63 protein-coding genes (2 of these 63 cut by a window edge) are annotated in these 54,162 nt (G+C 61.6%); 30 read left to right on the forward strand and 33 right to left on the reverse strand.

All coding sequences use genetic code 11. The annotated features are described in order from the left end of the window. Window positions 1-111, reverse strand: the 5' end (the start) of a protein-coding gene (locus tag VUN82_23690) for a 5-oxoprolinase subunit PxpA (GenBank protein ID XAS72037.1). 678 nt of this gene lie to the left of the window's left edge; only the first 111 of its 789 coding nucleotides appear in the window; the start codon lies at window positions 109-111; its stop codon lies beyond the left edge, outside the window. A 297-nt stretch (window positions 112-408) separates the two neighbouring features. Here VUN82_23690 and VUN82_23695 point away from each other — a divergent pair, with 297 nt between their 5' ends. After that, a complete protein-coding gene (locus VUN82_23695; GenBank protein ID XAS72038.1) occupies window positions 409-1,353 on the forward strand; it encodes a LysR substrate-binding domain-containing protein in 945 nt (314 codons plus the stop codon). A 123-nt stretch (window positions 1,354-1,476) separates the two neighbouring features. After that, window positions 1,477-1,698 (forward strand): hypothetical protein, encoded by a 222-nt coding sequence (locus VUN82_23700; GenBank protein ID XAS72039.1) that lies wholly within the window; start codon window positions 1,477-1,479, stop codon window positions 1,696-1,698. A gap of 228 nt (window positions 1,699-1,926) precedes the next feature. Here the strand turns inward: VUN82_23700 and VUN82_23705 are convergent, their stop codons facing one another. Beyond that, window positions 1,927-2,601, reverse strand: coding sequence for a 4-carboxy-4-hydroxy-2-oxoadipate aldolase/oxaloacetate decarboxylase (locus VUN82_23705; GenBank protein ID XAS72040.1), 675 nt, complete (start codon window positions 2,599-2,601; stop codon window positions 1,927-1,929). Window positions 2,602-2,622: 21 nt separating this feature from the next. Beyond that, window positions 2,623-3,831: an aspartate transaminase gene (locus VUN82_23710; GenBank protein XAS72041.1), complete on the reverse strand. Its 1,209-nt coding sequence runs from the start codon at window positions 3,829-3,831 to the stop codon at window positions 2,623-2,625. A 197-nt stretch (window positions 3,832-4,028) separates the two neighbouring features. On the opposite strand from VUN82_23710, the gene VUN82_23715 reads away from it, so the two are divergent. Continuing rightward, window positions 4,029-4,403: a nuclear transport factor 2 family protein gene (locus VUN82_23715; GenBank protein XAS72042.1), complete on the forward strand. Its 375-nt coding sequence runs from the start codon at window positions 4,029-4,031 to the stop codon at window positions 4,401-4,403. A 51-nt stretch (window positions 4,404-4,454) separates the two neighbouring features. Here VUN82_23715 and VUN82_23720 read toward each other — a convergent pair whose 3' ends face one another. The 7 genes from VUN82_23720 to VUN82_23750 all read right to left on the reverse strand — a co-directional run bounded on the left by VUN82_23720 (window position 4,455) and on the right by VUN82_23750 (window position 11,406). Continuing rightward, window positions 4,455-4,901 (reverse strand): hypothetical protein, encoded by a 447-nt coding sequence (locus VUN82_23720; GenBank protein ID XAS72043.1) that lies wholly within the window; start codon window positions 4,899-4,901, stop codon window positions 4,455-4,457. Between the two features lie 51 nt (window positions 4,902-4,952). Continuing rightward, entirely contained in the window at window positions 4,953-5,756 is an 804-nt protein-coding gene (locus VUN82_23725) for an HpcH/HpaI aldolase/citrate lyase family protein (GenBank protein ID XAS72044.1), read from the reverse strand. Further along, window positions 5,741-6,526: a 2-oxo-hepta-3-ene-1,7-dioic acid hydratase gene (hpaH, locus tag VUN82_23730; GenBank protein XAS72045.1), complete on the reverse strand. Its 786-nt coding sequence runs from the start codon at window positions 6,524-6,526 to the stop codon at window positions 5,741-5,743. Before hpaH ends, VUN82_23725 begins: the two co-directional genes overlap by 16 nt. A 3-nt stretch (window positions 6,527-6,529) precedes the next feature. Then, a complete protein-coding gene (gene hpaD / locus VUN82_23735; protein ID XAS72046.1) occupies window positions 6,530-7,627 on the reverse strand; it encodes a 3,4-dihydroxyphenylacetate 2,3-dioxygenase in 1,098 nt (365 codons plus the stop codon). A gap of 30 nt (window positions 7,628-7,657) precedes the next feature. Then, window positions 7,658-9,202: a 5-carboxymethyl-2-hydroxymuconate semialdehyde dehydrogenase gene (gene hpaE, locus VUN82_23740; GenBank protein XAS72047.1), complete on the reverse strand. Its 1,545-nt coding sequence runs from the start codon at window positions 9,200-9,202 to the stop codon at window positions 7,658-7,660. Window positions 9,203-9,287: 85 nt separating this feature from the next. Then, window positions 9,288-9,956: a GntR family transcriptional regulator gene (locus VUN82_23745; protein XAS72048.1), complete on the reverse strand. Its 669-nt coding sequence runs from the start codon at window positions 9,954-9,956 to the stop codon at window positions 9,288-9,290. Beyond that, complete coding sequence (locus tag VUN82_23750) at window positions 9,949-11,406, reverse strand: fumarylacetoacetate hydrolase family protein (GenBank protein XAS74781.1); 1,458 nt, start codon at window positions 11,404-11,406, stop codon at window positions 9,949-9,951. Before VUN82_23750 ends, VUN82_23745 begins: the two co-directional genes overlap by 8 nt. Before the next feature lie 188 nt (window positions 11,407-11,594). Between VUN82_23750 and VUN82_23755 the strand changes: the two genes are divergently transcribed. Together VUN82_23755 and VUN82_23760 are read left to right on the forward strand one after the other, a co-directional pair. Continuing rightward, a complete protein-coding gene (locus VUN82_23755; protein XAS72049.1) occupies window positions 11,595-12,164 on the forward strand; it encodes a YdeI/OmpD-associated family protein in 570 nt (189 codons plus the stop codon). Between the two features lie 72 nt (window positions 12,165-12,236). Then, a complete protein-coding gene (locus tag VUN82_23760) occupies window positions 12,237-12,941 on the forward strand; it encodes an alpha/beta hydrolase (protein XAS72050.1) in 705 nt (234 codons plus the stop codon). A gap of 97 nt (window positions 12,942-13,038) precedes the next feature. Here VUN82_23760 and VUN82_23765 read toward each other — a convergent pair whose 3' ends face one another. Then, complete coding sequence (locus tag VUN82_23765) at window positions 13,039-13,476, reverse strand: hypothetical protein (protein XAS72051.1); 438 nt, start codon at window positions 13,474-13,476, stop codon at window positions 13,039-13,041. A gap of 185 nt (window positions 13,477-13,661) precedes the next feature. On the opposite strand from VUN82_23765, the gene VUN82_23770 reads away from it, so the two are divergent. The 4 genes from VUN82_23770 (at window position 13,662) to VUN82_23785 (ending at window position 15,824) form a co-directional block, all read left to right on the forward strand. Further along, window positions 13,662-13,850 (forward strand): CsbD family protein, encoded by a 189-nt coding sequence (locus tag VUN82_23770; GenBank protein XAS72052.1) that lies wholly within the window; start codon window positions 13,662-13,664, stop codon window positions 13,848-13,850. 327 nt (window positions 13,851-14,177) lie between these two features. After that, window positions 14,178-14,450: a GlsB/YeaQ/YmgE family stress response membrane protein gene (locus VUN82_23775; protein ID XAS72053.1), complete on the forward strand. Its 273-nt coding sequence runs from the start codon at window positions 14,178-14,180 to the stop codon at window positions 14,448-14,450. Next, window positions 14,443-14,703: a hypothetical protein gene (locus tag VUN82_23780; protein ID XAS72054.1), complete on the forward strand. Its 261-nt coding sequence runs from the start codon at window positions 14,443-14,445 to the stop codon at window positions 14,701-14,703. The genes VUN82_23775 and VUN82_23780 overlap by 8 nt, the downstream gene beginning before the upstream one ends. A 218-nt stretch (window positions 14,704-14,921) precedes the next feature. Beyond that, complete coding sequence (locus VUN82_23785) at window positions 14,922-15,824, forward strand: AraC family transcriptional regulator (GenBank protein ID XAS72055.1); 903 nt, start codon at window positions 14,922-14,924, stop codon at window positions 15,822-15,824. Here the strand turns inward: VUN82_23785 and VUN82_23790 are convergent. The 4 genes from VUN82_23790 to VUN82_23805 form a co-directional block, all read right to left on the reverse strand. Next, window positions 15,773-16,327, reverse strand: a complete 555-nt coding sequence (locus VUN82_23790) for an isochorismatase family cysteine hydrolase (protein XAS72056.1) — start codon at window positions 16,325-16,327, stop codon at window positions 15,773-15,775. The genes VUN82_23785 and VUN82_23790 overlap by 52 nt on opposite strands. A 26-nt stretch (window positions 16,328-16,353) precedes the next feature. After that, window positions 16,354-17,283 (reverse strand): SDR family oxidoreductase, encoded by a 930-nt coding sequence (locus VUN82_23795; protein XAS72057.1) that lies wholly within the window; start codon window positions 17,281-17,283, stop codon window positions 16,354-16,356. A 92-nt stretch (window positions 17,284-17,375) separates the two neighbouring features. After that, the gene (locus VUN82_23800; GenBank protein ID XAS72058.1) at window positions 17,376-18,179 is read right to left on the reverse strand and encodes a DUF1206 domain-containing protein; all 804 of its coding nucleotides are present in this window, start codon (window positions 18,177-18,179) and stop codon (window positions 17,376-17,378) included. Between the two features lie 119 nt (window positions 18,180-18,298). Next, window positions 18,299-18,502 carry a hypothetical protein gene (locus VUN82_23805; protein XAS72059.1) on the reverse strand — a complete coding sequence of 68 codons (204 nt, stop codon included), beginning with the start codon at window positions 18,500-18,502 and terminating at the stop codon, window positions 18,299-18,301. A gap of 263 nt (window positions 18,503-18,765) precedes the next feature. Here VUN82_23805 and VUN82_23810 point away from each other — a divergent pair, with 263 nt between their 5' ends. Both VUN82_23810 and VUN82_23815 read left to right on the forward strand, forming a co-directional pair. Beyond that, the gene (locus VUN82_23810) at window positions 18,766-19,101 is read left to right on the forward strand and encodes a hypothetical protein (protein XAS72060.1); all 336 of its coding nucleotides are present in this window, start codon (window positions 18,766-18,768) and stop codon (window positions 19,099-19,101) included. 39 nt (window positions 19,102-19,140) lie between these two features. Further along, entirely contained in the window at window positions 19,141-19,641 is a 501-nt protein-coding gene (locus VUN82_23815; protein ID XAS72061.1) for an isoprenylcysteine carboxylmethyltransferase family protein, read from the forward strand. Window positions 19,642-19,717: 76 nt separating this feature from the next. On the opposite strand, the gene VUN82_23820 is transcribed toward VUN82_23815, so the two are convergent. Continuing rightward, window positions 19,718-20,233 carry a cyclophilin-like fold protein gene (locus tag VUN82_23820; protein ID XAS72062.1) on the reverse strand — a complete coding sequence of 172 codons (516 nt, stop codon included), beginning with the start codon at window positions 20,231-20,233 and terminating at the stop codon, window positions 19,718-19,720. A gap of 149 nt (window positions 20,234-20,382) precedes the next feature. Then, window positions 20,383-20,847 carry a MarR family transcriptional regulator gene (locus VUN82_23825; GenBank protein XAS72063.1) on the reverse strand — a complete coding sequence of 155 codons (465 nt, stop codon included), beginning with the start codon at window positions 20,845-20,847 and terminating at the stop codon, window positions 20,383-20,385. Between the two features lie 106 nt (window positions 20,848-20,953). On the opposite strand from VUN82_23825, the gene VUN82_23830 reads away from it, so the two are divergent. After that, window positions 20,954-22,213, forward strand: coding sequence for an NAD(P)/FAD-dependent oxidoreductase (locus VUN82_23830; protein XAS72064.1), 1,260 nt, complete (start codon window positions 20,954-20,956; stop codon window positions 22,211-22,213). On the opposite strand, the gene VUN82_23835 is transcribed toward VUN82_23830, so the two are convergent. Next, window positions 22,162-23,538, reverse strand: coding sequence for an MFS transporter (locus VUN82_23835; protein ID XAS72065.1), 1,377 nt, complete (start codon window positions 23,536-23,538; stop codon window positions 22,162-22,164). The genes VUN82_23830 and VUN82_23835 overlap by 52 nt on opposite strands. 132 nt (window positions 23,539-23,670) lie before the next feature. Between VUN82_23835 and VUN82_23840 the strand changes: the two genes are divergently transcribed. Beyond that, window positions 23,671-24,897: a GAF domain-containing sensor histidine kinase gene (locus VUN82_23840; protein XAS72066.1), complete on the forward strand. Its 1,227-nt coding sequence runs from the start codon at window positions 23,671-23,673 to the stop codon at window positions 24,895-24,897. 66 nt (window positions 24,898-24,963) lie between these two features. Here VUN82_23840 and VUN82_23845 read toward each other — a convergent pair whose 3' ends face one another. Together VUN82_23845 and VUN82_23850 are read right to left on the reverse strand one after the other, a co-directional pair. Further along, window positions 24,964-26,367 carry a serine/threonine-protein kinase gene (locus VUN82_23845; GenBank protein ID XAS72067.1) on the reverse strand — a complete coding sequence of 468 codons (1,404 nt, stop codon included), beginning with the start codon at window positions 26,365-26,367 and terminating at the stop codon, window positions 24,964-24,966. A gap of 236 nt (window positions 26,368-26,603) precedes the next feature. Further along, complete coding sequence (locus VUN82_23850) at window positions 26,604-27,050, reverse strand: MarR family transcriptional regulator (GenBank protein XAS72068.1); 447 nt, start codon at window positions 27,048-27,050, stop codon at window positions 26,604-26,606. A 59-nt stretch (window positions 27,051-27,109) separates the two neighbouring features. On the opposite strand from VUN82_23850, the gene VUN82_23855 reads away from it, so the two are divergent. The 4 genes from VUN82_23855 (at window position 27,110) to VUN82_23870 (ending at window position 29,076) form a co-directional block, all read left to right on the forward strand. Continuing rightward, a complete protein-coding gene (locus VUN82_23855; GenBank protein ID XAS72069.1) occupies window positions 27,110-27,478 on the forward strand; it encodes a VOC family protein in 369 nt (122 codons plus the stop codon). A gap of 96 nt (window positions 27,479-27,574) precedes the next feature. Continuing rightward, complete coding sequence (locus VUN82_23860; protein ID XAS72070.1) at window positions 27,575-28,168, forward strand: histidine phosphatase family protein; 594 nt, start codon at window positions 27,575-27,577, stop codon at window positions 28,166-28,168. A 60-nt stretch (window positions 28,169-28,228) separates the two neighbouring features. After that, entirely contained in the window at window positions 28,229-28,519 is a 291-nt protein-coding gene (locus VUN82_23865) for a hypothetical protein (protein ID XAS72071.1), read from the forward strand. Between the two features lie 8 nt (window positions 28,520-28,527). Further along, window positions 28,528-29,076 carry a DUF488 domain-containing protein gene (locus VUN82_23870; protein XAS72072.1) on the forward strand — a complete coding sequence of 183 codons (549 nt, stop codon included), beginning with the start codon at window positions 28,528-28,530 and terminating at the stop codon, window positions 29,074-29,076. 14 nt (window positions 29,077-29,090) lie between these two features. On the opposite strand, the gene VUN82_23875 is transcribed toward VUN82_23870, so the two are convergent. After that, complete coding sequence (locus VUN82_23875) at window positions 29,091-29,375, reverse strand: hypothetical protein (protein ID XAS72073.1); 285 nt, start codon at window positions 29,373-29,375, stop codon at window positions 29,091-29,093. On the opposite strand from VUN82_23875, the gene VUN82_23880 reads away from it, so the two are divergent. Further along, window positions 29,374-30,045, forward strand: coding sequence for a glyoxalase (locus VUN82_23880; protein XAS72074.1), 672 nt, complete (start codon window positions 29,374-29,376; stop codon window positions 30,043-30,045). The genes VUN82_23875 and VUN82_23880 overlap by 2 nt on opposite strands. A gap of 108 nt (window positions 30,046-30,153) precedes the next feature. Here the strand turns inward: VUN82_23880 and VUN82_23885 are convergent, their stop codons facing one another. The 3 genes from VUN82_23885 to VUN82_23895 form a co-directional block, all read right to left on the reverse strand. Further along, window positions 30,154-30,396, reverse strand: coding sequence for a DUF6458 family protein (locus VUN82_23885; GenBank protein ID XAS72075.1), 243 nt, complete (start codon window positions 30,394-30,396; stop codon window positions 30,154-30,156). Window positions 30,397-30,541: 145 nt separating this feature from the next. After that, window positions 30,542-31,447, reverse strand: coding sequence for an SDR family oxidoreductase (locus VUN82_23890; GenBank protein ID XAS72076.1), 906 nt, complete (start codon window positions 31,445-31,447; stop codon window positions 30,542-30,544). A 154-nt stretch (window positions 31,448-31,601) separates the two neighbouring features. Continuing rightward, the gene (locus VUN82_23895; protein XAS72077.1) at window positions 31,602-32,672 is read right to left on the reverse strand and encodes an NAD(P)-dependent alcohol dehydrogenase; all 1,071 of its coding nucleotides are present in this window, start codon (window positions 32,670-32,672) and stop codon (window positions 31,602-31,604) included. Window positions 32,673-32,766: 94 nt separating this feature from the next. On the opposite strand from VUN82_23895, the gene VUN82_23900 reads away from it, so the two are divergent. Beyond that, a complete protein-coding gene (locus VUN82_23900) occupies window positions 32,767-33,444 on the forward strand; it encodes a TetR/AcrR family transcriptional regulator C-terminal domain-containing protein (GenBank protein ID XAS72078.1) in 678 nt (225 codons plus the stop codon). Window positions 33,445-33,528: 84 nt separating this feature from the next. Further along, entirely contained in the window at window positions 33,529-35,445 is a 1,917-nt protein-coding gene (locus VUN82_23905) for a glycoside hydrolase family 15 protein (GenBank protein ID XAS72079.1), read from the forward strand. Between the two features lie 9 nt (window positions 35,446-35,454). Here VUN82_23905 and VUN82_23910 read toward each other — a convergent pair whose 3' ends face one another. Continuing rightward, window positions 35,455-35,676: a hypothetical protein gene (locus VUN82_23910; protein XAS72080.1), complete on the reverse strand. Its 222-nt coding sequence runs from the start codon at window positions 35,674-35,676 to the stop codon at window positions 35,455-35,457. Between the two features lie 191 nt (window positions 35,677-35,867). Between VUN82_23910 and VUN82_23915 the strand changes: the two genes are divergently transcribed. Continuing rightward, entirely contained in the window at window positions 35,868-36,305 is a 438-nt protein-coding gene (locus VUN82_23915; protein ID XAS72081.1) for a hypothetical protein, read from the forward strand. Window positions 36,306-36,386: 81 nt separating this feature from the next. Beyond that, window positions 36,387-37,607, forward strand: a complete 1,221-nt coding sequence (locus tag VUN82_23920) for an MFS transporter (protein XAS72082.1) — start codon at window positions 36,387-36,389, stop codon at window positions 37,605-37,607. Here VUN82_23920 and VUN82_23925 read toward each other — a convergent pair. Then, window positions 37,571-38,467 (reverse strand): helix-turn-helix transcriptional regulator, encoded by an 897-nt coding sequence (locus VUN82_23925; protein ID XAS72083.1) that lies wholly within the window; start codon window positions 38,465-38,467, stop codon window positions 37,571-37,573. The genes VUN82_23920 and VUN82_23925 overlap by 37 nt on opposite strands. Before the next feature lie 183 nt (window positions 38,468-38,650). Here VUN82_23925 and VUN82_23930 point away from each other — a divergent pair, with 183 nt between their 5' ends. The 3 genes from VUN82_23930 (at window position 38,651) to VUN82_23940 (ending at window position 40,309) form a co-directional block, all read left to right on the forward strand. Further along, a complete protein-coding gene (locus tag VUN82_23930; protein XAS72084.1) occupies window positions 38,651-39,115 on the forward strand; it encodes a phage tail protein in 465 nt (154 codons plus the stop codon). Window positions 39,116-39,239: 124 nt separating this feature from the next. Next, window positions 39,240-39,800, forward strand: coding sequence for a hypothetical protein (locus VUN82_23935; GenBank protein XAS72085.1), 561 nt, complete (start codon window positions 39,240-39,242; stop codon window positions 39,798-39,800). 2 nt (window positions 39,801-39,802) lie between these two features. After that, window positions 39,803-40,309 carry a hypothetical protein gene (locus VUN82_23940; GenBank protein XAS72086.1) on the forward strand — a complete coding sequence of 169 codons (507 nt, stop codon included), beginning with the start codon at window positions 39,803-39,805 and terminating at the stop codon, window positions 40,307-40,309. A gap of 285 nt (window positions 40,310-40,594) precedes the next feature. Here the strand turns inward: VUN82_23940 and VUN82_23945 are convergent, their stop codons facing one another. Next, window positions 40,595-41,350 carry a polyprenol monophosphomannose synthase gene (locus VUN82_23945; GenBank protein ID XAS72087.1) on the reverse strand — a complete coding sequence of 252 codons (756 nt, stop codon included), beginning with the start codon at window positions 41,348-41,350 and terminating at the stop codon, window positions 40,595-40,597. A 243-nt stretch (window positions 41,351-41,593) separates the two neighbouring features. Here VUN82_23945 and VUN82_23950 point away from each other — a divergent pair, with 243 nt between their 5' ends. Next, the gene (locus VUN82_23950; protein ID XAS72088.1) at window positions 41,594-43,648 is read left to right on the forward strand and encodes a DUF222 domain-containing protein; all 2,055 of its coding nucleotides are present in this window, start codon (window positions 41,594-41,596) and stop codon (window positions 43,646-43,648) included. Window positions 43,649-43,860: 212 nt separating this feature from the next. On the opposite strand, the gene VUN82_23955 is transcribed toward VUN82_23950, so the two are convergent. Continuing rightward, window positions 43,861-45,048 (reverse strand): 4-hydroxybenzoate 3-monooxygenase, encoded by a 1,188-nt coding sequence (locus VUN82_23955; GenBank protein ID XAS72089.1) that lies wholly within the window; start codon window positions 45,046-45,048, stop codon window positions 43,861-43,863. Window positions 45,049-45,157: 109 nt separating this feature from the next. Next, the gene (locus VUN82_23960; GenBank protein ID XAS72090.1) at window positions 45,158-45,898 is read right to left on the reverse strand and encodes an IclR family transcriptional regulator; all 741 of its coding nucleotides are present in this window, start codon (window positions 45,896-45,898) and stop codon (window positions 45,158-45,160) included. A gap of 177 nt (window positions 45,899-46,075) precedes the next feature. On the opposite strand from VUN82_23960, the gene VUN82_23965 reads away from it, so the two are divergent. Beyond that, the gene (locus VUN82_23965) at window positions 46,076-47,344 is read left to right on the forward strand and encodes an aromatic acid/H+ symport family MFS transporter (protein ID XAS72091.1); all 1,269 of its coding nucleotides are present in this window, start codon (window positions 46,076-46,078) and stop codon (window positions 47,342-47,344) included. Window positions 47,345-47,358: 14 nt separating this feature from the next. Here the strand turns inward: VUN82_23965 and VUN82_23970 are convergent, their stop codons facing one another. The 3 genes from VUN82_23970 to VUN82_23980 form a co-directional block, all read right to left on the reverse strand. Continuing rightward, window positions 47,359-47,781, reverse strand: a complete 423-nt coding sequence (locus VUN82_23970) for an Hpt domain-containing protein (GenBank protein ID XAS72092.1) — start codon at window positions 47,779-47,781, stop codon at window positions 47,359-47,361. Next, window positions 47,774-48,526, reverse strand: coding sequence for a signal peptidase I (locus VUN82_23975; protein XAS72093.1), 753 nt, complete (start codon window positions 48,524-48,526; stop codon window positions 47,774-47,776). The genes VUN82_23970 and VUN82_23975 overlap by 8 nt, the downstream gene beginning before the upstream one ends. Window positions 48,527-48,743: 217 nt before the next feature. Then, window positions 48,744-49,349: a TasA family protein gene (locus VUN82_23980; protein ID XAS72094.1), complete on the reverse strand. Its 606-nt coding sequence runs from the start codon at window positions 49,347-49,349 to the stop codon at window positions 48,744-48,746. 251 nt (window positions 49,350-49,600) lie between these two features. Between VUN82_23980 and VUN82_23985 the strand changes: the two genes are divergently transcribed. Together VUN82_23985 and VUN82_23990 are read left to right on the forward strand one after the other, a co-directional pair. Further along, window positions 49,601-52,000 carry a nitrate reductase gene (locus VUN82_23985; GenBank protein ID XAS72095.1) on the forward strand — a complete coding sequence of 800 codons (2,400 nt, stop codon included), beginning with the start codon at window positions 49,601-49,603 and terminating at the stop codon, window positions 51,998-52,000. Next, window positions 51,997-52,458 carry a hypothetical protein gene (locus tag VUN82_23990; GenBank protein XAS72096.1) on the forward strand — a complete coding sequence of 154 codons (462 nt, stop codon included), beginning with the start codon at window positions 51,997-51,999 and terminating at the stop codon, window positions 52,456-52,458. Before VUN82_23985 ends, VUN82_23990 begins: the two co-directional genes overlap by 4 nt. Window positions 52,459-52,491: 33 nt before the next feature. On the opposite strand, the gene VUN82_23995 is transcribed toward VUN82_23990, so the two are convergent. After that, on the reverse strand, window positions 52,492-53,724 hold the full coding sequence (locus VUN82_23995; protein ID XAS72097.1) for a hypothetical protein: 1,233 nt from the start codon (window positions 53,722-53,724) through the stop codon (window positions 52,492-52,494). A gap of 176 nt (window positions 53,725-53,900) precedes the next feature. Between VUN82_23995 and VUN82_24000 the strand changes: the two genes are divergently transcribed. Then, window positions 53,901-54,162, forward strand: the start of a protein-coding gene (locus tag VUN82_24000) for a helix-turn-helix domain-containing protein (protein ID XAS72098.1). Its footprint extends 419 nt past the window's final position; the window shows 262 of its 681 coding nt (coding positions 1-262); its start codon is at window positions 53,901-53,903; its stop codon lies beyond the right edge, outside the window.

Genomic DNA, 54,162 nt, shown 5'->3' on the forward strand with positions numbered 1-54,162 from the left:
GCACGCAATATTGGCACTTGTGACGATCTCCAGGAGGTCGGAGTCGTCGCCAATGGTGTAGGCGCCAAATCCCTCTCCGAGATCCGCTACAAGATCAATTGTCGGGTTCACGTGATTCTCTTTCCGTGATTGTTATTTCGTAGGGAGAAAAGCGGGCAACTGTCTCCGCAGGGGATAAATAAATTCCAGGGAATACCCTGCGATTTCTACAATCCGCGTCGCGGCCTGAAGTTCTTCCAAAAGTCTCGCACCGCCCAACGACGTTGCACAAAGACCTAATAGCTATCCCGTAATAGCTCTCCGTTATGACGTGGACCACCCTGTACTGTGGCGTGGGTCCCAGTGCTGCCGGATAGAATTTCCTTATGGCATGCCACCCGGGGACGTGGCCCCTCCAGGAAGGCAGACATGGATACGCGCAAACTCGCATACTTCGTGCAAATCGTTGACTCCGGGAGCATCACCAAGGCAGCTGCTGCCCTCCATGTTGCCCAGCCGGCCCTTAGTCAACAGGTGTCTGCGCTGGAAAACGACCTCAAGCAGCGCCTGCTGATCCGCAGCAAGCAAGGCGTTGAACCCACCGCGGCGGGACACACCCTCTATCGCCACGCCCAGTCGATTCTGCGCCTGGTTGAACAGGCCCGGCAGGACGTGGCATCCTCAGGAGCCGCCCCCTCCGGCAGGGTCTCCATCGCGATCGCGCCCTACAGCATGGCGTCGAGCCTCACGCCCAGGATCATCAGCGAAGTCGGCCGACGCTACCCGGACATCGTGCTCCATTTAACCGAAATTTTCGGCGGCGTCCTGAGCGAGGCCATCAAGAACGGACGCCTGGACATGGCGCTGATCTATGAGCCGGGAAAGATCCGGGGCGTGCAATTTACCACCATGATCGTCGAAGACCTCCACCTGGTGGTCCACCCTGATGTGGATGTCAACCACGGCAAGGACATAGTCACTCTTGCGGAAGCGAGCACGGTGGGCCTGTTCCTTCCGGAGAAGAACCACACTTTGCGCCAAATCATCGAGAAGGGCCTTGCAGATCACGAGCTACCGCTCCGCCTGGTGGGCGAAGTGGAGTCCGTCCCCTCCTTGACCAGACTCATCCAGGCAAACCTTGGCGGCACGGTCCTGCCCAAGTCTGCAGCCGATGCCCTCTTCCCGGACCAGGACTTCAAGGTGCTGCGGATCGTTGAGCCCGGGCTGCAAAGCAAAATCGCCCTCTGCACTCCGGACCACGAGCCACTGTCCGAAGCCGCGTCGGCGGTGCTCTTGGTGGTCAAGGAGATGCTGCATCAACAACTCATCAGCAAGTACGGCGCCGACCCCGTGCAGTTGCCGGCCCATCCATAACAAACACTTATCCGGACAGACAGCTTTGGTCTTATTCAGCAGCGTTTTAATTTCCTAGTATCGAATTAGCAAGAAATTCGAAGCAGCTCACGGATTCCGCGGGCAAGTTCAAAGGAAACAACGGTGAAAAGGATCAGCACAACCGGATGGGTTTCGAATCCAACCCGCGGAACAATGAGCGCCCGAACAGGATTTCACTGCCCACGAAATGGCTTTTGGCGTCCGACCGGCGGCATTGGTGAACCACTGTTCGTCTTTGAGGGAAGCCTGATGCCCGCCCACGCCGGCAACAGCATCGAATGGCACTTGGTGGATACCCGCCCCGGACACGCCGGACTCGACTGAGCCCCTCAGGCCCAAGCCTCCCGCGAAACCCGGCCAGCCGCCGTCGTACGTCAACAAAAGTCGTACATCAACCAAATCTGCAGCACCCCAAGGCGCCCTGCCACTGGTAAGGCGCCTTTCCCATGCCCGACTGCGGCGCCGCCCGATTGCGGCCTTGCCCGATTGCGGCGTCAAGAAAGGGCCGGCCGCAACGCCTCTCACGACGCGCGACCGGCCCACTGCAGACGGTTAGTCTTCGACCAGGAGGCCCTTCTCCTTGAGCTTCTCCGCCAGGCCGCAGAGCTCAATGGTGTTGCCGCCATCGTGGTACAGCTTGATGAGTTCACGCTCATGGTCGTCGCGGGCCTGGGACAAAGCGATGACTTCCTCGGCCTCCTCAAGGCGGACAACCACCACGCCGTCAGCGTCACCGCGCAGGATGTCGCCGGGATAGATGATTTCGTCGCCGAAGATGAGTGGATGATTGATCGGGCCGAGCGTTTCCTTAACCGTGCCTTTGATACTGATACTGCCGGAGAAGACCGGCAAGCCGAGTTCGATCAGGTCCTGGGTGTCGCGCACGCCGGAATCGGTGACCATCGCGGCAATGCCCTTGGCCTTCATGGCGTTGCCGAGAACGTCGCCGAAAGTGCCGGCCTCAGCCATTTCCTTGGCACTCACAAGGACCACGTCGCCGGCCTGTGCATAGTGGATGGCGACCTGGAGCATCAGGTTGTCCTGCGGTGCACAAGCGACCGTGACGGCCGGTCCGCAGAACGACATGGAGCGGTCGATCGGTTTGATCCTGGAGCTCAAAGCTCCTCGACGGCCCTGTGCCTCGTGAATGGTCGCCGAGGAAAAGGCAGCGAGGCGGCTGACAACGTCGGCGGCCGGGCGCTCGAACTTGGTCTTAACGTGGATCATTTTCAAAATCTTTCTGTGTGCTTAGGAAAGTGCGTTGATGGCGTCGCGGATCGAGTCCACGCCGGCGTTGATGGTCTCCAGCGATGTCGCGAAGGAGATCCGGAAGTAGGGGCCCAGACCGTAAGCCGAGCCCTGAATGACAGCGACGCGGGCAGCGTCCAGCAGGTACAGCGTGAAGTCCTGGTCGTTCTCGATGACTTTGCCGTTGGGCGTGGTCTTGCCGATGACGCCCAAGCAGTTCACGTAGGCGTAGAAGGCACCCTCTGCCGGAGCAACGGAAAGCCCATTGATGGCGTTCAGACCCTCGACGGCGGCGTCCCGGCGTTTGCGGTACACCTCCACGCTGTCGCGGACGAAGGATTGATCTCCGTTGAGCGCCGCTGCGGCCGCGGCCTGGCTGATGGACGACGGGCACGAGGACGTCTGCGATTGCAGTTTGTTCATGGCCGCGATCAAAGGGGCCGGGCCGACGCCGTAGCCAAGGCGCCAGCCGGTCATTGCATAGGCCTTGGAGACGCCGTTGACCAGGAGGATCCGGTCCTTGAGCGCCGGCACAGCCGTGACCAGGCTGGTGACGCGGCCATCGCCGAAGTGGATTTCGTCGTAGATTTCGTCCGTGAGGATAAGGACGTGCGGGTGCTCCTCAAGGACGGCTCCGAGTGCCTGCAGTTCCTCGCGGGAATACACGGCGCCGGTCGGGTTGGACGGAGCGTTGAGGATGAGCCACTTTGTTTTGGGGGTGATGGCTTTTTCCAGGGCAGCCGGGGTCAGTTTGAAGCCTGTATCTTCCCCGCACGGGACGATCACGGGGGTGCCGTCGTTGGCCAGGACCATGTCTGGATAGGAAACCCAGTACGGCGCCGGGACGATCACTTCGTCGCCTGCATTGAGCGAGGCCATGAGCGCAACGTAGAGGACCTGCTTGGCACCCCCACCCACGGTCAACTGGTTCGGTTCGTAGTGGTGGCCAGTGTGATTTTCGATCTTGCGCAGGATGGCGGTCTGCAGCTCGGGCGTCCCGGTCACCGAGGTGTACTTGGTCTCGCCGGCCTTGATCGCCTCGATGGCTGCGGCCTTGATGTGGTCAGGGGTGTCGAAGTCCGGCTCGCCGACGGTCAAGTCGATGATTGGGATGCCTTCAGCTTTTAGTTCGCGGACGCGGGCGGCGGCCGCAACGCTGGCTGAGGACTTGATGCGGGTGACCCTCGACGCCGGCAGGTAGTCGGACATGTCTCCTCCAGGAATGTGGAACCATGGACGCGCGGATTCACGCATCCCCTTTTTCGAGACTAGGGATTCGCGAGCGCTGTGGATAAGACCTAATGTGCGTGGATCTATAAGGCACTCTTATGACGCGCGGCCCCGACCCTGCGCTCACGCGCAGCTCAACCGTTGAGGGTCCGGCCTATAACGGGTAGAACGGAAGCATGACCGACGTGAACTCGTGGATGAGCCAATACATAAGCGCGTGGACCTCGAACGATCCCGACGACATCCGGGCATTGTTCACTGAGGACGCCATCTATTACGACAGGCCGAACACGGAATCCCCGTGGAACGGCCATGAAGAAATCGTTACAGCGTGGTTGGAGGCCGGGGATAAGCCCGATGACTGGACCTTCGAATGGACGCTCCTTGGCCAGGACGGAGATACGGCTTTTGTCCAGGCCGTGACGACGTACCTCAACGATCAGCCCACCTACGACAACCTCTGGGTCATCCGCTTTGCCGAGGACGGCCGTGCGCGCGAATTCACTGAGTGGTATATGGCCAGGAAAGACACTCCCTCCGAACCCAGCTAGTACGAAAGCAGTGCGGGTGAGGATGGCCAGCCCGCTCACCCGCCACCCGAGTCAGTAGCGGGATGGCTTGCTGACCAGGACATTCTCGTGGACCTGGGTCCAGCCCCGGTATTCCGGTCGGTTGGCGTCGACGCCGTCGTTGATGAGCTTCGCCTCTGTACCATCCCCGCCGGAGATGGTGACGATCTGCTCGCTTGTCGCGACCGCTGCGCAACCCGCCCTCCACCGCTCCGGGAGTCCTACAGGTACCGCAATCAAACAGACAGTCCCGGAAGTGGAACTTTTAGCCCCGTAGTACTTCACGTCGTCGTACGTTGCCAGCAACCGGGCTGTCCCGGCCTCGACGTTCAGATCCACGCCGGTAAGGCTCACGGACTCCGGAAGCTTGTCCTCCGCTGACGCTTCCCGGTCCAGGGCTTTCAACCCGGCCTGAGCCGAACAACCAGTCAGCCCCAGTGCGGCGACCACGGAAAACACAGCTATCGCACGACGATTCATAGCGCTGCCCCCTCAGGCTCTGGTTCGTCGAGCCTAACCCATCCGGGAACGTCAGTAGCTGTCGCGTTCCGCCGTTTCAGACACGGGAATGAACGTCTCCGCGTACCGTTCGGACGCCCGCGCCAGGACAGAAACATCGGCGCCTACCAGTACAAAGGAGGCACCGGCGTCGAGATAGGCGCGCGCGGTGGACTCGTTGAAGGCGTTCACGCCTGCTGGCTTGCCGGCCGCTTTGGCGGCCTCGAGGCAATGCTCGACGACGGCCCTCACCAAGGGATTTTCCTGCTGTCCCAGCAGGCCCATGGAGGCTGCGAGGTCCGAGGGGCCAAGGAAGATGCCGTCCACGCCGTCGACGGCCAGGATCTCCTCCACGGCCGAAGCCGCTGCCTCTGATTCAATCTGAACCGTGAGGCTGATCGATTCTGAAGCCGCAGCAAGGTAGTCAGGAACGCGGTTCCAGCGCGAAGCCCTGGCCAATGCCGAACCCACACCGCGAACGCCCAGCGGCGGATAGCGGACGGCGGAAACTGCGGACGCCGCTTCGAACGCGGAATTCACCATGGGAATCAGGAGATTCTGCACGCCGAGGTCAAGGTATTGCTTGATGACTACGGTGTCGTTGACCGGCGGCCGGACCATGGCCTGGACGGGGTAGCCACTTACGGCGTGGAGTTGCGCGAGGATCGATTCAAGGCCATTGGGACTGTGCTCGGCGTCGATCAACAGCCAGTCCAGCCCGGATCCCGCACAGACCTCAGCCACCAACGGACTACCCGAACAGACCCACATGCCAGCCAACGGACGGCCAGCCTCCGAGAGGGCTGAATAGAACGTGGGGTTCAGTCGAAATTGCATGTCACGACTCCCAAAGGTCCGTAGTCCGCGTGTACGGTATCACCTTTGTACACCCACATGGGGCGAGTAAACGAGCCCGCAAGGATAATATCTCCGGCCTTCATCGAGTCCCCGTGGGCGGCGATCTTATTGGCCAACCAGTGGACGCCATTGGCCGGGTGATCCAGCACTCCGGCTGCCACTCCGGTCTCTTCCACAGTCTGGTTTTTGTACAGAATCGCGGAGACCCAGCGGAGGTCGACGGCGTCGGGACGCACTGGTCGGCCTCCTATCACCATGGCCCCCATGGCGGCATTGTCCGAGATGGTGTCCACGATGGTCCGGCCCTCCATTTCGATCCTGGAGTCCAGGATTTCGAGGGCCGGAACAACGTAGTCGGTTGCGTTGAGGACATCGAAAATCGTGCAGCCAGGGCCCTTGAGCCCGTCCTTCAGGACGAATGCGAGCTCCACCTCGACGCGAGGGTGCGTGTACTGGTCCCATTGCACGGAGCAGCCGGTTTCGAGGACCATGTCATCGAAGATCGCCCCGTAGTCCGGCTCGGTGATACCGGTAGCGGCCTGCATTGCTTTGGACGTGAGGCCGATCTTGCGCCCCACCAACGTTCGCCCAGCTTCCTCGTTCCGTCGCCGCCACAACTGCTGGACGGCATAGGAATCCTCCACCGTCATGTCAGGGTAGCGGGCGGTGAGGCGCGGCACCGGTTTGCGCTTCCGGCCGGCCTCGAGCAGTTCGTCGGCAATGGCTTCGATCGTCTTCGCGTCCATCATGGTTTAGACCTGTGCCCCCAACTTGAAACCTTCAGCAGCCTCGCCGGATGAACCCGAGGGACGAGTGTAGGAGAATCCGTCAGCGCCTACGGTGACCGCCATTTCGGACTTCTCTTCGCGTTCGATGACGGGCTGGGGGTTGCCGTCGAGGTCCAGGACCAGGGAGGCCTCGGTGTACCAGGACGGGACCACGGGGTTGCCCCACCAGTCGCGGCGCTGGTTGTCATGGACGTCCCACGTGACGGTGGGGTTGTCCGGATCGCCGGTGTAGTAGTCCTGGGTGTAGATCTCCACGCGGTGGCCATCCGGGTCAAGGATGTAGAGGTAGAACGCGTTGGACACGCCGTGGCGTCCAGGGCCGCGTTCGATCCGGTCGGAGATGCGCAGGGCGCCCATTTTGTCGCAGATCTGGATGATGTTGTGCTTCTCGTGTGTGGAGAACGCGATGTGGTGCAGGCGCGGTCCGTTGCCGCCGGTCAACGCAGTGTCGTGCACAGTCTGCTTGCGGTGCATCCACGCGGCGTACGTGACGCCGTCGGAATCCTTGATGTCTTCGGAGACGCGGAAGCCGAGGTCCTCCAGGTACTTACGGCCGCGGGGCACGTCCGGGGTGACCTGATTGAAGTGGTCCAGGCGGACCAGTTCGCCGGCGGAGTAGAGGTCGTAGCGTTGGGTGAGGCGCTCCACGTGCTCCACGTCGTAGAAGAACTCATACGGGAAGCCCAACGGGTCCTCCACCCGGACGGAGTCGCCCACGCCCTTGGTGAAGCCTTCCTTGCGGCGTTCAACCCGGCAGCCGAGTTCGCGGTAGTAGGCCTCGGCAGCGTCCACCTCGGCTGGGGACTTCACGCGGTAGGCGAAGGCAGCGGCAGCGGCGACCGGTCCCTTGCGGAGGACCAGGTTGTGGTGGATGAACTCCTCGAAGGAGCGCAGGTAGATGGTGTTCTCGTCCTCCTCTGTGACATGCAGTCCCAGGAGGTCAACGTAGAACGCACGGGACTTGGCGAGATCCGTGACCACGAGTTCAAGGTAGGCGCAGCGGACGATATCCGGGGCCGGGACCGTGGGGGTGGGGATGGGGCCAGTGAAGGGGTTGCTCATGATGGTCTCTCTTCGTTGAAAGGGGAGGTGTTAGCTGTCGCCCGCGGAAGCGGAGTCGTCGATGCTGCCGAACTTGGGGGTGTGCACGGAGCCGAGGGTGATGTGCACGGCCTGCTGGTCGGTGTAGAAATCGATGGAGCGGTAGCCGCCTTCGTGGCCCAAGCCGGAGGCCTTGACGCCACCAAACGGGGTGCGGAGGTCGCGGACGTTGTGGCTGTTGAGCCACACCATGCCGGCTTCGACGTTCTGGGAGAAGTTGTGGGCACGGGTCAGGTTCTGCGTCCAGATGTAGGCCGCCAGGCCGTACTTGGTGTTGTTCGCCAAGGCGAGGGCTTCGTCGTCGTTCTCAAACGGCGTGATGGCCACGACGGGACCGAAGATTTCCTCCTGGAAGATGCGCGCATCAGGCGCGACGTCGGCAAACACCGTAGGTGCAATGTAGTTGCCTTCGGGCAGGTGGTCGGGTCGGCCGCCACCGGCAAGAAGCCGGCCTTCAGACTTGCCGATCTCCACGTACGACGCCACTTTCTCGTAGTGCTCGGGGTGGACCAGCGCGCCCACCTGGGTCTTGGGATCGTGGGGATCGCCCACCACGATGTTCTTGGCACGGGCAGCGTACTTTTCGCAGAATTCGTCGTAGATGCCCCGCTCCACCAGGATGCGTGAGCCGGCGGTGCAGCGTTCGCCGTTGAGGGAAAAGACACCGAACAGGGCGGAGTCGATGGCGGCGTCCAGATCGGCATCGGCGAACACGACGCACGGGGACTTCCCACCGAGCTCCATGGACAAGCCTTTGAGGTTGGCGGCCGCATTGCGGAAAATCGTCTGGCCAGTGGTGGTCTCACCGGTGAAGGAGATCAGCGGCACGTCCGGGTGCTTTACCAGGGCATCGCCGGCTTCTTCGCCCAGGCCGTTGACCAGGTTGAACACGCCGTCGGGAAGGCCAGCATCCTTGAAGATCTGCGCCCATAGTGATGCGGACAAAGGCGTGAACTCGGCAGGCTTGAGGACCACGGTGTTGCCGGTAGCCAGCGCCGGAGCGAGCTTCCAGGACTCAAGCATGAACGGGGTGTTCCACGGCGTGATCAAGCCCGCGACGCCGATTGGTTTGCGGTTCACGTAGTTGATCTGTGAGCCGGGGACCTTCATGGCGTCATCGAACTGTGCCACGATCAGGTCCGCGAAGAAGCGGAAGTTCTCGGCTGAACGCAACGCCTGGCCCTTGGATTGGGTGATCGGGAGGCCGGTATCAAAGGTCTCCAGCTCGGCCAGGCGCTCTTCCTGGGCCTCCACGGCGTCGGCGATTTTGTTCAGCACCCGGGCGCGTTCGCGCGGCTTCATCCTCGGCCACGGGCCATTGACGAACGCTTCACGGGCGGCGGCCACGGCGAGGTCGATGTCTTCCTTCTGGCCGGCGGCTGCCGTGGCGTAATTTCCGTTGGATACCGGGTCCAGGACGTCAAAAGTCTTCCCGGAAACGGAGTCTACGAACTCGCCGTTGATGAAGTGCTGGATGTGCGTGGGGAGGTTCTCCGGCACGTGATGCTTTGCTGATGTTTCTACAGGGGTCGTCATCGTTGTCTTCCTTTTTCATCCAACGCGGGGTCACTTATGGCCCATGTTGAGTGCGTTTGGGGGCCATAAGTGACCCCGCGTTGCTTTAGTTGGTAGTGGCGAGGTACGCGTCCAGTGTTGCGGCCCGGTGCCGGCGTGCAGCGTGTTCGATGGTGTCGGCGTCCGCTCCAGACTCGATGAGTTGCAGCAACGCCTCGTGTTCGCGCACCGATTCCTGCGCGCGGCCGGGAACGAAGCGGAACGTCGACGAGCGGAGCGACGCGAGCCGGTTCCATCCGCGGTGGACCAGATCGAGAATGTGCGGATTGGGGCAGTGTTCAAAGAGGACGCTGTGGAAGTCCTGGTTCAATGCAGTGAAACGAACGGGATCGAAGTGCTCCAGGCATTCCCGCATTTCCTCGTTCACGGCGCGGGCCCGGGCAATCGCAACGGAATCAATCAACGGCGCGGACAACGCAGTGGCGGCACCCTCCACAATGCTCAGCGTCTGCATCGTGTACAAATACTCGGTGGGATCAATTCCGGAGACGGTGGCACCAACGTTCCGCTCGAACTTCACCAGGCCTTCGGCTTCCAAGCGGCGGATCGCTTCCCGCACGGGGACCACGCTGAAGCCCAGGTCCTCGGCAATCTTTGCGAGCACCAGCCGGTAACCCGGCGTGTAGATGCCTTCCACGATCCTGGCCTTGACGGCGGTATACGCCTGCTGGGACTTGCTTTGTGCAGCGGCGCTTTCGACGGCGGTTTCAGTCACTTTGGGCTCCTTGCCGGCTCTGCCAATCAGTAAACCTGGCCTGCCACTCCTTGTTCATGGGGTACAAACCATCAACACTGTTGCCTTCCTTGACCATCTGGAAGATGAACGCTTCTTCCCTTTCCTGCTGGATGCAGTCATCCACCAGTTCCTCGGCGATGGCCGGCGGGATCACCAGGATGCCGTCCGAATCGGCAACGATGATGTCTCCCGGCTGAACTGTTGCACCACCGCAGGCGATGGTGATGTCCGTATCCCAAGGAATGTGCCGGCGGCCCAGGACTGCCGGGTGCGGATTCGCAAAGTACGTTGGCATCTCGAGATCGGCCACTGCGGAGTAGTCGCGGACGCCGCCGTCGGTGATGATCGCAGCGGCTCCACGGACCTGGGCACGCAGCGCGAGGATGTCGCCAACCGTGCCGGTGCCCTTCTCGCCGCGGGCCTCCATCACGAGGATTTCGCCTTCATTCACGGAGTCGATCGCGCGTTTCTGTGCATTGAATCCCCCACCGTGGGTCTTGAACAGATCCTCGCGGTTGGGCACATAGCGCAGGGTCCGAGCCAGTCCAACCACCTTGCGGTCCGGGCGCGTGGCCTGCAGGCCGTCGATGCTCACGTTGTTCAGTCCGCGCTTGCGGAGCTGGGAAGAAAGCGTGGCTGTTGCGACGCTTTCCAGCTTCGCCTTCAGCTCGGGCGTCAACACACTGGCGGCAGGTGCGAGTCCGGCGGCTTCACGCGATCCGAACGCCTCTTCCCGCTGGGTGTCATCAGTCTTGGGCTTCGCGCCAAAGTCCGCGAACGGCGTCGTACCTTCCGTTACTTTGGTGGTCAGGCGGCCGCTGCTGAAACCGCCGCCACTTACCTCAATTTCGACGACGTCACCGGGCTTGGCAACCGACGCGCCGGCAGGGGTGCCGGTGAGGATAATGTCGCCCTCTTCGAGCGTGAGCAACTGGGAGAGGTCCGCGACGAGTTGTGTGAACGGGAAGAGCAGGTCCTCGGTGGTGTCGTCCTGGACGAGGTCGCCGTTGTGCCAGGTGCGGATCTCTAGCTGCGTTGGATCAACGGCGTCGGCCGGAATGAGCAAGGGCCCTACCGGCGTGAACCCATCGCCGCCCTTGGACCGGACGTTGGAGCCCTTGTCTGCGTAGCGGAGATCGTAGACACCCAGATCGTTGGAAGCGGTCACCCACTCGACGTGGCTCCACGCGTCCTCCAGGCCAACGCGGCGGGCTGACTTACCAATGACGAGGGCGATTTCGCCTTCATAACCAAGAAGTTCGCAGCCGGCAGGGCGTTCAATGATGCCCGGAGCCTCCGCGGAACCAAGCGCCAGGGAAGATGGCGGCTTCAAGAAGTACGACGGCTGCCCAGGGGTGCGTCCGCGCTGGGCAGCACGGCTAGGGTAATTGATATGGACGGCAATGACTTTGCGCGTACGGGCCAGCATGTCTTGGCTGACTTCCTCGGTCCGAAACTCCAATGTCACGGCGCCTCCTCCTGATCGAACATCTATCGAGTACGAAATCGTATACGATAACTATTACCCTTGAAGAGCAAGCCGTCAACCCCTTTCCCCCAACACATTCGTCCATCCATAGTGGTTGTTCTCAGCCCCAAAGCAGTGGAGGGAAGTACGTGCCGGAAAAGAATGAGCTGCAGCTGCTGAGGTTTGCCAACGGTTCCGAATGGGAGTCGTGGCTCGCCGCGCACCACCAAACAAGCGCCGCAGCCTGGCTCGTGATCGGCAAGAAGAACGCCGGTGCCGAACTACTCAGCATCCGGGAGGCCCTGGACGGTGCCCTGTGTTTCGGCTGGATCGACGGACAGCGCAAAGGAAATGACGAAGCGACATTCCTGCAGCGCTACTCCCGACGCCGGACACGGAGCTCATGGTCACAGGTGAACGTTGGCAAGGCGGAGGCGTTGATCAAATCGGGGCGCATGCATGCCGCAGGGTTGGCTGAGATCGAAGCAGCGAAGGCCGATGGCCGTTGGGAAGCCGCCTATGTTTCGCAGGCCAACGCGGAGGTCCCGGAAGACCTTGCAGCGGCGTTGGCCGGTAACCCAGCGGCCGACGAGGCCTTCGAGCGCCTCGGGAAGACGGAGCGGTACCTCATCATCCTGCAGTTACTCAAGGCCCGCACTCCGGACTCCCGGGCCGGGGCGATGGCACGTTCCCTTGGAAAGCTCACGGGGAAGGCGTAAATTCTGCTGGATCATCGCATAATCCAGCAAAAATGAGTGCATCCTTCCCGTGGACTCCCGTAGGGTACCGGCATGGACATCATCCTTGTACCTGGCTTCTGGTTGGACGCGTCATCGTGGGCGGAGGTCACGCCGCCGCTTATGGCGGCCGGACACACGGTTCACCCCCTCACGCTTCCCGGACTGGAGTCCGGTGATGCCCCTCGCACCGGGATTGGCCTTCGGACGCACATCGACGCCGTGGTGGACAAGGTGGACTCCCTTGGCGGCAATGTGGTGCTGGTGGGCCATTCAGGCGGCGGGGCCATCATCCATGGCGCGGTTGACGCCCGCGCGGACCGCATAGACCGGGCCGTCTATGTGGACAGCGGCCCGCTCGGCGAGGGCGGCGTGATCAATGACGAACTGCCCGAGGACGGCGACGAAATCCCGCTCCCACCTTGGGAAGGCTTTGAAGACGCGGACCTCATCGACCTGACCGATGAGCTCAAGGAAGCCTTCCGCGCACGGGCCATCCCGGAACCGAAGGGCGTTGCCTTCGATCAACAACACCTTCACGATGTCCGGCGCTACGATGTGCCGGCCACCATCATCGCCTGCCAGTTCCCGTCATCACTGCTTCAGGAATGGATGGACGCCGGGCACCCGTTCACGGCCGAACTCGCGCGGATTCGGGACGTGGACTACATCGACCTACCCACCGGTCACTGGCCACAGTTCACCAAGCCACGCGAACTTGGCGAAGCCATCCTGAAAGCCGTCGAGCGCACCAAGTAACACTCGACGCTCACCAAGTAACGCTCGACGGCGGGATGGGCCTTGCGGGTTGGAGGAACCCGCGGGAACGCGAACCTAGGGGCTTGCCGCCAGGGGGTCAGGGCTTGGCCGGCGTATTGGTCGCCGGCCCTTCCGGCGCTGCGCCGCCTTCGTCCGTCCAATCGCTTCCTGTGTTGTCATCGAGCGCAGGATCGGACACTACGTCCGACCTGATTGGCGGGGTTGAGGTAGAAGCAGAAGCAGAGGAGCCGGTGCTGGAGTTGGCGTGCGGCCCGGACTTCGATTCCAGGATGCCCGGAAACATCGTCTCCGCCCTCTCCAGGAGCTTCTTGCCCGCTGCGTACAGATTGTCCAGGATGTCAGGGACTGATTCCTGGACGGTTTCAGTGGCCTGGTGGACGTTCTCTTGAACCTCCGGGTTCTTCCAGACCTTCTCGGCGCCTCCGCGAACGCGCCGATACACCTCCGGCCAGGACTTGGACCCCCATACGTAGCCAACAGCAATGCCGGCGGCGAACAATGCTTTCCCTTTCACAGGACCCACTCCTTTCGAGGTGCTTTTCCTACGACACTAGTCCGGCCTTGACCTGCTGTCACGTGCACATTCAACGCCGGATGGTTAATGGCCATTTGCTGAATTCGAAAAGAGGACTAAACTTTAATGCCAACCAGCGGAAAACCCGCAGGCACAACCACATGGCAACCCGAGGAGTGAAAACCATGGGACTGGATGACAAGATCAAGAACGCCACGGAAGAAGCAACGGGCAAGGTCAAGGAAAAGACCGGCGAAGCCACTGGCGACAGGGACCTCCAGGCCGAGGGCGCGGGCGACCAAGCGTCGGCCAATGTGAAGCAGGCTGGCGAGCACGTCAAGGACGCCGCGAAGGACGCCTTCGGCGAGAAGTAGCCGGATTTCAAGGCCACACCACCCCCGTTCGAGGGGCAGGAACCCTAGACCGGCGAAATAGCAAGGTTACTTGCTGTTGTTCCCGGGACCAGCTAGCGTTGCTGTTGTAGTACTACGGTCCGGACCCTTGGACAGGAGTGCTTTGGCTGCACTTGATAAATTCAACGACGTTTGAAACAGGCGTTTGCAAAATAACGCCCCGCCCCATATTCCACTGGGCCGTGTGTGGCCCTGTTACAGCACTTATCCGCTGGAACTGACAACCGATGAACGGAACCGCTTCACCGAGTTCATGGAATTTCCATCAACAAGAAAGTAGGAGCAAAAATGGGTTTCTTTGGTTTTCTTTTGCTCGGCCTTTTGGCTGGGGCTATCGCAAAGCTTATTCTTCCCGGACGCCAAGGAGGAGGCTGGTTCGTTACCTTGCTGCTGGGCGTCGTTGGCGCCCTGTTGGGCGGCTGGATCGGTGGCCTGATCTTCGGCGAGGGACTGACACAATTCTTCGCCATTCGGACGTGGCTACTGGCCATTGGCGGATCCATTGTCGTTCTGCTGATTTACGGCCTGGCCACAGGGGGACGTCGGGCCCACCATGGCTGACGAAACCACGCCCAACACCAACCAGGACGACCTTGAGGGTCAGTATGCAGAAGGTGATTACGGCGCTGCCGGTGCATCTCCTGAGGCCCTGAAGGAAGACGCTGGCGGGGACTACACCGCAGGCGACTACGCCGAGAAGACCGTCCCGTCCGCGGACGCGGAGCTCGACGAGCGCAACACGGAAGACACCCCCGAGGACAGGCCGTTCTCGTCCGAGCCGGATGACGAAGCTTCCGGCTCAGGACATCCCTAATATTCAGGCATCCGCAAGGTCCTGATAACCACCAGAACCCGGAGACTGCAGTTGCAGCCTCCGGGTTCTTGCTTTGCCGGGGTCCTGGCGTTGCGAAATCCGTTGACCTGGTCCTGATCCTCGTGGGCTTGATGTCGAAGCCTGATATTTTCGGGCATGGATAGTCGGGGCAGCGGCTGAGCCCGCACCGTAGCGTGATGATCAGGAATGGAGGGACAGTGCAGGAATGGACCAGGGCGCTTGAGCTCATCGAGCAGGACCTTACCGAATCGGTGGAGGTCAGCATGTTAGCCCGAACGGCATTGACGTCTGAATATCACTTCAGGAGGATGTTTGCCTCCTTGGCTGGCATTCCGATTTTGGAGTACATTCGTCGACGCCGGCTTACGTCCGCCACCGCAGAGATCATCGCCGGCGGAACAGTATTGGATGTTGCCCTCCGCTACGGATATGGATCGCCCGAGGCATTCACACGTGCCTTTAAGGCCATGCATGGGCTGACTCCCTCAGAAGCACGGCAACCTGGCGCAGTCCTCCATTCCCAGCCTCAGTTAAGGTTCCACCTCCGCATTGAAGGGAATACTGTCATGAAGCACCGAATAGTCAACAAGGAGGCCTTTCATCTGATCGGCCTCAAAGCCCGGGTTCCGCTGGTCCACGAAGGTCCTAACGCTGCAATCATCGAATTTCAACGCAGCATGGACCCGGATGCGACAAAGCGTCTGATGGCGCTGGCCGACGTCGAGCCATCGGGGCCCCTGTCCGTAACGGACAAGATTGACGAAGAGCGCCGCGAAGGCAGTGAGCTGGACTATTGGCACGCGGTGGCTTCAACCAAACCCGCTCCGGAAGGTTTCGAGCGCTTGGACATCCCCGCTGGCCAATGGGTGGTGTTCGAAACGGAAGGAAGATTCCCGGATGTCCTGCAGCGCATGTGGGCGGACGCTGCTACTGAGTGGTTCCCGGCCAACCCTTACTTTTGGGCACGCGGCCCCGAACTGCTCAGTGTTAGGCCGGATCCGGATGGGACCCACGGGAGCGGGCAACTGTGGATTCCAATCGAGTCCAGTCAGGGGCCCTTTAAGAGTTTCAGCACCTCGTCGAGTGGCAAAACCTTCTGACGATATTCACGGGTAAGAACCCGGAGGACTGCTTCGGCGGCCTCCGGGTTCTCTGTTGCCACGGCTTCAGCCGCGTAAATCACCCGGATGTTATGGGCGAAAGCGTCAGCAGCGGTCTGCGCGATGCAGTTGTGGGCCGAAACTCCAGCCAGAATGACGGTTTCCACACCCCAGTTCCTGAGGCGCATCCCTAAGTCCGTACCAACGAACGCGCTGTCGCGGGTTTTGACCATCTGCGGGAATTCGGCGGTCACCAGGCCAGGTACGAAGCTGGCCTGCTCACTTCCCCTGAAGATGAATCCTTGGTCATCGTCCAGCATGTTCAGGCTCCATGTGGATTTGTCCCGCTCGTGCTGGGTGCCAACCAAGAGGACGTTTGCCCCTGCCTCGCGTGCTGCGCTGGTCAACGAGTTGCAGGCAGCAACAACCTCTTCCTGACGCCGCTTCAGGGCCGGTTCCTCAAAAAAGGCGTTCTGCATATCGATTACCAGCACAGCAATCATGCGCGCATACCCTTTCCTGTCCTGGGTCAGAGACCCTTGCCGCCGGTCACCGGCAGCACAGCTCCAGAAATATAGGAGCCTTCGTCAGATGCGAGGAGCACATAGGCCGGCGCCAGCTCAGCCGGTTGTCCGGCGCGACCCAGTGGCGTGTCCTGACCAAACGTTGGAAGCTTGTCCGGCCACTCGGTAGCGGGAATCAACGGCGTCCAAATCGGTCCCGGGGCCACGGCGTTAACGCGGATTCCTTTGGGACCGAGTTCCTCGGCCATGGCTTTGGTGAAGGCTACCTGGGCGGCCTTGGTCATGGCATAGTCCACCAGCTGGGCGGAAGGATTAAAGGCCTGAATGGACGCCGTGACGATGATCGAAGCTCCCGGGCGGAGATGGGGAATCGCAGCTTGTGCAGTCCAGATCAGTGAGTACAGGTTGGTTTTGAAGACCCGATCAAATTCCTCGGTGGGGATGGTTTCCAAGCCCTCACGGTTCTTTTGGTACGCAGCGTTCAGGACCACGACGTTGAGCCCGCCAAGCTCCTGTACCGTGCGCTCCACAATCTCGGCCGCAAACTTTTCGTCGCGCGCGTCTCCTGGCAATAACAAAGCCTGCGCTCCGCACTCACGGATCCATTCCGCCGTCGACTTCGCGTCTTCCTCTTCCTCCGGAAGGTAGCTGATGGCGACGTCGGCACCTTCGCGGGCATATGCGATGGCCACAGCAGCGCCGATGCCTGAGTCACCCCCAGTGATCAGGGCTTTCTTGCCCTGGAGGCGACCGTGCCCAACATAGCTGGATTCACCATGATCGGGCTGGGGGTTCAAGGGCTTGGTCAGGCCAGGCTGTTCCTGTTCCTGCTGGGGAAATTCCTCGGAGTGATATCCGCTCCGGGGATCCTTGGGCGCCGAAGTAAGGCGATGATCCCCGTTTGCTTGCTGTCCGCTTGGGTCGGCTTGAGTCATGGTTCTGGCCTTTCTCAGATGTCTGATTCCCGGCATTCGACGCTACCGTTGGCTGTACCCAGGCACTATCGACTCTAAACGCGCTGTGAGGGCTAGGTCCGGAGCGTTTTGGCCTTCACCATGAGGAACAGCCCGTAGGCGATCAGGCCAACGGCAACGGCTGCCAAGAGGTACGGGCCATACGGTTGCTCCCTTAACGCCCGCAGGCTTCCATCAAGTCCTGTGGATTGCTCGGGCTGAACGCGCACTGCGGCAATGACCACCAGCAGGCCAACGAGCAACAGGGCTATGCCTTTGGCGACGTAGCCCACAACGCCAACACCCGACTGGAACTTTCGGGCCGGCTCCTTGTAGGACAGCGCCAGGTCCTTCTCGAAAGTCCTCATGAAGCCGCGCACCGCGAACACGACGCCGGTGATCATGATCCCGGCGCCAATTGCGACGAGCAGGACTATCCCGAATGGAGCTTTCATGAGGGTCACAGTCACATCGCTGGCCGACTCGCGACTGTTTTTTCCCTTGCCCATGGTGAACGAGAGGATAGTGGCCGCCAGTCCCGCAAAGACTATCGCCTGGCCAACTGCGGAAAGCCGCTTGGAAGGCTTGTTGTCCGACTTCCTGCGGTAGCCGAGGGTTGCGTTGCCCAATTGCCACAAGGCCAAGGCAGCGCAGGCGCCGAAGCACGCCCAGAGCAGGATGGGACCCACCGGTTGCGCGGCCAGTTGGGCGACAGCGCCACTGACGTCGGCTTCACCGCCTCGCCCAAAGGCGACCTGAAACGCAATAACCCCGATGAGTAAGTGCAGAAGTCCGCTGACGGCATAACCAGCCCTGGCAACAATCTCCAGGCCACGTGAGTTTGAGGCTTCCTCGGCCGCATCAGCGGCCTTCTTCATCTCCTCTTTGATGACAAGCCTCCTTATTATTTTGTGACTTGTCACCATGGTGCCACTCGAACGACTACAAGACCACGGGCGGGCACCTCTGGTGCCCACCCGCCAAAGTTCAAATGTTCCTAGAAACCACACACCGACTGCGGCCAGATGCTCCGAAGCCCCATACCCAGAGGGTTGAAGTGCTCCCGGACGGACGTGACCGCACGGGCCTGGCCGGGGACTTCGCCGCCATGGCCGCCAGCCTCTGCCGTGTGCGGGAAGGGGTCGGACGTCACGTGGGCAGCTCCAGTATTCAGGGACGTGGCTGCGATCTGGTCAGGCATTTCGGTGGTCCTTCCTGAAAGTTCCCATCAACTCCATTGGCTGATAGTTCAACCATGGGACGGGGCCCTCAAGAAGGACGCCGGGTCATCTCAAGATTCAGTCAAGATTCCACGGCGCAGGGAAAGCATGTTCAGAAGGCGAAAATGACCTCCAGTTGCTGCCTGCTCGGGAGGAAGGTCACGTCGTGATGTTGCGCAGATCACATTTGCTGCCTACGCTGGGGTGGCTGCAGCGTGGCAGCGAACGGATGAAAGGCAGCATATTGACCAGCGAGAAGCTCTCTGTAGTTGTTCGAGTCGACCTTGACGGAGCACAGATCCAGATCGCAGCAACCGGTCACGTGACCACCTCCAATCTCCACGCGCTGTATCCAATCGTCCAACGCACCAACAGCCTGGCCGACGGCAGGGACGTCGAGATGGACCTTACCGGGGCCATGATTGAGCCGGATGCACTTGAACAACTCCAGGGCTACGCGATGCTCCACGAGTTGCCGGTTCGTGTTGATCCCGGCCCAGCTGATCCGGATCTGGTGTCCCTGCCCGCCCTGCCGGCCCTGGCAGGATCGAAAATGGCGGGGGCTTGGCTGGCGGCGTGAGTTGCGCCGGCCCTCAAGCCGAGGACTAACCTGACTGCCATGAGTCAGTCAACGCGCGCCTGGATTGGGACCATCGTCTTCCTTTTCCTCGCGCCCGGCATCGTGGCAGGTCTCATCCCGTGGCTCATCTCTGGATGGCGGCTTTACGACTGGGACGGCGTGGCGTGGCTGGTGGTGCCCGTCGCCTGGATCGCGATCACCCTAGGTGTGGCTTTCCTGCTCTACGCCTTCGCGCTGTTCGCCCTTCACCGGGGAACACCCGCGCCGGTTGCGCCGACCCAGACGCTGGTGCTGACCGGGGTTTATCGATTCGTGCGCAATCCCATGTACCTCGCGGTGCTCGCGACTATCCTCGGACAAGCCCTGCTCTTCGGCAGTTGGTGGCTGGTGGTCTACGCCGGGGTGCTTCTCATCGCCGTCGTCACTTTCGTGAAGGGTTACGAGGAACCCACCCTCACTGAGACGTACGGCGAGCAGTACCTCGAGTACCGGCGCAACGTTCCGGGATGGTGGCCGCGGCTGACGCCTTGGCGCGGATAACGGTGGGACGGGCAACGGGCTTCTGTGCTTCGCCCCTCCACGGATGCCATGAGCCAGTCCCTTAGGCGGCTGGCGTTCAGTCCCTCAGGCTCAGGGTGGCTTCGAAACGTCCGTTGCGATCACGGATTGCCGCAAGGTCCTCGAAGTTTCCAATCCGCACAATTCCGGTGAAATGCCCCACAGGTTCGTAGTAAAGGACCAGTGTCTGGCCCGGCGTGTAGTACCCGATCGTCAGCGGATCAGCGTCATCGCCGGCCGGAACGCCGTCGAGGGACAAGGGCGCCGGTAGTTCAGCATGCTTCTCCTGACCGCCAAAGTCAGTGAAGGACAGCGTCAGGGGAAACTGGTCAATCAGTGAGCGGGCGGTCGCGTTCCCCGACAGACTTCCGTTCACGGTCCGTCCGTCGATCTGGATGCTGATTGGAGTGTCTTCGGGGGTCTCTTTGGCTGTCATCGTTTGGGTTTCCTCCGTGCGGGCAGTTTCCTGCGGCGTCGTCGCTGTGTTTGTCGTGGCTGGACTGCCCGAAGCCGTCGTGCACCCGGTAAGGGCGAGGGTCAGCGCCGTGATCACGACCAGAGTTTGCTTCCTCATTGGCATCAAGAATGTCCCCCTCGGCGGCAAAGTTCGATTCATTCCAGCAAAACAGCTGACGACGGCGAGCGGGAGCCCCTGCCGTTACAGGTACTGAAAGGGACCCTCTGAGAAGGCGACGGTCATGGTGGGGAAGTCCCACAGCCAACTCACTGGCTCAGCCGAACGGCCGCCTCCTGCTGGACGCGGGCAGCCTTGCTTGAGTAGTCGGCGATAATCCGGAGTTCGTCGTCGCTGTAGCCTTCCAGCAGCGCGGCCATCCCGGCCATGAAATCGGTGAAGTAGGGTGCAGCGGCGGCAACCTGGTCACCGACGAGCTCGATCAGGACCTTCCGCTTGTCCTCGCCGTGCTTGACCCGCCGGGCCACGCCTTTGCTTTCGAGTCGCTGCATGAGTCCGGTGACCGATGCTGGGGCCAGCCCGGAGTGTTCACCGAATTCACCCGCCGTCATTGGGCCGTGGCGCAGCAGGATATCGATCGCCTTGCCCTCGGTCGCCGACAGGCCCCGCAGTTCAGACAGTGTGGTGTGGAACATGATGGCGGCCGTGGACAGCTCCCTGCCCGAGGCATAAACAGCTTCCAGCAGAGCTTCGCGTTGCCCCTGATTCGTCATGCTCCGAGGCTAGCAAAATCTTTCGCTTGACCGAAACGATTGACCTGCCCACCACTCAGGATTATATTTCTTTTAACCGAACGAAATAAATTCCCAAGGAGCTCCCATGTTGAATTGCCTTGTCATCGGATCCGGCGTAGCCGGCCTTTCCACGGCCCTCTCACTCCAGAAAGCAGGCCACTCCGCCACCGTTTTTGAAGCGCACAAGGGGCATTCTGAGGGTGTCGGCGCCTTCCTTACCCTCGCCGTCAACGGTTTCGACGCCCTGGACACTCTGGGCCTCAAGGAGGAAGCTTCGCAACTGGGCTTCAGCACCCCGCTCATGTCCATGTATCTGGGCAGCACGGGTCGCCACCTGATCGATTTCGATTTCGGCGGCACCCTCCCGGATGGCACCACGGCCCGGACCATGACCCGCTCGGAGCTATACGCCCTCTTGCACGAGGAGTCAGTCCGCCGCGGGATCCGGATCGAGCACGGCAGGCGACTGACAGCGGTGGAGGAACTGCCCGACGGCGTCACGGCCGTTTTCGACGACGGTACCTCCGCGCGCGGCGACCTGCTGGTGGGGGCCGACGGGCTGCGCTCGGCGGTGCGGCCGCTGATCGACCCCGCCTCGCCCGCACCCCGCACCATCCCGCTGCTCAACACGGGCGGCATCATTCCTGCCAACACTGCCGCCTTGTCGCTCAAGGATGTGGATCTGGGCGTGCCTCCGGGGCGCATGAAGATGGTGTTCGGCAAGCGCTGCTTCTACTGTTACATGCCCAGCCCGGACGGCCGGATCTGGTGGTTCGCAAATCCTCTGCAGCGCTCCAGCTCCGATCCGTCATTGCTGGGCCAGGAAGAACTCAGGGATTGGCTGACCGGGCTGGTGGCCGGAGATCGGACACCGATGGCGGCCCTCATTCGCGCCACGGAAGACATCATCAAGCCCTATTCAACTTTCGATTTCCCCAGCGTTCCCCGCTGGCACCGCGGCAGGATGGTCCTGGTCGGCGATGCCGCTCACGCCTCCTCCCCGTCCTCGGGGCAGGGCGCGTCCATGGCAATCGAGGACGCAGTGATCCTTGGACGGGCCCTTCGGGGAGCCACAAGGGACGACACAGAACGGGGAAGCCTCCCTGCCAGGTTTGCGGCTTACGAAGCGGAGCGCCGGCCGCGTGCCGAGACGGTGGTGGCATGGGGCCGCCGGAATTCAGAACCCAAGGTCAGGAATCAGTTCACCCGGGTGTTTCAGGACCTGGCTATGCGCGCTATTTTCCGGGGACTGGCGCGGAAGGCGGCCGACAACTTCGATTGGCTCTACGGCCATCACATCGACTGGGATGCCGTCTCCACGTACGACGCCGAGACCCTGCGGTAAACAGGCGTCAGGAACGCGATCAGTGCCGCGAGAATGAGAATGATGCCGGAGACCAGGAACACGAGGGCGATCCCGCGCGACGTACCTTGACCCAGCAGCGGTTCCAGTTGCGCGGCGCCCTCTGCGGAGCGGGCGTACGGGATGATCCAGAACTGGGCGAGCGGGGCGATGAGGAACGCTGTGATCGGCGCTGCGGCGGACTCGAAGGCCATGGCGAATCCGAATACCCTGCCCTGCCGGTTGAGGGGAACCACCTGTTGGATGACCGTCTGCTCGGCGGCTTCCACGATGGGAACCAAAGCCAGATACAGCCAGATGCCAGCCACATATAGCCACGCCCATTCACGCAGGGTGAACACTGCACCAAGGAACCCCATGGCGGCCACAACGATGAGCATGGTCCGCAAGGGATTGGAGCCCAGCCCAAACTTTCCCACCAGCGCACCGCCCACAAGGAATCCGGTGGAGCCTACGGCGAAGAACGTTCCCCACATCTCAACGGAGAACATTTCCAATCCGTACGGATCCATCAAAGCCATGTACACACCGCCCACGAAGTTGTTGAACGTGGAAAATATGATCAATGCAAACAGCCCGGAGATAGCCAGCACAGCGGCAAGCGAGCCACGGAAGTCGAAACCGCCCTTTGCGTCAGTGGCTGCCGCTTGCACCTCTTCGGGCATTCGCAAAGTGAGTAGGTGTGCGAACGCCAACGCGGTGAAAACCAGTGAAGCCACAATGGTCCAGCCCATGCCCAGCAGGCCCACTGACAATCCGGACAGGACCGAAGTAACAATGAACATGAGCCCCTGCACCATCCCCACCATGCCATTGGCATTGGCCCGGCGATCAGGCTCGATAAGGATGGTGACGGTGGTGGAGAGGGCAATGTTGCGAAGGTTTTCCACGACGGCACCCACAAGGGTGATCAGAGTGAAGACCCAGAACCACGGCTGTGTCAGGTCCAGCAGAAGACTCGTGGGGGTGAGGAGAAACATCACTCCTGACAGCACGAACATCACCAGGGTGAACCCAGCGGCAAAGCGCATTATGGCAAGCTTCCGATACCTGTCCACGAACGTCCCGAAGCTGATGCTGGAGAGCGCAATCAGCAGCATGTAGGCTCCTCCGACTACCCCGGTGGCAATCACATTGCGCGTTTCCAGGTAAACCCAGAACGTCAGGGCGAACCAGAGATAGCTTGTGGTGATATTTGCCAGGGCGGTGTTCACCAGGATCCCCATGAAAGTACGGGATCGCTGGGCCGGAGTGCGCAGGGAGAGGTCGATAACTTCAGTAACCCCAGCCGGTTCCTGCTCGGTCATGCGTTCCAGTGTACTTACACCAATTGCCGCAGATAAGGGCCGGCGCCGACCCAAACCGTGTGACAATCCAACCGCACTAACCTCCCGGTAGGATCGGCAAGGAATCCTAAAGAAGCCTGGGGGAAATTCTTGATGAAAGGTGCAAAAGGCCAACTGGCCTTCACCGGAGACTTTAGCCGGGATCTGGAGTTGCGGGAGTACGGCCTGGACCCCGGCGAGGATTCCACCCTGCTTCCCAATGCCGCCATAATGAGCGCGCTGCAGAACCTCGTTCGCCTTGCCACTGAGCTTTGCGGCGCCCCTTTCGGGGTAGTCAACATCATCAGCGCCGAGTACCAATACCAAATTGGTGCGTGGGGCGTGGAACCGGGTATGTGCTCACGAGAAGATTCCATGTGTGCCAAGGTGTTTCTCTCCCGCGAGATCACCGTTATCCCCGACGCTTCGCTGGATCCACGATCCGTCGACAACCCATTCGTCACCGGTGAATTGGGCAGGGTTCGGTTCTACGCTTCGGTTCCACTGCAAACAGAATCAGGATTCGTTCCCGGTACCTTGTGCGTCTTTTCCGATAAGGCCATGGAGATACGACCCGAGCAAGTCAGCATGCTGGAGGTCCTCGCCAAGCAGGTGGTGGAACTGTTGGAGCTGCAGCACCGCACCGTCCAGCTGGATCGCACCTATGCCGAGCTGCGGGAGAGCAATGCCAAGTTGGCTGGGTTCGCGGGCCGTGTCAGCCATGATCTTCGCATTCCGCTCACCACCATCCTGGGTTACGTGGAGTTGGTGGAGGATGATCCCGACGTCCAAGCAGACAGCGTGGCAGCTAAATACCTGAGCCGGATCGGGGCGAGTGGCCGCCGGATGCTGGGGATGCTGGAAGACGTCCTGAGTTATTCGAGGGTGGGCGGCGGCATCCAGCCACAGCAGGTCTCACTTAAAGAGGCGGCAGGCGAGGTGGCCCGGGACCTGGGCATCGAGGACGACATCCTTGAAGTGCGGGACCTGAATCTCCAGGCAGACAAGGGCCAACTGCGCACATTGCTACAGAATCTGCTGTCCAACGCCATGAACTATCGCAGCCCCGAAAGGGATCTGCACGTCCGGATCAGCGGCGTCTCCAATTATCATGGCGCCACCATCTTCGTGGCCGACAACGGAAAGGGCATCCACGCGGCAGACCGGGCCAAGGTCCTGGAACCATTGGTGCGCCTGCGCCGCGAAGGTGACGGACCTGGCTCCGGCCTGGGACTCGCCACCTGCAGCAGCATCGCCAAGGCCCACGGCGGCGAACTCACACTCTCCGAGACAGCCGGCGGCGGAACCACGGTAGCGGTGAGCTTCCCTTCCGAACCGTAGCGGCACGCCAGGCAAGAAAACGCACGACGGCGACCTGCCGCCGTCGCGCGTTTCCCACCAAGGGCGTTACCCCCGACCGTTCCCCTTGCCCTTTTCGGACCTGGCGTCGCTCTTTCCGCCGCTCTTGGCATCCGCGACGTCTTGGGGCTCCGTATTTCCACCATCTTGGGCAGGCTCAGGGGCTTTAACGGCTGGCACCGGAACCGCTGGCTGATCTGGAACATCCACGACTTCGACGGCAGGCGCAACGGCCGGCGGTGCAGTCTCCACGGGAGCCGGCCCACTCGGCTGGGACTCAATGACGGAGACACCAGGATCCACCTGTCGTGTGGGCTCGGCTGAAGTCTCTGCCGAAAAGACGCCATTAGTGACCAACGCGAGCCCGACAGGAACGGCGAGGGCCGCCGCAACCAGCCCGGCGAGGATCTTCGGCCTCTTTCCGAGAGTCTTTGAACCAGTAGCGGAAGCACGCCTTCCCGGTGCCGCAGCTGCCGGACCGCGGCTCGAAACCTGGACATGCGGCGGCCGTGACGGCACAGCCGGCACCGATGCCAGCGACGGGGCTGCTGGCACCGACGGCAAGATTGCCGTTGCCATAGGCGGCAGCTTCCGACGTCGGCCCGCCAAGACTTCCTCGACCTCCGAGGCCTTCGGGCGCCGCTCCGGATCCATGTCCGTCATTGCCTGGAGGAGTCCGCGCAGCCCGTTGGGGAGGTCTTCCGGGATCTCGGGTGCCCGATGAAGGCGTGCCGAGGCCGTCTCTACCGGGGTTCCTGGGTATTCGGGTTTGCCGGTGAGGCATTCCAAGAGCACCAAACCCAAAGAGTAGATGTCGCTGGCGGGCGTCAGGTGCAGGCCTTGTGCCTGCTCCGGACTGAGGTACTGGGCTGTGCCGACAGTGAACCCAGTGGCGGTGAGGCGGTTGTCCTCCATTACCAAGGCGACTCCGAAATCAGCCAGTTTCACAGATTCGGCGCCATCGGGCCCGTCGGAAACCAGGATGTTTGCCGGCTTGATGTCGCGGTGAATGACGCCTTGGGCATGCACCTGGGCAAGGGCGCCAGCCAGTCGCTCGCCAATGCGCGTGGTTTCGGGATGTGTCAGGGGCCCTTCGGACAATACGGCCTTCAGGTCACGACCCCCTGCGAGTTCCATGACGAGGTAGGCGCGCTCTTCGTCATTGCGGGTATCAACGCCCGCATCGAAGGCGGCCACCAGGCCTGGATGGTCAAAGCCGGCGAGCAGCCGCATCTCGGTTTCCTGACGGGCCCTGAACGAGTCGTCGCCAGAGCCAGGCAGAAAGATCTTGATTGCTACGTCCCGGCCAAGGAGCAAGTCCGCGGCGCGGTACACCGTGGACATGGCTCCCCGGCCCAAAACAGGTCCCAGCTGGTAGCGGCCATCGATGATGGTGGCAGCCGCACTGGAATCGGTCACGTGGAACTCCACGGCCTCGTCATTGTTGCCCACGAATTGTCACGCCCTTCAGGCCCACCTTGTGTGCATCGGACCCTAACAGTGTCCGTTGCTACCAGGCAACGCCGCCGATCAAACTTTCACGAGAGCCGCGCGGCCGCCCTGTTCGGCGTAACCGCTACGGCTTGAGCAGTCCTGCGTCAAACAGCATCATCCGGATTCACCAGATAAGTCATCAGGATACTTAGTATTGGCTCGGAAGGGAAACGGGCCATCCGTGAGGACGCCGCTTAGTCTCCTCCGAGTTCCGCCAGCCGCGAGCCGAGCAGGGACCGCAAATGCTGCTGCTCGTCCGCCGTCAGGCCCTGCCGCAATCGGCCCTCCACTTCATTCGCGGCCGCACTGGCTGCCTTCAATCGCCTGCTTCCGAGCGGAGTTAGCTTCACGGGGAGTGCCCGCCCGGCAACAGGCTGCGCCGGCCGGGAAACCAACCCGTCCCGCTCGAGCGCCTGCAGAAGCACGTTCATTGACTGCCGCGACACGAAGGCGCCGCGGGCAAGCTCGGAATTGGAGAGGCCGGGCCGTTGCGCCAGGAGTTCAAGGCATGCGTACTGCGCCACTGTCATCCCGAGGGGCCGGAGGGCAGCGTCCATTGCGCTCCGCAAAGCGCTGTGCACTTGCTTCAGGAGATAGCCCAGGGAGGTGTCCAGATCCACGCCACTGCCGTCTTGACTCATGTCAATATTCTGACATACGTTGTTCATGTCAACATACTGACATAACGAGGAGAGCAAGCATGGCAACAATCGGTCCAGATTTCATTTCGCTGCAGGTCCGCGACCTTGAACGTTCGGCACTGTTCTACGAGCAGCAACTCGGGCTGACGCGCTCGGTGGCCGGTCCGCCGCATGCAGTTGTTTTCGATACCAAGCCGGTCGCCTTTGCGGTGCGGGAGCCACTGCCGGAAACCGAGCTGGATTCGCTCCCGCAACCCGGCGAAGGAATTGCCTTGTGGCTGCGGGCAACGGACGCCCAGGAACTCCACGACGCCCTCTCCGCCCATGGCACGCAGATCACGGCAGCACCCATCGATGGGCCGTTCGGGCGCACCTTCACCTTTGCAGATCCGGACGGCTACCGGATCACTATCCACGACGCCGCCTGACACCAACGGCAACAAGCGTCCGACGGCGACCTCCCGCCGTCGGACGTTTTCCTCACGTGACGCACGGAACTGCGGTCTGGACGGCCGGAAGGCACAATGGAAGGCATGACCCTTACTACCTTCGCCCTCGTCCGCCATGGCCAGACCAACTGGAACGCGGAGCGTCGGTTGCAGGGGGCCACTGACATTCCGCTGAACGACGTCGGACGCCAACAGGCGCGTGACGCCGTTGCCACTTTGGCCAATTACGAATGGGACGCAATCGTTTCCTCACCTTTGAGCCGTGCCGCAGAAACCGCCGACCTGATTGCAGAAGGCCTGGGCCTCCGGGTCGCCCGGCGGGTTCCGGAGCTTATTGAGCGAAGCTTCGGACCGGCAGAAGGGCTGCAAGCCGGGCCGGAACTCGAGGCACTTCGCATCCCAGGCGGTTTCCGCGGGGGCGAGAGCGATGATGACGCAGCCAGCCGCGGCATGGATGCCCTGGAACAATTGGCACAGGAATTTTCGGGACAGCGCGTCCTGGTGGTAACCCACGGTACGTTGATCCGGCTGTCACTGAGCCGCGCGATTGGACGCACGCTGGACAGCGTCCACAATGCCGTACTGAATCTCGCCCATCACCACGCCTCCGATGGCTGGAAGCTGGAGTACTTCAATGGTGAGCTTCTGACGGCCGACGTGGACGGCTGACACAACCGCGAAACTCAGGAATGTTATTGACATTCCACATGCCAGTTTCTGTATGCTCAAGTGAGTCAAGCAGCTGGCGCCTTTCGCTCCGCTGCCCTGGAGGTCAGCTTGGCTCTCACACTTGTTGGCTCCCGACTAGTGACGACCGAAGCCTGCCGGGCCAACGCAATCACCCTGACCGCGAGAGTAACGCTGGCCACGGACGGCTGGTTTGAACTTCGCGTGGTGCAAATCCCCGGGCTGGTGCTTCACGTTTCCCGGCTGGAAAAGGCCGCCCAGGCCGTGCTCGACGCCGCAACGGCCTCGAGCGGACGGAAGCCGGAAGAGTTTGACGTCCAGTTCCAATGCTGAGCAAGCCGATGCCGAACGAGCAGAAACTCCTGACCGTTGGGCATGGCGCCACACCCCAGGCCGACTTTGCGGACCTTTTGCAGGCGGCTGGCGTGGCGTCGTTAGTGGACGTTCGGATTGGTCCGGGAAGCCGGAAATACCCTCACTTCGGAAGAACCCACATGGAGCAGTGGCTACCGGCCGCCGGAATCGCTTATCGCTGGGAACAGCGACTGGGTGGGTTCCGGAAGCTTCCACCCGGCTCCCCCGACACGTCCCTGCGCAACGACTCTTTCAGGGCCTACGCGGCGTACATGCGCACAGCTGAGTTCACCGCAGCCCTGAGTCAGCTTTTGGCGGATGCGGCTGACCAAAAGACCGCCATCATGTGCAGCGAAACGCTCTGGTGGCGCTGCCATCGCCGCCTCATCGCAGATCATTGCGTTCTGCTGGACTCACTGCCCGTCAGCCATCTCATGCCAGGAGCCAAGCTGGTCCCCCACGTCCCTACGGCCGGAGTGAGGGTGCACCGCGGGCATCTGCAGTACGACCTACCCGTGGACGAGTCAGTGGGTTAGGTCAGTGGGTTAGATCAGCGTGCCTCAAGCCGGCTCCGCAGTTGCTGTGCGAAGTCGGGGTAAGCTGCGGCAACCTCCTCCAGGTCCATGGTCTGGGGGAAGTCGATCACGGGTTGGTGCTCGGCCAGAAAGTTGGCCGTCTCTTCAGTAATGAACTGCCCGTCCTGGCCGTCCAACCCGGCCTCGGCCAGGAATTCAGGGGTGATCCGGAAGACGGATTCCCCGGTCTGCCCTTCGGATGCCCAGCGCACCAAGTACTCATCCTGATTTACGAGTTCTACGTCGAATGACTTCTCCATGTCAGCAGCCTACGTGGTGTTCAGCCGTGACCACTGGTTCTTCACTAGGATGACTGACATGGCAGCCATCGAATCTGTAATTATCGAGGTCGCTCCCGCCATTCAGGTGGCGGAGGCCTTCTACACTGATGTTTTCAGCATGGGCAGCAGGGTTCAGGTACGTTCATCCGAGGCGCCGATCACCGGCTTTCGCGGATTTACGATGTCGCTTGTTGTCTCCCAGCCGGCCACCGTAAACAGTCTTATCGGCAACGCCCATGACGCCGGCGCGACTATCATCAAGCCAGCCGCCAAATCCCTGTGGGGGTACGGCGGAGTAGTCCAAGCTCCGGACGGCACGATCTGGACAGTCGCATCCTCGTCAAAGAAAGACACTGGCCCGGCCGATCTGCAGATCGATGCGATAGTGCTCCAACTGGGAGTCGCGGATGTGGCTGCCAGCAAACAGTTCTATCTCGACCGAGGCCTCACCATGGCCAAGAGTTTCGGCAGCCGGTACGTGGAGTTTGATACCGGTCCCGTCAAGCTGACGCTCAACAAACGCGGGGCGCTGGCCAAGACCGCCGGCGTGTCACCTGACGGCACCGGCTCTCACCGGCTCCTCATCAGCGGTGATGCAGGCACCTTTACCGATCCTGACGGATTCGCCTGGGAAACACCACTGACCTGAGGGGAACGACGGCGCCCTTGCGTTGGAGCTTTTGCGCCCGGACTGCAGGCGCAGAAACGCACGACGGCGACCTCCCGCCGTCGTGCGTTTTTCTTGCTTTAGAGAGAGCTAAACTTCGGGACGCGGGCGCCGGTCGATGATGGTCTCTGGAGCATCACGCCGCTCCACGACATGGTCAGTACGCCGGGTGCGGCCTGCCATGATGATGGAAATAATCAGGCCCAATACGCCTACAGCCATCAGGATGTAGCCGATCAGGACTTGGTCCACGAAGGGGATGAGTCCGGGGGCAAGCGCAAAGGCCAGAATCGCTCCAATGGCGATCAGTGCTATGGAAGAACCTATTCTCATGTCGTGCTCCTCTCACTTCCGACCGGCCCGCGAACGGGTGATCACGGAACTGCGTCGATATCGTAAGCATACTTCTCAATTTGCGACGCGCGAAAGATTGTGCCCGTCATTGTTCGCCTACCACGCGTGCTCGGAGTGGCCCCGATCAGTGCCCGAAACCCGCTGCGAACCGTGCGATGGCGTCCTCAGGAGTGGGCGGCGGACCAAAAACTTCAGCTTGCCGGCTGGTGTTGGCAACGTATCGGCCCGTCTCGAACCACGCCGACATGCTGGCCATATCGCTTACCAGCGGGGCAAAGCGCGAGGTGACTTTGCCCAAGCCCTTGAGCACCGGCGTCGGAACGGCCATGATCTTGATGTCCTTGCCGTCCGCCTCGCCATGCTTGGACAGGAGACCCGCCGCTTCTGACATGCTGACGGGCCGGGTCCAGCCAATGTCGATGCGTTCGCCATTAGCTATCTCCGCATCCACGGCATCCGCCAGATAACCCGCGAGGTCGCTCGTGAGGACGAAGGTCAGCGGGGTGTCCTTCGAACCGATCCACATGACGCGACCCTTCGCCAGAGGATCGCCGCCCATCCCGGCGGTCTGGTCGAAGAACGCACCGGGACGAAGCGCAACGAAAGGGACGCCCAGCTGTTCGAACGTATCCTCGGCCTGCTTCTTGTGCCAAAAGTGCGGAACTTGGGGCGTCAGATCACAGGTGAGGATGCTGATGAGAACGAACCTGGGAACGCCCGTTTGTTGGGCGGCGACAGCCAGGTTGCTGTACCCAAAGGTATCGATTGCATTGGCGTTCTTGTCGTTCCGCGTGTACCCGGCGGCCGTCGAAATGACGCCGGCTACGCCTGTCATCGCGTGGATCAGGGACGCCACATCGAGCATGTCGCCCCGCACAATTTCGACACCTCTGGCTTCAAGCTTGCCCGCGTTGGATTTTGCCCGGACCAGCGCACGGACGCTCTTGCCGCGCTTGAGAAGTGCATCAACCACCTGACTGCCAAGGTAGCCGGTGGCGCCGACCACGAGGACAGGCTTTTCGTCAGCCATGATTTGCTCCTTGGACTCGCCGGGTTCGCTCCCCGGAACAGTCGTAGCACGCGGGCCGCGTTGATTCCAGACTTCACGCAAACGCACGACGGCGACCCACCGCCGTCGCGCGTTGTGACCGGCTCACGGTCAACGTTCGTTGCTGACGGGAAAGTCACATGGTGATGGCAATCTTTCCGCGGGTTTTACCGGCGTCGAAGTACCGCATGGCTTCGGGAACCTGTTGAAGGGGATAGCTTCGATCGATGGCCGGGACGATGGTTCCGGCCTGGAGGAGCTCGGCGAGGGACTCAAGGTCCTCCGAACGCTCCGTACCAACGACCATGGTGAGCTTTTGACTGATGAAGGGGGACAGTGCCAAGGCCCGGAACTGCCTGTCCATGCCACCAGTTAGAGGTCCACCCTCCTCACCACCGGTAAGAACTGCCGTTCCGCTGTGGGTGAGCGCGCGGCGAAGGCGTTTCAGGCTGGGGTTTCCCGCGAGATCGATGATCACGTCATAACGCTTAGACCCGTCGGCGAAGTCCTGTTTGGCGTAATCGATCACGCGGTCGGCACCGAGAGACAGCACATGGTCCATCTTGCCGTCACTGCAGACCCCGGTAACTTCAGCACCCGCGGCTTTGGCGAACTGCACGGCGTATCCGCCAACTCCGCCAGAGGCACCGGTGATCAGCACTTTGAGGCCCGTCGCGGTTTGCCCTGCTGGTGTCCCTATTTCCAGCCCACCTGCAATCCCACCTGCACGAAGCGCCTGGAGGGCGGTACAGGCTGAAACGGGAACCACTGCTGCTTGTTCGAAGCTGATGCCGGCAGGCTTGAGGGCGAGATGGTCTTCCCCGGCTACGGCGTACTGGGCAAAGGAACCCTTGCCCACGCCGAAGACGTGGTTGCCGACGGCGAAGCGGGTTACCTCCGGTCCCACGGCCTCGACCGTCCCGGCGAGATCGAGCCCAGGTACCGGATTCTTGGGTCCTCGGAACCCAAAGGCCAGACGCAGGGCGTAAGGCTTCCCAGTCATGATATGCCAGGTCCCGCGGTCCAGGCCCGCAGAATGGACACGCACCAGCACCTCATCGCCCGCTATCTCCGGCTTGGGGATCCGGGCCAAACGAAGGACGTCGGCCGAGCCGTAGGCATCCTGCACTACGGCCTGCATGGTGTCTTCCGAGGTGGGCGCTGCGTTGGATGCTGACGTTTCCTTGGCTTGCTGACCAGTGGTCATGGCCGTTCCTTTCAGGGCTTCAGCTACTTTTCGTACGCTGTACTAATAACGCTACCGTACAATGTACTAAAACGGAACACCCAGAGGAGATCCAGTGTCCACCGCAAGCCCGGAGCGCCTTCCGCTCAGCCGCGAAAGGGTTCTCGCATGCGCCGTGGAACTCGCGGACGAGTCGGGGATATCGGCGCTGACCATCCGCTCACTCGCGCAAAGCATGGGCACCAAGCCGATGTCCCTGTACTACTACGTGGCCAACAAGGACGAGATCCTGGACGGCATTGTGGACATGGTGTTCAGCGAAATTAAGTTGCCCTCCCCGTCCGGTAACTGGCGGGAGGAAATGCACGATCGGGCACATGCGATGCGCGCGGCCCTTACCCGGCATCCGTGGGCAGTGGGGCTGCTGGAAAGCCGCTCCTCCCCTGGCCCCGCAACACTCCGACACCACGAGGCGACGCTCGCCACCTTGCGGGAAGCGGGATTTTCAGTCCAGCTGACCGCCCACGCGTACGCAGCGCTGGACAGTTACATCTACGGTTTCGCCCTCCAGGAGGCAGCCTTGCCGTTTGAAGGCCGGGATACCGCAGCCGAAATCACCGCCCCCATCATGGAGCGATTCTCAACCGGGGAGTACCCGCGGATGGTGGAGATCGCCGTCGAGCATGTCCTCAAACCCGGCTACGACTTCGGCGACGAATTCGACTTTGGACTGAACCTGATTCTTGACGGCCTCGGCCGATTGATGGACGATGTCGGCGCAGCAGGCGAATGACCTCCCCAGCCGTTGAGGTGCGTAAGGCAAAAGGGTACGGTCAGGGCATACTCGAGACGCCGTCCGATTTAAGGATCTGATGCCATGGCCAGAATTGAGGACTATGCAATCATCGGGGACTTGAACACGGCCGCCTTGGTGGCCCGCGATGGATCCATCGACTGGATGTGCCTGCCCCGTTTTGACTCCCCCGCCTGCTTCGCCGCCTTGTTGCATACCCCTGAAGCTGGTCGGTGGCTCCTCGCGCCGGCAGATGCAGGGGCCCGGAACAGTGGAAACTGCACCCGGCGCCGCTACCGTCCGGACACCCTGATCCTGGAAACGGAATGGGAAGTGGACGGCGGCGCAGTCCGTGTCACCGACTTCATGCCCGTCCGGGATGACGCTGTAGATCTCGTTCGGATCGTGGAGGGCCTGTCCGGCGAGGTGGCCATGCGCGGGGAATTGATTCTCCGTTTCGACTACGGTCGCGTGGTGCCGTGGGTACGTCGCAACAAGCACGGAATCAGCGCCGTGGCGGGGCCCGACTCCGCCTATCTCACCACGCCCGCTCCGCTCAAGGGCCAGGACAGGCGCACGATCAGTGAGTTCACAGTGCGGGCCGGGGAACGCATCCCGTTCGTGCTTCGCTGGGCACCAAGCCACGAGCCGGAGCCCCGGCGTATCGACGCCGCCAAAGCATTTCACGCCACGGAATCCTTCTGGCGCGAGTGGATTGACCGAAGCGAGATGGAGGGCAAGTACAAGGATCCGGTGGAGCGATCCCTCATCACCCTCAAGGCCCTGACATATGCCCCGACTGGAGGCATCGTTGCGGCTGCTACAACGTCCCTTCCCGAGCAACTGGGCGGTTCCCGTAATTGGGACTACCGCTATTGCTGGCTGCGGGATGCAACACTGACCCTGCAGTCGTTGCTTGCCGCCGGATACACGGAAGAAGCGGCAGCTTGGCGGGAATGGCTGCTCCGTGCCGTGGCGGGCGATCCTTCGGAGCTGCAAATCGTTTATGGCTTGGACGGCGCCCGCAGATTGCCGGAGGCCGAGATTCCGTGGCTTTCGGGCTACGAAAATTCCATGCCGGTCCGCACCGGGAATGCCGCCGCCCCCCAGCTGCAATTAGACGTTTGGGGTGAGGTGTTGGACGGGCTCTCCCTGACCCGGGCGGCTTCCCCGCCGGGCACCGTTGACACGTCCTGGGACATCCAAGTGGCGTTGATGGAGTACCTGGAAGGGGCTTGGAACCAGCCGGACAACGGGCTGTGGGAGATGCGAGGCCCCCGCAGGCATTTCACGCATTCCAAAGTCATGGCATGGGTAGCTGCAGATCGCATGGTCAAGGCCGTAAGAACCTCGGGGTTGCCCGGTCCCGCGGACCGCTGGGCGGCGCTGCGCAGGCAAATCCACTCGGAGGTTATGACCCGCGGTTTCGATGAAGAGCTCAACAGCTTTGTGCAGTCCTACGGCAGCAAGGAATTGGACGCCAGCCTGCTCTTGATCCCCCGCGTTGGCTTCCTGGGGCACCGCCACCCACGCGTTGCGGGAACGGTGAAAGCCATACAGGAAGGCCTGACCGAGGACGGCCTGGTACTGCGCTACCGAACCGAGTCAGGCCACGACGGCCTGCCCGGCGAAGAGGGAGTCTTCCTTGCGTGCTCGTTCTGGCTGGTGGATGCGCTACTCGGCATTGGCCATACCGGCCAGGCAACGGCGTTGTTCGAGCGGCTGCTTACGCTCCGCAACGATGTCGGGCTGCTCAGCGAGGAATGGGATCCCAGAACCCAGCGCCAACTCGGCAATACTCCCCAGGCGTTCAGCCACTTTCCCCTGATCCACTGCGCCCTGCAACTCCATCACGGCGAAGCCCACGGCAGTGACACGCCGTTGCGCAGCCCGAAACACCCGGAACAAGGTACCGACCAGCTCCCACAACAGGCCATCTCCGAAAGCGGCCCGGGCACCGATCATCCGGCGCCAAGAAAGCGCCCCGAACCCAGCCGCTAAAAAACGCAGTTACGATTCCGTCTTTTGATCGTCCGGATCCGCGGCTTCAGCCTTGTGCTTGGCTTCCTCCAAATGTTGATCCAGCTTGCGCTCGGCCTCCCGCCGACGCTGGCCGATAGTCCTCATCTGTTGTGTGGTCGGAGATCCAGCGTCGGTATCCTGCCACTGATCGCGTTCCTCTGACCCTGCGCCCTCGGGCACGCCGGGGCTCTTCTTCTCTTCATCGCCCATAAGGAAATCGTCCCATCGCGTGGGCTTCTGCGGTAGGACCAGTGGCTGGATAAACGCCCGACGGCGACCTCCCGCCGTCGGGCGTTTTCACCCCGAACCCTTGTCATCCAGAGCCCACGGCGTCTAGGCTCAAAGCGGAGAAATCGTACTTGTGCCCAAGGTATCCGGTCTCCACTTGTTACAGGATGATCATGCCTGCGCAATCAGCCCACCCTCCTTTTCCCCTCTCCCCCTTGCCTTCCGAGCCCTTCTGCGACCAGTGCGGAACGGATGAGCACCTCCTCATCGAAACCATCGAACTCATCCAAACCGGCGGTAAAGCCCCCGGATCTACCGCAGGGTTGATCCACGTGGAGTATCGTTGCCAAGCTTGCGGATTCTCGCGGTCCCACGCAGCAGAAGTGGCCGACGTCGCCGATGTCCTGATCCGCTCGGATGAACCCCTGGGCGTTCTGCAATTCGGACGCCACCGTCTCCACTGTGGGGTGCCTATGCACACGGGCCCCGGGAAACTCCACCTGATTTCCTCAGGCGCCACAGGCCGGGCAGATCCGGAGCTTGAGACCTACTTGAATACCCGGGTGCTGCATTGCGATGAGTGTGGGTTCCAGATGGAGATACCGGACTAGCGCACATTTTCCTGGCTGCCGAAAAGAGTCCCTCCGAGACCGGGACTCCCTCAGGCCCGGCGCCTGTGATGGTCTGGAACCATGACCACTGATACCCGGCGCGCACCATCAACCCGTCGCCTGCCGCTTGTTACCTATGTGCTGGCTGCGGGCGTGTTCCTCATGGGCACCACAGAATTCGTGGTGGCAGGGATCCTTCCAGAGATCGCCCAGGATCTGGGTATCACGGTAGGAAATGCCGGGCTGATGATTACCGTCTTCGCGGTTGGCATGATCGTTGGAACGCCCACCATGTCGATCCTCACCCTCAAGATGCCGCGACGCGTCACGCTCAGTCTCGCGTTAGTGGTTTTCGCCGTCGGGCACGTCATCGTCGCGCTCACCACCGACTTCGCAGTGATACTCGGTGCCCGGTTCCTGACGGCTCTGGCCACTGGCGCGTTCTGGGCCGTCGCCGCCGTCGTGGGTGCTAAGGCGGCCGGTGCCGCTTCAGCCTCCCGCGCGTTGGGGGTGGTCCTGGGCGGCGGCATGCTCGCCAACGTGATCGGCGTTCCGTTGGGGGCGTTTGCCGGCCAGTCGATCGGTTGGCGGGGTCCTTTCTGGATCCTCACCGTCCTGGCACTCATGGCGGCAATTGTTGTTTACCGTTTGGTCGGCGTCGAACCTTCCTCTGGCCCCATCCCCTCAGTCCGGGCCGAGATCGCGAGCATGCGTGACGCGCGGGTCTGGCTTGTGCTTGCAGGTTGCGCAATCGTGTGCGGATCCTCCCTTGCCGCTTACAGCTTCATCTCTCCGCTCCTGACACAGAACACCGGCATGGGGGCAGCAGCAGTTCCGCTGGTGCTCGTGGGCTACGGCGTCGGAGCGTTCATCGGCTCCAACCTCGGCGGCCATTTTGGCGCGCACCGCCCCTTCACGGCACTGTTCGTCTCGGCAGCAATGACGTTTCTAGTGCTCGGGGCTCTCTGCCTACTCTCAGGCAACGTCCTGCTGACGGTGATCCTCATCTTCTTGCTGGGCCTGTTCGGCATGGCAACCAACCCCATCCTCATAGGCAAAGCAGTCGGGTATGCCCACCGCGCACCCACGCTCGCCTCGGCCCTCAGCACGTCCTCGTTCAACCTCGGCACTGCAGTGGGCTCGTGGATCGCAGGCTTCGCACTTGAGTCGGCGCTCGGCGCCACGGGTCCGGTGCTGGTGGGTACCTGCATAGCGGCACTGTATTTTCTCCCGCTCACCATTCTGTGGCGGAAAGAACGGTCACCTCAGCCGTCCGAGGCAGCCCTCTCAGGCTCAGCTTGAGCTGTGCTGCCGTACTCGCTGGCAGCCCACGAGGCGAGCAACTGCAGTCGCTCCGCCGAAGCCGATCCCGGTTCCGCACTGTAGATCGTCAGGGTCAAGCCGGGCTCAGCGGCCATCTCCAACCCTTCAAAAGCAAGCGTCAGCTCGCCCACAACGGGGTGATTGAACGTCTTGAAACCCGTCCCATGATGGCGGACGTTGTGCGCACCCCAGCGTTTCCGGAACTCATCGCTGCGGGTACCCAACTCACCGATGAGGTCATGAAGTTCCTTATTGTGGGGATCGCGACCGGCTTCGGTCCGCAGGATTGACACGGTCACCTCGGCGAACGCATCCCAATCAGGATAGAAATCATGAGCGCGTTCATCCAAGAACGTGAAGCGCGCGATGTTCGGTGGTTGGCCTGGCATGTCATAGCAGTCCTTATAGAAGGCCCGGGCCAAGGGATTGACCGCCAGCAGATCCATCCGGCCATTTCGAACGAACGCCGGACCGGCGGTGACAGCATCCAGCGCCCATTGCAGGCTCTGATGCGGAACATAGGACCTGGAGTTGCGGCGGCGCGGCGGCCGGGCCACCGGACTGGCCGCGTGGGCGAGGTCGAATAAGTGGGCCCGCTCGGCGTCGTCCAGGCACAACGCCCTGGCGATGCTCTCAAGCACCTGCGGGGAAGCTCCGCTGATCGCGCCCCGCTCAAGGCGCGTGTAATACTCCACGCTCAAACCGGCAAGTGTGGCTACTTCACTTCGCCGCAAACCCTTCACACGCCGGTTCGTGCCGGCGGGCAGTCCAACCTGCTCAGGGGCCACCTGGGCACGCCGAGAGATCAGAAATTCGCGGACCTCCGCTCGATTATCCATAGGCTCCACGCTAGGCCAAAGGGGTATCAGGAGGGAGTCCCTCCCGATACCTGCTTCGACAAACGCACGACGGCGACCTCCCGCCGTCGCGCGTTTCCCTCACCCAAATTCCTTGCCCAAGTACGGCGCGGTGTCAGTGTGGGACGTTAGGGTTGGTCCCAAGACATCTGACGAGGAGAGCAATTGCCGTACATCGTTGACTTCAAGAACGTTTCCACCGAGGGCCTGGAGTCTTCTCCGGTTGCCGAGGCGCTCGCAGGGTTGCGCGCCAACGAGGCCCGTTACTACAAGAACAAATACGACCACGACTTCACCGTGAGCCCCGCCAGTGAAGTCCCTGAAGTAGTAGATCGGGTAAGCCGGATCCTGAAGGAAGAGCGGGACATCGTCATCGAGTCCCGCCCTTTGGAGGCGACGGCCTTCGAAGTGGACGGTTTGCGCATGGATTACGTGTTCTACGAGTCAGGGCTGTCCATCAACGTCATGTACAGCATCGAGGACGGCGGGAAGCGGGCGGTCGGTTTCAAACTCACTGACGGCATGGACGTTCCGGAAGAACTGGAATCGCGCTTCAAGTTCGCCCGCCAGAAATCCAAGCTGGCAGGGGTGATCCGGGGTTCGTACTTCGTGATCAAGGGTCAATACTGACCGCTGGCTGTGAATATGGGCCCTATGCCAACGGGCGGGGACCCTCTATTCTCTTGACATGGGCGTTTGGGGAGCGTTGAACCGAACCAAACCTGGTTGCAACGGCATCGGGCGCAGGTGACTCATGGATCCCCACAACAAGGTCCCTCCCCCGGACAATTACGCCGCGTTCCTTGCTCGGCTGGATGCGGCGACCACAAGCCTGAGCACCCGGGCGAGGGCCTTGGACAAGGCGTTGACTGCGGTCTCGCTGCTCTTGGGACGATATCAACGGGCCCTTCGTGGTTGGGAACGGAGATTGGTCCGCGTCAATGAGGAACTAGCCCGTCATTCCGGCGAGCCGCAGACGTCGGCGGCCCTCAATGAGCTCCAACGAACTGCTGTTCAGATGGAGTCAATGCACAGTGCACAGGTTCTGCGGCTCACAGAGAAACTGTCACTCATGCAAGGACGACTCGACGCCATCGGCCGGTCGGTCCGGGAGCTTGAAGTCAGCAGAGCCAAACTGGATACGTCCCGTAGGTTGTCACAGGACCGCGAAAACCTGAGCAAGGCCCTCTATGAACTTGCTGGTACCGGCGGTGGCGGCGCGAAGGTCCCCGATCTGGGATTGCGGAATGATCTTAAGGAAGCACGCGAGGCAGTAATTCTGGCCGAAGCACTCCTGGAAGTGAAGGAATCCTGACCATGGAGAACACGCCCGACGCTGTTGAAATCGTGCGCTGGATGAGGAAACCCGGCGACAAACCCATCATCAAATTTGTCACTTTCAGCATTCTTGCTGTGATCCTGTGGCTGGTACTGATGATCTTCATGGCTGCCCTGAGAAGCTTCATCCCCGCGGCGATATTCACAGCCGTGTTCGCTGCGATCCTCACTATTCCGACCATCGCCGCCCAGAGGAGCCTGATGCGGGGCTTGGCAAAACGGATCAACGACACCCTCGCGGAGCTAACCGGAAGCTTCGACGACAAGGTCTCCACAAAGCAGCTACGGAAATTGATCAAGAGCGGCGAACAGCTTCCACTGCTCATCAACGGGGTTCCCGGTTTGCGGCTGCACGTGAAGAGGGTCGCCAGTGCCAAGGAAGACGGCTCCGAGAAACTCCTCGCAGTCATCACGGTTGCTCCGGTGAGCAGTGGCACTGCCAGCTTTGACCGGCTGCTCGAGGCGGCGTTGTACGGAGGACAGTAGCGCGGGAGCTGGCCGCCAGGAGGCTGCTGAATTAGTCGCGCCGTGGGGTGCGTCGGCTGGACTCGTGGGGCTGGTTGCTATGACTGTTCCTATCCAACCGCAGGCACCGTCCGACGGGGCCATCGACAAAAAATCGTTGGATGAAGCCCGGGATCTGAGGCAGAATAAGGGTAAGCGGGCGGAACGACCCCGTTGTCGCACCCAAGGGTGCTGACCAGAACACGCCGCTAGACGGCCATTGGTGGCGTTCCGCCCGCCCCAACCACCCGCTTATTCAGCAGTCTCCTAGCCCTTGGGCACTAGAACGGGCCTGTCACGTTTCAGGCGAAGCTTCCATGGCGTCAGCGCAGATTCAAGCTGCTCCCGGAGATTCATTTTGGAAGCCCCCTCCACGCGTTCTTCAAAATGAATGGGCACCTCGGTGATCTCGAGGGCCCGCTGAGCGGCCCTGTAGTTCATCTCGACTTGGAAGGAATAGCCATCACTCTTGATCGTTGAGACGTCAATGAGGCCGAGGGCTAAAGCACTCCAGGCTTTATACCCAGCCGTGCAGTCCTTCACTTTCAACCCCAAGATCACGCTCACGTAGAAGTTGGCCCAAGCGGAGAGGGCCTTTCGGTGCCAGGGCCATTCCGACGCCGTAGAGCCCCCGGCAACATAGCGCGAGCCGATAACAACGTCGGCATTCTCCTTCAGAATCTTGTCAATCATGGCTGGGATTGCTGCCACCGGATGGGATAAATCAGCGTCCATTTGGATGACAATTTCTGCATCTTGTGCCAACGCCCGGGTCATCCCAGCCACGTACGCTCGGCCCAAACCATCCTTTTCAGCCCGATGCAGCACGGAAACGGCGCCGTTCGATTTCTTTGCCAACCTGTCTGCGACCTCCCCTGTCCCATCTGGGGAACTGTCATCGACAATGAGCACGTGGAGATTCGGAATGCCCAGTGAATCAAGCTGGGACGTCAGTAGCGGAAGATTCTCCCGTTCATTGTAAGTCGGTACGACAACGGTGACTTTTGGTGCTGTAGTGGTCAAAATATGGGTCCCCAATTCGGTTTCAGAAAGCGCTCGGTCCGTGCTGAACTGCACATGTCCGGGCCGGGTCAGTCTATTGATATCGCAGGGGCAATCTGAAACCGGGCCCACGCCAATCCGTGGGGCAAAAATGTCTGGCTCTGGACACATGGTTGATCCATCGAGACGGTTGGGGAATCTTGCGCACCGCGGCCAGCGGCTCTGGGTCCTAAAAATGTCAGACCCTGGTGAGAGGGTTTATTCATGGCAAGCATTGGGGAGATTGTGGCGCGACGGGCAGCGATGTCTGGTGCCACGTTGCGCCCCCGAAGAGTTCCCCGAGCAAGCCACACCGTTCCTGCCAACGAGATGGCGGCCCATGAAAGCCCGACGGCGGTAGTCACCGATTCGGACAACCCCAGGGGCATTTGGCTGCTTCGCGGCATTGAACCAGAGCCCGTCTCTGAGCCTGATGAAGTGGACCGTGAAGTCGAGCTGGTCCGCGGCGTTGAACCGCAATCCTTCGCCCCCATTGATGAAGTGGACCGTGAAGTCGAGCTGGTTCGCGGCGTTGAACCGCAATCCTTCGCCCCCATTGGTGAAGTGGACCCTGAAATCGCTCCTGAAGTCGCCTCTGTTTCCCCGGGAACTGACGATTTCCCTAGGTTTAGCGTTTCCCACGGGCTTGACGGTGCGCTGGGACTTGAGGGTGCGCTGACTGAAAGCGTTGAGGCGTTGGAATCCCTGCGTTCCTTCACCGTAGGCGGTGCCCTGACATTCGGGTTCACCGAGGCCGCGGGGTTCGCCGGGCGGGTGGAGGAGATTGCCCGGACCGTGGAGTACCTGCAGGTCATCGCGGCGCACGCCGTGGAACGGACCCGCACGCAGGCCCAGCAGGCACGGCCCTCATCCGCGGCCGGCACGGGATGGCAGACAGGCTGGACCAACCCCGGAACCACCGCTTCGGACTCAGCCGGGGCTGTTGCTGGATCCGATGCTCCTGATGGATCCGCTACTACTGCGGGGCCAGGTGTTGTGGCTTCGGCAGTAGTTGTTACTGCGGCGGACGCTGGAGCGGTGGCCGAGGATGGCTACCGGAACGCCACGGAATTCCTCCGCGCGAGCCTGCGGATCAGCAAAAGCGAAGCCAACCGCCGCCTCGCCCTGGCCTCCCAGGTCCTCCCCCGGACCGGAATCGCCGGGCAACACATCCCGCCCCGCCGCGAAATCCTCGCCCAAGCCCTCGAAACCACACAGATACCCACCCGGTCCGCGACCATCATCAGCAGCGCACTGGAAAATGTCCGGCTGCTCACCGATGACGACACCCTCACCCGGATGGAACACGCCCTCACCGCCACAGCCATTGAATCCGACCCGGACTTCGTCACCAAAATGGCTAAACGCTGGGTCGATTCGATCGACCAAGACGGTCCCGAACCGTCCGAGGAAGTTCTCCGCCAACTCCAAGGCGCGTTCTTCCGCCGCCGACGCCGCCACGGGCTCCACCACATCGAAATCTTCGCCACCGCCGAACAATACGAAACCCTCACCACCGCCATGAACGTCGCCACCAACCCCCGACTCACCACCGGAGACAGCAACATCAATGGCGAGGGCGGCGGGACGAACAATGCCACCGGCGAAGGCGACGAGAGCGGTGACGGGAGCGGCGGCGGTAACAACGAGGCCACCGGGCACAACGAAACCACGGGCCCGGATCTGGACCGGCGTTCCCGGCCCATGAAACTCCTCGACGGACTCGTCGGAGCCTGTGCCGTCGCGATGACCACCGGGAAACTGCCAGCCAACGGCGGACTCCGACCCCAACTCACCCTCACCATCGACGAACGCGACCTCTTCGAACGACGCAACGACCATCAACGACTCAGCACCGGGACAGCAACGTTCCTGGGTCCGATGCACCCCAACACCATCCGCAAAATCGCCTGCGACGCCGACATCCTTCCCGTCCTGCTCGGCAGCGACTCCCGCGTCCTGGACATCGGCCGGACCACCCGGGTCTTCCCGCCGCACATCCGCAAAGCCATCACCGCCCGTGACGGCGGCTGCGCGTTCCCCGACTGCACCATGCCCGCCCCCTGGTGCGAAGCCCACCACATCACCTACTGGTCACACGGCGGCACCACAGGAACCGAGAACGGCACCCTGCTCTGCAGCCACCACCACGGCGTCATCCACAAAGAACAGTGGAGGATCGACATGACCACCGGCGTGCCCTGGTTCACCCCACCACCACACATCGACCCCAAACAAACACCCCGACGCAACCACCACCACACACCCCTCAGAACATAGGAGTGTGTCGCGTTCAATTGCGCCCCGGCTGCCTCGCTAAACAGCAGTGGCTATCTAACTGACGCCAAAAGCTCACAGCCGAAGGTGACAGCCCGAAGGCGACTGACCGAAGTGACAGCGCGCCGTCGAGCGCTCGTAAACTAAGCCCCGGACGTAAGCTGTGCCCCGGACGTAAGCTGAGCCGCGGCACTAAACTCAGCCGCGGCGGGCCCTCACCGCGACGTCGGCCAGCCCGTGTATGACTCTGCCAAGTACGCCTTGGCGTGCTCGGACGAGACCACGGAATGCAGCTCGCCGAGCTGGCGGGCGCGGTCAAAGTCGTCTGCGCCGGGAACGGTATGCAGCATGGAGGTCATCCAGTAAGAGAAATGCTGGGCCTTCCACACACGGTCCAGGGCGCGATCGCTGTAGGAATCCAGCAGTGCGGTGGAACCGGTGGAGTAGAAGGAGTCCAAGCCTTCGAACAGCACCTTCACGTCGTGTATCGCGAGGTTAAGGCCCTTGGCGCCGGTGGGCGGAACGGTGTGTGCGGCATCGCCGGCAAGGAAAAGATTGCCGTGGCGCATAGGAGTGTGAACGAAGCTTCGGAACGGCAGGACCATCTTTTCCAGGACAGGGCCTTCGTTGAGCTCAAAGCCGTTGCCGTTTACACGTTTGCGCAATTCGGACCAGATGCGTTCATCGTCCCAGTCGGCCACGTTTTCCTTGGGGTCGCACTGGAAGTACATGCGCTGTACTGTCTCGGTTCTCTGGCTGATCAAGGCAAAACCGTGCTCGGAGTTTGCATAGATCAGTTCGTCAGAGCTGCGCGGAGCCTGGGCCAGGATACCGAACCAAGCGAACGGGTATTCGTGGAAGAACCACTTCCGGTTGGCTTCGGGGATCTGGAAGCGGCAGTGGCTCCGGGACCCATCAGCGCCAACGAGGAAGTCGGCCTGAATCTCGAACTCGTGGCCCTCCGAGTCAGTGAACCAGACTTTCGGCTGACCCTCGAGATCGTGAACCGTGGTGTCTGTGACGCTGTACCGAACGTCGCCACCGTCGGCCTCGCGCCGTGCGGCGAGGTCGGCGAACACGTCCGTTTGCGGGTACAACCATACGGACTCACCAACCAACTCTTTGAAGTTGATGCGGTGACTTTCGCCGTTGAATCGCAACTCGATGCCATCGTGCCGGTCACCTTCGCGCAGCACCCGGTCTGAGACGCCGGAGTCCACCAGCAGGTTGACAGTGCCATGTTCCAGGATGCCGGCGCGAACAGTTTGGTGGATCTGTTCGCGGCTGCGGACCTCCACCACCACGGATTCGATGCCTTGCTTGGCCAGCAAGTGGGAGAGCATGAGCCCGGCCGGTCCTGCGCCCATGATGGCGACTTGAGTAGTAACGGTAGTGCGTGCCATGGTGTTCCTCGCTTCGTTGCGGTCCCGCTGGGACGGGATGAGCCTGGAATCAGTGTGGCGCGTGCCGGGTGACCGACGTTACATGGATTCCGTTCAACGGAAACCCATATCAATCCCTAAGTTGTCTGCCTATGCCCCGGGCAGCGGTCTGTAGCGCCGGAACGAGGGCCTGCAGCCGCATCTCAGCCAAGGGCACCACCACGCCAAGGGCCGCTACAGAGCGCCGCTTGCCGTTCATCACCGGCACCGCGATACCCCAGGTGTCCGGATCAACGACGCCCGCCAGTTGCGCATAGCCCAGCTGCGCGGCCTCCGCCAACAGGTGCCGTACGACGTCGGAAGTCACCTTTCCAGCCGGGTCATGGAACTGTTCGAGGTACTCCGCCTGCAAGTCTCGGGACTGGTGTGCCATCAGCGCAAGGCCGGCGGAGGAAATGTGGACCGGCATTCGACCGGCGACGCGTGCTCGATTGGCAACCGAGCCACGACGCGAAAGTCGCTCCACGAACAGCGCCTCCCAGCCCTCAAGCACTGCGAGGTTTACGTTCTGGTTCAAGACTTGCTGAATATCCTCCATGAAGGGCATGGCCGCTTGGCGGAGTGCGAGCGTGGGCGAATTTCTGTTGACGAGTTCCCACAATCGGAGCCCGAGCCGAACGTTCCCGCCAGCACCAAGTTCCAGCAAGCCATGCTCGGAGAGTTGCCGGACCAGCCGGTGGGCGGACGACAACGGGAGGCCGGACCTATCGGCGAGTTCGCTCAGTTGCAGCGAGGCGGCGCCTTCGGGGAAGGCTTCAATCACCCGAACTACGCGATCCACCACAGAGTCGCCAGATGCTGAGTTGGCCACGATGCGCTCCTTGCTGCTGTTCCTATGTCAGACGCCTCTTCTACCAAACGTCAGTGCGCGTCTTCCATTCAATGGTAGAACGTGCTTCAGGTTACTCCCGTCGGTGATACAACTCTCATAACTGACCGGCCGTTCTGCTGGCCACATCCACTCTCAAGACGAACTCCCGAGGACACTATGCCAACGATGCCATCTGCCCGCCGCTCCCAATGGCCAGTCTGGCTTTGCTGGCTAGCCATGGTCTTGGACGGCTTCGACCTGGTGGTCCTGGGGACGGTGATTCCAACGCTCATCAAGACCGGCGACATAGGCTTTGACGCCGTTGGAGCTACCTTCGCTGCAACTATCTCCTTGGTAGGCGTGGGACTCGGCGCCCTGTTTATCGCTCCGCTGTCCGATAAGTTCGGCCGACGGAAGCTCTTGATCGCCTGCGTAGCGGGCTTCTCACTCTTCACAATCGGAGTCGCTTTCGCACCCAACGTGGCGGTCTTCTCGATCCTGCGCCTTCTGGCAGGCCTTGGGCTCGGCGCTTGCCTTCCCGCCGCCCTCGCGTACATGAACGACTACGCACCGGCAGGATCAGCCGGAAAGTCGACCACGCGGACCATGACCGGATACCACGTGGGCGCCGTTGCGACAGCGTTCCTGGCCATCCTCGTGGTCCCCAACTGGCGCCTCATGTTTATCATTGGCGGCATCGCAGGGCTGGCGCTCCTTCCATTCCTGTGGGCAAAACTGCCGGAGTCGCTCCCCGAAGCAGCCCCCGTCAAGGTGGACGAAACGACAAAGGCGGCACCCGGCGTCGTGCCTTCCACTGGCGGCAAGCAAAAGACCGGGTTCCGCGATCTCCTGCAAAAGCCGTATCCGCTGGTGGCCGTGGGAATTGGCCTCGCGTCGTTCATGGGATTGTTGCTGGTTTATGGCTTGAACACGTGGTTGCCGCAGTTGATGGCAGCTGCGGGTTACACCGTGAGCACAGGCCTGACGCTGCTGCTGGTCCTCAACCTCGGCGCCGTGGCCGGGCTGGTTTTAGCCGGAATTCTTGCCGACCGGCATGGAACCAAGAAGATAGTGCTGCTGTGGTTCGGGCTTTCAGCAGTGTTCCTGGCCGTCCTCAGCGTAAAGATCCAGAGTGAGTTCCTGCTCAACGCCGCGGTGTTTGTCACCGGCGTCTTCGTCTTCAGCTCGCAGGTTCTGGTCTATGCATGGGTCAGTCAGCTGTTTCCGCCGCGACTCCGGGGAACCGCACTCGGGTTCGCTGCCGGCGTCGGACGCCTTGGCGCGATCGTTGGTCCTGCCGTGACTGGAACACTGGTGGCCGCAAACATTGCCTATCCCGCCGGCTTCTACGTGTTCGCCGCAGCGGGACTCTTGGCTGTCACAGCACTGCTCCTGGTGCCTCATCAGGTCAAAAGTCCTGAACCCGTGCCAGCGGGAGAACGGTAACCGCCGGTACGACGCTAAGTGCTCCGCTGTCCCTCCAGCTTTCCGGACTGTGGGTGAAGCGACTCGCGGGCCTTGCCCAACAGCTGCGGTCCGGCCGCGTAGCAGCGATCGGTATATTGACGGAGCGCCGGAAGTGCCTGGACGGCGTAGTCGAAGTGTTCCTCACGGATCATCGACTCGATGGCCTTGCACTGGTCCTCAGTCTCAAGCGCGCCCACCATTGCCGAGGAGATCTTGAGGCTCAGCACAGCATCCATGCTGGCATCGGCGTCGTGTTGGCAGAGGCCGTTCGAGATCCTCAGGAGCCTGCCCGGCAACATCGAAAGGTAAGTGGAGAGGAAACGCAACGCCGGGGTGGGGTCTCCCATTTCATCGGCCAGGGCCTGCAACCTGCACGGTTCCAGAGCCGGAACCTGACCGTCTGCCTCGTCAGTCATGGCTGGCTGCTTGTGGCTGCGCGGTGTCTTCCAACGTCGACTTGCTGGGGTCCTTACTCCAGATGGAGGCGAGCATCCCGATGACCAGGATCCCGGGCGCTCCATACATCAGGATGTTCAGGACGAGCGGTTCACGGAGGGCACGAATGGCATTCCCGACGTAAGGGATGGTTGCGATCTGCTTATCCACCGTTTTGCCCTGCAGGGTGGCGATCCATGGATCGATGCCATTATTCGCGTCGCCCTTGGTCTGGACGGCTACGCTGCCATCGGCTGTAGTGGTGATCTCAGTGATGCGATGCGTCTCCACCCGCTGGTCTTCAACGGGGATGTGGTAGGTGATGATGTCGCCCACCTTGAGGTCGACGATCGGCGTCGGAACGGTCACGACGACGTCGCCCGGGTTGATCAACGGCGCCATCGACCCTGTCAGCATCGTGGAGGTTTGGTAGCCCAGGATTCGCGGACCGATCGCCAGCAAGAGGAAAACCAAGGCCGCCACGGCCAGCATGGTGAAACCGAGGAATTTCATCGTCTTAGCAGCGATACGGCGGAACGCACCCGGGGCCGCGGCGGCTTTGGCTGGAATCGCGGCTTTGGCGGGGGTCTCGACGGCGGTTGTCGCGGGTGCCGCTGTGGGCTGCTTCACCCCGGCGGTGGCTAAAGTCATTGACGTCTTTGCAGGCTTTGCGGCTGAACGCCGGCCCTTGAGGGCGGCTCCGCTGATGCTGGTCAGTGCGCTCATGGTCCTGGCGTTCCTTCCTGTGTTGGTGATCTTCTGTTCGAGTCTGGGCTATCTGGCTCAGGTTTCCTGCCGGAAAGCCTCAAGTCTGGCTCAGGAAATACCGGCGGACCTGATCGGGCAGGGGGGCGCCCGACCAGGCCCGGCGGGGCTCTGTGGTGATGCTTGAGGTGGTGATGCTTGAGGTGGTGATTCTTGCTCTGGTGTTACAGGGCTGGCGCTACTTGATGGTTTCGGTGCGCTGGGTGCCGGTGAAGGCGAAGGCGATGGTGCTCGTGGCGCCCTGGAAGGTGTCGTTGGCCGTGGTGGGGAACGCGGTGGTGACCTTGAGGTAGTCGGTTTTGGCCGAGGTAAGGGCGGTCAGGTTGTTCAGGACCTTGTTCGCGGTGATCACCGGGGCGGCGGCCATGACCGTGGTCTTCGTGCCCGTGCAGGTGTAGGGGGCTGCGGCGCCGGTCCAGGCGACCGAGCAGTTCTCGATGGTCAGCTGCAGGCCGTTGGTCACATCCGTGGTGAGCAGTGAGGCGGTGGCCCCGGCGGAGGTCGTGAGGGTGACGTTGTTCAGGTCCGAGTTGCCGGTGTTGGCCAAGGTGACGAGCTTTTCGACTTTGTCTCCGGGCAGCAGGCCCGCGACGGGGACATTGAGAGTGTTGTTCGCTCCGGTGCCCAGGGCGATGGTGACGGTGCCGGCGGTGACTTGCTGACTGGCCGAGGTGGAGGAAGTGAACGCGCCGTAGGTTCCCATGCCGGCGACCGCGGCTGCGGTGCCGAGCAGTGCGACGGAAGCGAGGACCTTGCCGGAGGTGGTCTTGAGGCTGATGGCCATGGGAATCAGTGTCCTTTCGGGAGGCCACCGCTGCCGGCCGGCCATTTCATGTGCCGGCCCTGAGTGGCTGACAAGAAACACTTTGCCGGGCCAGGATCAAGAACCACTCCTGCAATCCATCAACACTTGCTCAGGAAAAGATCAAGAGTATTTTTTCCTTTTCCCACCACATGGCAGGCGCTCTGGACTGATGATAAGCAACCTGATAATCCTGTAACGAGGGGAAAAGCCTAGATAAAGAGGTGGGATCATTGGTGGATCGCATTACGGATATATGGGGCGCTAGGACCCCGTTTGCGCGGGAAGCGGAGTGGCCCTCCCGCGTTGACTACGCCCTGCAGGAAGGCCTCACGGAGGGCGACGTCGACCACTGGGTCCAATCCGCCTGCGTGCTGTGCAGCAATGGCTGCGGCTGCGACATCGCCGTTAAGGACGGCGTCATGGTGGGCATTCGCGGCCGCGCCGACGACCGCATCAACAAGGGGCGCCTAGGGCCCAAAGGCCTTTTCGCAAGCTGGCAGGGTGTATCAAACAAGGACCGTCTCACCCAACCATTGATCCGCGAAGGCGGCGAATTGGTCGTGACTGATTGGGACACGGCCATGAAGCGGATCGTGGAACGCAGCAAGCAACTCTTGAAGGAGAAGGGTCCACTCAGCCATGGTTTCTACACCAGCGGGCAGCTGTTCCTTGAGGAGTACTACGCCTTGGGCGTGATAGGGAAGGCCGGCATCGGGACACCCCACATGGACGGAAATACCCGCCTTTGTACTGCGACAGCGGCATCCGCGCTCAAGGAAACGTTCGGAGCAGACGGACAGCCTGGCGCCTACGAGGATATCGACAATTGCGATGCGATCTTCCTTTACGGTCACAACATGCCAGAAACCCAGACCGTTCTATGGAGCCGCATCCTGGACCGACTTTCAGGACCCAACCCACCAAAACTCGTGTGCGTTGACCCGAGAAATACAGAGGCCGCCCGTTTTGCCGACGTCCACCTGGCCCTGCGGCCAGGGACCAATCTCGCCCTCATGCACGCCCTGGTCCGGGAGGTGCTGCAGAACGGCTGGGAGGATCCTGCCTACATTCGGGGCCACACGCTGGGCTACGACGAGCTGAAATCCACTGTGGAGGAATGGACGCCCGAGGCCGCTGCCGAGGTGTGCGGTGTCAGCGCCCACGACATCAGGACGGCAGCCCGCATCTTCGGCACCTCAGATCGGGTACTTTCCACCGTTTTGCAGGGGTTCTACCAATCATCACAGGCCACAGCTTCCTCCTGCCAGGTCAATAATCTGCACCTGTTGCGCGGCATGCTCGGCAGAGCTGGAGCCGGCCTACTACAGATGAACGGGCAGCCGACAGCACAAAACAACCGTGAATGCGGGGCCGACGGCGACCTCCCGGGCTTCCGTAATTGGCACAACCCGAAACACGTTGAAGAACTGGCCTCCCTGTGGAACGTGGATCCCGCGATCATCCCCCACTGGGCACCGCCAACCCATGCCATGCAAATCTTCCGCTACGCCGAGCAAGGATCCATTAATTTCCTTTGGGTTTCGGCTACGAACCCTGCCGTCTCCCTGCCCGAGCTGCCCCGGATACGCGAGATCCTGGCTAAGCCGGAACTGTTCCTGGTGGTGCAGGATCTGTACCTTACCGAAACCGCCAGCATGGCCGACGTCGTCCTCCCCGCTGCAGCATGGGGCGAAAAGACGGGGACATTCACCAATGCTTCCCGCGTGGTCCATATCTCTGATAAGGCCGTAGACCCGCCCGGCGACGCCCGCAGTGATCTGAATATTTTCCTGGACTACTCCAACCGAATGGGCTTCACTACCCTGGACGGCACTCCCTTGTTGACGTGGGCGGGGCCGGAAGACGCCTTCGAAGCCTGGAAGGAGTGCTCGCGCGGACGCCCTTGCGACTACACCGGTCTGAGCTACGCGAAACTGCGTGGTGGCAGCGGGATCCCGTGGCCCTGCAATGAGCAAAACCCGGAAGGCACCACCCGACTCTATACGGACGGCGTTTTTCCCAGCGATCCTGACTATTGCGAGAACTACGGTCACGACCTTTTGACAGGAGCCGAAGTGGAGCCGGAGGCGTACCGTGCCAAGATGCCCAAAGGCCGCGCTTGGCTTAAAACAACCAAGTACCATCCACCGCACGAGGAACCGGACGACGCCTACCCGCTCCGGTACACCACCGGGCGGACGGCATACCACTTCCACACACGGACCAAGACAGGACGCTCTCGGACCCTCAATGCGGCAGCACCAAGGATGTGGGTGGAACTCTCGGTCGAGGACGCTTCCGCGCTGGGGATCACAGAGGGCGACATCGTCCGCGTCTCGTCCCGGCGAGGCCTTATCGAAGCGCCGGCCCGCGTCAGCGGCGTCCGGCCGGGCACGGTTTTTGCGCCTTTCCACTACGGATACTGGGACTCAACGCCATCCAGCCCGCCTGATTCTGCCAACGATTCGCGGAAGACCGCAGCCAACGAGCTCACCATCACCGAGTGGGATCCGGTGTCAAAGCAACCGCTTTACAAGAATGCCGCAGTGAAAGTAGAGAAAATCCGCGACGGCGACGGACCGGCACCGGCGCCCAACACCACCGCTTCACGGCAAGCAGGCCAACAATGAACCTCAATATCTACCTGGGTTTACTGCATCAGGGCGAAGCCACCCTGGCCGAGTCCTTCCGGCAGGTCTCCGATGGCCACGGCTCCGAACCCGATATTCATTTCCTCTGCCAGTCCTTGGCCAAGCAGTGCGATAAGCACGAAGAACTCCTCCTCCCTATAGCGGAGCGGTACGGCAACGACACATCGGACCATGAGCCCGAGCGGCTCCACGCCGACGGTTTATCGGAAACGCGAACCGGTCCTGTCGGCCTCCTTCGCGACCTGCAGGACCTGTATCTGCTGGCGAGCTTGGTCGATGTCACGTGGACTGTGGTGAATCAAGCCGGGTCCGCACTTCGCGACGACGAGCTGCTCGCCGTCGTCGAACAGTGCCACAAAGAGACAGAGGTTCAGCTGAGCTGGTTGAAAACCCGGATGAAGCAGGCCGCGCCGCAAGCGCTGCTCGTCGCAGACTAAGGAGGTCGCAGACTAAGTAGATCGCAGCCTAAGTCAGCGGTGCAGCAGCCCCAGGATCGGGAGGGCGACCGCCGTCGAAATTGCCATGGCGGCGGTGTTCCCGGTGACCGGGTGGAAACCCTCCGGCAGCCGGGCCGAAATAGCCCTGGCGATGGGAGGGGCAAGCACGGCTCCAAGCAATGCACCGCCGATGATGCTCTGCCACGAGCCGTCGTAGGCGAGCACGGCGGCCGGCGCCACTGAGACCAGTGACGCGTAGGTGGCAGCCCACCCACCATTGCGGAACCAACCCCGCCAAAGAACAACGCCGATAGCCGAGGTGAGGGCCTGCGCGAACAGGATGTGCGGAACCAGGTTGGAACCGTAGGCAGGCAGTGCGGGATTCAGCAAGAATGCAGTCGCGACGCCAAGGATCATGCCCGCGCTGGCGAGTTCGTTGGCGAAGAATTGGGTTTCCGTGAAGTCAGAGAGGACCCGGCGCGCCGCCCATATGGCGTCCTTAAGAACAGGGTTAACGCCCGACGGCGGCTGGATGGCTTGCGGCTGCTGAGTCGAGTTGCGTAGGACAAGCCAGGGCAATTTCCGGGCAACAAGGAAAGCCATTACTGATCCCAAGGACATCGCGAGGACGTTCGCCACCACGACCGGCAGTCCCAGCGGCGCGGCGACCGTTGGGATCAGCACCAACGCGGAGGGCGTTACGGTGAAGGCGCCGAGCACAGCTCCGGTCACGCAGGTCCGCCAACCGGGTCCGTACATCAGGACCATTGCCGGGGCCACGCAAACGAAAGGCACGAACGTGGGCTGCCATCCGTCGTCGAGCATCCGGCCGAAAACTACGTTGGACATCAGCAGGCTGAGCGACGCCGACGTCAGCACCCACGGCCACAGTCCGGTGCCATACGTCAGCTGGCCAGCCCAGTTCTTGCCCCGTCGGCCAGCGAACCAAGCCAACAAAGCCCCAGCAAGCAACCCGCAAGCTGCCAGCTCTGATTTGTAGAACAGTGGCTCAGTCATGTCGCCAAAGAACCATCGGACCGCTGCAAAAGGTGAGTTGGTGATCGATGCAGCCCAGACTTCAAACGCCGGGCCGAGCCGCGGCGATTGCTGCGCGAGCGTGTGGAGGACAAGTGCAAGGACTCCGGCGAGGATGACCGCAGCCAACGCGCCCAACGCTGTCCCGATGGCGCCGAGCTCAGTTGCAGTCTTCTTCGGGGCAGGATCCGGCCGACGGCGGGGCGCGCCGTCGACAGCTGAGGTGAGCATCGTTGATAACCCTTAGCGTGCGATGTGGTGTAACTCGAAAGCAGCGTATAGGAGCTTTGGAGGCCGGCCACACTCCGGTTTCTGCGGGGGCTTTGTGACCGGGAGTGCGCAGAATGGTTCTTATTAGAAAACCATTCAGTATATACAGAATGGTTATTTTATGAGAACCTTTAAGCATGGATGTTGTCACCACCAAGGAAGCCGCCAAGCGCTTAGGCGTCAGCGACGTCGCCGTACGTAAAATGCTGAAGAGCGGTCGCTTGACGGACATGGGCATGGTGGGCCACACGATTCTCATAGACCCCGCTTCATTGCATCGTGCTCTGGAATCAGGAAAGCGCTCGGGCCGACTCTGGACGCCGAAGACCGCATGGGCTGCACTCTGCTTGCTCTCCGGAGACAAGGCACCCTGGATCGAATCAACCAGCAGGTATCGGT

It is taken from the genome of Micrococcaceae bacterium Sec5.1 (assembly GCA_039636795.1).
GTDB lineage: Bacteria > Actinomycetota > Actinomycetes > Actinomycetales > Micrococcaceae > Arthrobacter.

What these genes read in the sequence shown, in the direction of transcription:
- VUN82_23695 (XAS72038.1), top strand. Translation starts at nt 409, where the DNA reads ATGGATACGCGCAAACTCGCATACTTCGTGCAAATCGTTGACTCCGGG.
- VUN82_23705 (XAS72040.1), bottom strand. Translation starts at nt 2,601, where the DNA reads ATGATCCACGTTAAGACCAAGTTCGAGCGCCCGGCCGCCGACGTTGTC.
- VUN82_23710 (XAS72041.1), bottom strand. Translation starts at nt 3,831, where the DNA reads ATGTCCGACTACCTGCCGGCGTCGAGGGTCACCCGCATCAAGTCCTCA.
- VUN82_23715 (XAS72042.1), top strand. Translation starts at nt 4,029, where the DNA reads ATGACCGACGTGAACTCGTGGATGAGCCAATACATAAGCGCGTGGACC.
- VUN82_23720 (XAS72043.1), bottom strand. Translation starts at nt 4,901, where the DNA reads ATGAATCGTCGTGCGATAGCTGTGTTTTCCGTGGTCGCCGCACTGGGG.
- VUN82_23725 (XAS72044.1), bottom strand. Translation starts at nt 5,756, where the DNA reads ATGCAATTTCGACTGAACCCCACGTTCTATTCAGCCCTCTCGGAGGCT.
- hpaH (XAS72045.1), bottom strand. Translation starts at nt 6,526, where the DNA reads ATGATGGACGCGAAGACGATCGAAGCCATTGCCGACGAACTGCTCGAG.
- hpaD (XAS72046.1), bottom strand. Translation starts at nt 7,627, where the DNA reads ATGAGCAACCCCTTCACTGGCCCCATCCCCACCCCCACGGTCCCGGCC.
- hpaE (XAS72047.1), bottom strand. Translation starts at nt 9,202, where the DNA reads ATGACGACCCCTGTAGAAACATCAGCAAAGCATCACGTGCCGGAGAAC.
- VUN82_23750 (XAS74781.1), bottom strand. Translation starts at nt 11,406, where the DNA reads ATGCTGGCCCGTACGCGCAAAGTCATTGCCGTCCATATCAATTACCCT.
- VUN82_23760 (XAS72050.1), top strand. Translation starts at nt 12,237, where the DNA reads ATGGACATCATCCTTGTACCTGGCTTCTGGTTGGACGCGTCATCGTGG.
- VUN82_23770 (XAS72052.1), top strand. Translation starts at nt 13,662, where the DNA reads ATGGGACTGGATGACAAGATCAAGAACGCCACGGAAGAAGCAACGGGC.
- VUN82_23775 (XAS72053.1), top strand. Translation starts at nt 14,178, where the DNA reads ATGGGTTTCTTTGGTTTTCTTTTGCTCGGCCTTTTGGCTGGGGCTATC.
- VUN82_23780 (XAS72054.1), top strand. Translation starts at nt 14,443, where the DNA reads ATGGCTGACGAAACCACGCCCAACACCAACCAGGACGACCTTGAGGGT.
- VUN82_23790 (XAS72056.1), bottom strand. Translation starts at nt 16,327, where the DNA reads ATGATTGCTGTGCTGGTAATCGATATGCAGAACGCCTTTTTTGAGGAA.
- VUN82_23795 (XAS72057.1), bottom strand. Translation starts at nt 17,283, where the DNA reads ATGACTCAAGCCGACCCAAGCGGACAGCAAGCAAACGGGGATCATCGC.
- VUN82_23800 (XAS72058.1), bottom strand. Translation starts at nt 18,179, where the DNA reads ATGAAGAAGGCCGCTGATGCGGCCGAGGAAGCCTCAAACTCACGTGGC.
- VUN82_23805 (XAS72059.1), bottom strand. Translation starts at nt 18,502, where the DNA reads ATGCCTGACCAGATCGCAGCCACGTCCCTGAATACTGGAGCTGCCCAC.
- VUN82_23815 (XAS72061.1), top strand. Translation starts at nt 19,141, where the DNA reads ATGAGTCAGTCAACGCGCGCCTGGATTGGGACCATCGTCTTCCTTTTC.
- VUN82_23820 (XAS72062.1), bottom strand. Translation starts at nt 20,233, where the DNA reads ATGAGGAAGCAAACTCTGGTCGTGATCACGGCGCTGACCCTCGCCCTT.
- VUN82_23825 (XAS72063.1), bottom strand. Translation starts at nt 20,847, where the DNA reads ATGACGAATCAGGGGCAACGCGAAGCTCTGCTGGAAGCTGTTTATGCC.
- VUN82_23830 (XAS72064.1), top strand. Translation starts at nt 20,954, where the DNA reads ATGTTGAATTGCCTTGTCATCGGATCCGGCGTAGCCGGCCTTTCCACG.
- VUN82_23835 (XAS72065.1), bottom strand. Translation starts at nt 23,538, where the DNA reads ATGACCGAGCAGGAACCGGCTGGGGTTACTGAAGTTATCGACCTCTCC.
- VUN82_23840 (XAS72066.1), top strand. Translation starts at nt 23,671, where the DNA reads ATGAAAGGTGCAAAAGGCCAACTGGCCTTCACCGGAGACTTTAGCCGG.
- VUN82_23850 (XAS72068.1), bottom strand. Translation starts at nt 27,050, where the DNA reads ATGAGTCAAGACGGCAGTGGCGTGGATCTGGACACCTCCCTGGGCTAT.
- VUN82_23855 (XAS72069.1), top strand. Translation starts at nt 27,110, where the DNA reads ATGGCAACAATCGGTCCAGATTTCATTTCGCTGCAGGTCCGCGACCTT.
- VUN82_23860 (XAS72070.1), top strand. Translation starts at nt 27,575, where the DNA reads ATGGAAGGCATGACCCTTACTACCTTCGCCCTCGTCCGCCATGGCCAG.
- VUN82_23870 (XAS72072.1), top strand. Translation starts at nt 28,528, where the DNA reads ATGCCGAACGAGCAGAAACTCCTGACCGTTGGGCATGGCGCCACACCC.
- VUN82_23880 (XAS72074.1), top strand. Translation starts at nt 29,374, where the DNA reads ATGTCAGCAGCCTACGTGGTGTTCAGCCGTGACCACTGGTTCTTCACT.
- VUN82_23875 (XAS72073.1), bottom strand. Translation starts at nt 29,375, where the DNA reads ATGGAGAAGTCATTCGACGTAGAACTCGTAAATCAGGATGAGTACTTG.
- VUN82_23885 (XAS72075.1), bottom strand. Translation starts at nt 30,396, where the DNA reads ATGAGAATAGGTTCTTCCATAGCACTGATCGCCATTGGAGCGATTCTG.
- VUN82_23890 (XAS72076.1), bottom strand. Translation starts at nt 31,447, where the DNA reads ATGGCTGACGAAAAGCCTGTCCTCGTGGTCGGCGCCACCGGCTACCTT.
- VUN82_23895 (XAS72077.1), bottom strand. Translation starts at nt 32,672, where the DNA reads ATGACCACTGGTCAGCAAGCCAAGGAAACGTCAGCATCCAACGCAGCG.
- VUN82_23905 (XAS72079.1), top strand. Translation starts at nt 33,529, where the DNA reads ATGGCCAGAATTGAGGACTATGCAATCATCGGGGACTTGAACACGGCC.
- VUN82_23910 (XAS72080.1), bottom strand. Translation starts at nt 35,676, where the DNA reads ATGGGCGATGAAGAGAAGAAGAGCCCCGGCGTGCCCGAGGGCGCAGGG.
- VUN82_23915 (XAS72081.1), top strand. Translation starts at nt 35,868, where the DNA reads ATGCCTGCGCAATCAGCCCACCCTCCTTTTCCCCTCTCCCCCTTGCCT.
- VUN82_23920 (XAS72082.1), top strand. Translation starts at nt 36,387, where the DNA reads ATGACCACTGATACCCGGCGCGCACCATCAACCCGTCGCCTGCCGCTT.
- VUN82_23925 (XAS72083.1), bottom strand. Translation starts at nt 38,467, where the DNA reads ATGGATAATCGAGCGGAGGTCCGCGAATTTCTGATCTCTCGGCGTGCC.
- VUN82_23935 (XAS72085.1), top strand. Translation starts at nt 39,240, where the DNA reads ATGGATCCCCACAACAAGGTCCCTCCCCCGGACAATTACGCCGCGTTC.
- VUN82_23940 (XAS72086.1), top strand. Translation starts at nt 39,803, where the DNA reads ATGGAGAACACGCCCGACGCTGTTGAAATCGTGCGCTGGATGAGGAAA.
- VUN82_23950 (XAS72088.1), top strand. Translation starts at nt 41,594, where the DNA reads ATGGCAAGCATTGGGGAGATTGTGGCGCGACGGGCAGCGATGTCTGGT.
- VUN82_23955 (XAS72089.1), bottom strand. Translation starts at nt 45,048, where the DNA reads ATGGCACGCACTACCGTTACTACTCAAGTCGCCATCATGGGCGCAGGA.
- VUN82_23965 (XAS72091.1), top strand. Translation starts at nt 46,076, where the DNA reads ATGCCAACGATGCCATCTGCCCGCCGCTCCCAATGGCCAGTCTGGCTT.
- VUN82_23970 (XAS72092.1), bottom strand. Translation starts at nt 47,781, where the DNA reads ATGACTGACGAGGCAGACGGTCAGGTTCCGGCTCTGGAACCGTGCAGG.
- VUN82_23975 (XAS72093.1), bottom strand. Translation starts at nt 48,526, where the DNA reads ATGAGCGCACTGACCAGCATCAGCGGAGCCGCCCTCAAGGGCCGGCGT.
- VUN82_23980 (XAS72094.1), bottom strand. Translation starts at nt 49,349, where the DNA reads ATGGCCATCAGCCTCAAGACCACCTCCGGCAAGGTCCTCGCTTCCGTC.
- VUN82_23990 (XAS72096.1), top strand. Translation starts at nt 51,997, where the DNA reads ATGAACCTCAATATCTACCTGGGTTTACTGCATCAGGGCGAAGCCACC.
- VUN82_23995 (XAS72097.1), bottom strand. Translation starts at nt 53,724, where the DNA reads ATGCTCACCTCAGCTGTCGACGGCGCGCCCCGCCGTCGGCCGGATCCT.